This window comes from Lysinibacillus sp. KCTC 33748 (assembly GCF_002237755.1).
In the GTDB taxonomy this organism is placed as follows: Bacteria; Bacillota; Bacilli; order Bacillales_A; family Planococcaceae; genus Lysinibacillus.
The window spans coordinates 115,343-173,013 of sequence record NZ_MWSJ01000003.1; the positions used below are offsets into that span (position 1 = coordinate 115,343).

Sequence of the window (57,671 nt, forward strand, 5' to 3'; positions counted from 1 at the left end):
ATCGAGCAATTTAAGCAATTACCAATTGAAAAATTCATTTTTACAAAGATTGATGAAACAAATTCTATTGGCACAATGATTAATTTAATGATTAAATATAATAAGGGACTTGCTTACTATACGAATGGTCAAGAAGTACCAGAAGATATTGAAGAAGCTGATCTAGAAGCAGTACTAAATTTATTTTTTCAAGGTGAAGAAAAATGAGAGACCAAGCTGAAACATTACGCTTGAAAATGTTGAAACAGCAGGGTGAATTAGGTAGGGCAATTGCGGTTGTAAGCGGCAAAGGTGGGGTTGGTAAAAGTAACTTCACGACGAATTTTGCCATTACATTGGCCAATAAAGGGAAAAAAGTTGTCATCGTTGATATGGATATTGGTATGGGCAATATCAATATTTTAATCGGAAAAAATGTTTCTTATAGTTTAAAAGATTACTTGGAAGGAAATGAGTTACTGGATAATGTAATATTTGAAGGTCCTTACAATTTAAGGTATATTTCAGGTGGGTCTGGTATGTCGGGCGTCTTAGAATGGTCAGAGGCAATGTTTGAACGACTCGTTCACGCATTTGAGCAACTCCAACAAACCTTTGATTACATTTTGTTCGATATGGGAGCAGGAGCTACTAATTGGTCATTAGATTTATTAACGTCTATAGATGAAATTATTGTTTTATCTACGGCAGAGCCAACATCGATAACAGACGCTTATTCAATGATGAAATATATTCATATGCGAGATGCGGACAAGCAATTTTATGTACTCTGTAACCGAGCTTATAGTAAAGAAGAAGGACTGGAAACCAATGAGCGACTAAAGCTTACGATGAAACGGTTTTTGGACAAAGAGGTTACGATACTAGGCTCATTACCTGAAGATTCTGCTGTGCGTAAGGCTGTGCGTGAGCAGGTGCCTTTTTCACTTGCCTATCCAGACGCACTTATTACAAAGACACTTCAACTTATAGTGGCGCGTTTTATGGAACACCGTGTGGAAGAAGTTCATGCACATGATCAGTCAGCAGGTAAATTTTTAACAAAATTAAGAAATATTTTTTCGAAAGGACGTGATTAATTGGACTTTTTACATAAAAGCAAGCTATTAGTTGTTGATGATTCTGCTTTTATGAGAAAGCTAATTAGTGACTTTTTTGTTGGCAACTCGAAGGTTGAAGTAGTTGGAACAGCACGAAATGGGAAAGATGCGGTAAAAAAGATTCAAACATTGCAGCCAACAGTTGTGACGATGGATATTGAGATGCCTGAAATGAACGGGCTTGATGCTTTAAAAGAAATTATGACTGTATGTCCAGTACCTGTTGTTATGCTCTCTAGTACAACTCAACGAGGAGCAGAAAATGCCTTATCAGCAATTGAATTTGGGGCAGTAGATTTTGTCGCAAAGCCGAGCGGATCAATTTCTCTTGATTTACATAAAATCCAAACTGAACTTGTCCACAAGGTTGAACAAGCATCATTGGTACCTATTTCAAAATTAAAGAAACCTTCTAGTACTAAAAGACAACAAGAACAGCCATTACAAGCGAGTATCATTAGAAGAAATTCACTTAGTGAAGACAGGGTGCCTCCTTCTGTCAATGTTTTTCCGACAAGGGCAGAACTATCAAAGCCACCTGTAGAATGGAGTAAAGTAGGTCGGAAAATTGTACTGATAGGTACCTCCACAGGCGGGCCTAGAGCTTTACAAGAAGTAATTACAAAAATCCCAAAATCAATTCAAGCTCCCATTTTAATTGTCCAGCATATGCCTGCAGGATTTACAAAATCTCTTGCTAATCGTTTGGATCAATTGAGTGAAATTACCGTAAAAGAAGCTGAGCAAGGTGATATTCTGCAAAATGGAGTAGCGTATATTGCCCCTGGTGGGTATCATTTAAAACTTAGAAAAATAGGTACTTCCTTTGGTATAGTCCTTGATAATAATGAACCACCTAGATCCGGACATCGACCTTCAGTAGATGTGATGTTTGAAGACGTGAGCCAATTTAAAGATTTTGATAAAGTGGCTGTTATTATGACGGGCATGGGCCATGATGGTTCTAACGGACTAAAAGCACTAAAAAGTACTGGAAATGTGATGGCAATCGCTGAGTCAGCAGAAACTTGCATTGTGTATGGTATGCCGAAAGCGGCAGTGGAAACGCAGCTTGTCGATGAAGTAGCAGATGTAGATGATATTGCACAAACAATAATGAAATATTTGCCTTAAAGGGGTGTCCTCTTATGGAAGTCAATCAATATTTAGAGATGTTTATTGAAGAAAGTAAAGACCATTTACAAGCATGTAGTGAACATTTATTAGAACTAGAAAAAAATCCAGATGATTTGGCGATTGTCGGAGAAATTTTCCGCTCTGCGCATACATTAAAAGGTATGTCTGCGACAATGGGCTTTGAAGATTTAGCGGATTTAACTCATAAAATGGAAAATGTGTTGGACGCGATCCGAAACGAAAAAATCCATGTATCTCCTGAAATTTTAGATGTTGTTTTTGAGTCTGTAGACCATCTAGAAGAAATGGTGATGGACATTGCGAATGGCGGAGATGGAAAACGTGATGTATCTTCAACTGTTGCTCAATTAAAGCGTATTGAATTAGGTGAAGAAGCGATTCCTGAAGTGGTAGGAACTACTGAGACACCAACTACAGCTGTAGCAAGTACATTAGAGTATGACGGCTTTGAGCAAACAGTTATTTCACAATCTGCTGAGCAAGGTTTCAATGCATTTGAAATTTCAGTGAAATTACGTGAGGACTGTCTTTTAAAAGCAGCACGAGTATTTATGGTGTTTGAGATTTTAGAAAAAGATGGGGAAGTTATTAAATCAAGTCCATCTGTTGAAAAGCTTGAAGACGAACAGTTCGATCAACAATTTTACGTAGCTTTTGTAACAAAAGAATCTGCTGAAGATATGCAGAAAAAGATTATGAAAGTTTCAGAAGTTGACGAAGTGATTGTCGCCGCTATAGAGCCAAAGCAACATAGTGAAAAAGAACAAGCCATTCAAGAAGTAGCAGCAACGGCAACGGTAGAAGTAGAGGTTAAACCTGCTACGGTTCCAGAAAAAAATAATGCAGCACCTAAACCTGCAACAGCAGCGGCTCCTGCTAAGGCGGATAAAAGCCATGCGCCTGTTGGTAATAAAACAATTCGTGTGAATATCGATCGACTTGATATATTAATGAATCTATTTGAAGAGCTTGTAATCGATCGAGGACGACTACAGTCTATTGCAACTGAGGTTAACCATGGAGAGTTAAATGAAACAGTAGAGCGCATGAGCCGCGTCATGGGTGATTTACAAACGATTATTTTAACGATGCGTATGGTTCCGGTTGAAACAGTATTCAATCGCTTCCCGAAAATGATTCGTCAGTTATCTCGTGATCTAAACAAGAAAATTAACCTCGAAATTATTGGTGCTGAAACAGAACTAGATCGTACAGTAATCGATGAAATTGGGGATCCACTTGTTCATTTAATTCGTAACTCTGTTGACCACGGTATTGAAAATCCTACGACTCGCCTTGCGAAAGGTAAGCCAGAAGAAGGAACAGTTGTATTGCGTGCTTATCATAGTGGTAACTATGTCTTCATTGAAATTGAAGATGATGGAGCAGGTATTAACCGTGAAAAAGTACTAGCGAAAGCCATTTCTAAAGGTATCGTTACACAAGAACAATCATATTCGATGTCAGATAAGCAAATTAATGAGCTTATTTTGGCTTCAGGGTTTTCAACAGCAGATGTTATTTCTGACGTATCAGGTCGAGGTGTTGGATTAGATGTTGTTAAAACAACAATCGAATCATTGGGTGGAAATATTTCAATTGAATCTACACAAGATGTAGGCTCAGTATTCTCGATTCAATTACCTCTGACATTATCAATTATTTCTGTCATGTTAGTAGAAATCGAAAAAGAAATTTATGCAATTCCACTTTCATCAATTATTGAAACTTCAATTATCCGTTCGTCAGAAATTATGAATGCACATAATCAAAAAGTAATCGATTTCCGTGGCAAAGTAGTACCACTAGTATTTTTAGAAGAAATCTTTGAGGTACCTCGCAAAGAACCACAGGGTGACGAATTCCATTCAGTGGTCATCGTTCGAAAAGGTGAGAAACTTGCTGGTTTAGTTGTGGATTCATTCATTGGCCAACAAGAAATTGTGCTGAAATCATTAGGAAATTACTTAACGAATATCTTTGCAATTTCAGGTGCAACAATTTTAGGTAACGGGAAAGTTGCCTTAATCGTGGATTGTAACGCACTTATTAAATAAGGTGAATGAATAAGAGAGGTGTAAACAATGACAAACGCAGTGGAACAAGAAAGTATTAAAGTAATTGTTTTTCAACTAGCAGATAAAGAATATGCGATTCCAGTGTCACATGTACAAGGGATTGAAAAACTAATGCATATTACACGTGTACCGAAAACGGAAAAATACGTAAAAGGTGTTATTAACCTACGCGGTGTCGTAACGCCAATTGTTGATTTACGTGAACGATTTGAATTACCGATCTCTGAGCATGAAGAAACAACACGCATCATCATTATTTCATTAGAAGATATGGAAGTAGGTTTCGTCGTTGACTCTGCAAATGATGTGTTAGACATCCCAGCTGACTCGATTGAACCACAGCCTGAAGTAGTAGGTTCACTGGAAGAAGAGTTTATTTCAGGAGTAGCCAAAATAGATAAACGATTATTAATTTTATTGCATTTAGAGAAAGTATTAAATCCACTAAAGTAGGGATCGATAATGACATATAATCAAAAGATTACATCACTACATTTAGACGTATTAAAGGAAATTGGTAATATAGGTGCTGCGCATGCTGCGACAGCACTTTCCAATTTGCTTGGTAAAAAAATTGATATGCGAGTACCAAAGGTTGAAATGGTGTCCTTTAATGACATGATGGAGCTTGCAGGAGGATCTGAAAATGTCGTAGTAGGAATCTATTTACGCATTGAAGGTGATGCTGAAGGTAGTATGTTTTTTATCCTGCCAATTGAACAAGCAAATCGTTTTATCCGTCGTCTCATATTTGATGAATCATTCGACTTTAAAAAACGACCTGTTTCAGAGTTGGGGTTATCCGCTATGCAGGAAATGGGTAATATTTTATCCGGCTCTTATTTATCGGCATTGTCTGACTTTACGAGTTTGAAAATTTATCCAACTGTACCAGGACTAAGTGTTGACATGTTTGGTGCCATTATTAGTATTGGCTTGATTGAATTATCACACGTTAGCGATAATGTGATCGTCATAAACACATCCATTTTTGAAGACGGTGTAGAGGACCAGGAAACAGTAAGAGGTCATTTCTTCTTATTACCAGATCCAGACTCATTTGATGCTATTTTTAAAGCATTAGGAGTTTCATAAATGATGCTAAACAGTAGTGATGGCCAAGTTATAAAAGTTGGAATTGCACAAATGGATGTAGTAAAGTTACCAAATACGATAAGAACATCAGGTCTTGGGTCTTGTGTAGGAGTCATTTTATATGACGAATCAAAAAAAATTGCTGGTTTAATACATGTGATGTTGCCAGATTCGAGTTTAGGTAGACAAGAGTCAATAAATGTGGCTAAATTTGCTGACACAGGCATTGCGGCAATGATTGACTTATTAAAGTTAGAAGGCGTTCAAAAATTCAAGCTAAAGGCAAAAATTGCGGGTGGTGCGCAAATGTTTCAATTCACTTCAGATAAAGACTCCATGCGCATCGGCCCACGTAATGTAGAAGCTGTAAAGCATGAGCTGAAGCGTCATGGAATTCGTTTAGTTGCCGAAGACACAGGCGGCAACAGTGGTAGAACAATTGAATTTAATCCTGCGACGTCGACATTACATATTCGAACGGTTAACCAAGGAGTGAGCGAAATATAATGTTCGGTTCTATTTTTTATAACCTATGGGGTGCGTTAATTGCCTTTTCTATATATTTTTTTAGTACATTTCTAAAACCCTATACACCATTACGTATTATCGTAGGGTCATTTGTGGCGGGAATAATTATGTTTTTCGTCATGTATATTGTCAGATTTTTAATTGCTTACGTTTTATTCACACCTGAGGACGATGAAGAACTCGTTGAAGGTGAGCATGAAGAAAATGAATCTGAGAATCCAGAGGAAGAAAATCAAGAAGCACCGACGGCTAATTCAACCGTGGAGTTTCAAGATGAGAACTCGGAAGAGATTGCTCAGGCTGTACGAACGATGATGAATCGTGAGGCGGATCAACAATTAAATAATGCTTAAAAAAGGGAGTCGCAAGTAGCGGCTCTTTTTAGTTATCTTAATTCTTTTGCAAATTCTTATTTTATAGCTTAGGGTGTTTTAACGGATTTTGACTATATCCGAACTAACAGATACTGACACATAAATGTAAAGAATCTGTGATAGAGTACGAGAAACAAATGAAATTATAGTCGATTCTTGTTATAATATAGGAAAGAATTAGATGGGTTTTTATGTTAAGGTCTAATAACTAGTAACGCTTTGTTGTTTATGCCGAGGCATAATGTATTTTCTTTCAATAAATGTTTACGTAGCGAAAGTGAAACGTCAGTTACAAGTGTGTTCGTAACGAAAGTGAAACGTCAGTTACAAATGTTTTTTGTATTGATATAAGACAGTGGCAAACAGGCGCATAAATGCGTTTTTCTTAGAGAGGTGGATTACATGACACAACCAATTCTGAACGATGAACAAAAGCTGTGGAACCGCTGGATAAATGAACGTGATCCAGATGCAGGTGATTTGCTTATAAAAAAATATATTTCGCTAGTATCTTATCATGTACAACGTATTGGAGCGAGCTTACCAAAGAGTGTATCGCGAGACGATTTAATGAGCTTAGGTATGGTAGGTCTGTTTGATGCGTTGAATAAATTTGATATTAATAGAGACTTGAAATTTGATACATATGCTTCTTTTAGAGTAAGAGGAGCCATTATTGATGGTTTACGTAAAGAAGATTGGTTGCCACGGTCAGCACGTGAAAAGGCGAAAAAGTTAGATGTACAGATTGAGCAGTTAGAACAAAAATATATGCGTCATGTAACACCTGAGGAACTTGCGGAACATATGGCTTTACCTGTTGAGGACGTTTACCAAACTGTACAGGAGCATTTCTTCTCAAATGTTCTTTCCATTAATGAGCAGCAAGATCAAGAGGAGACTGATGGAAAGTCATTTGTTATTCGTGATGATACGACGAAGACACCTGAGCAAGCTGTCGTTAAGTCAGAACTGCTTGGGGATTTAGCGGAAAATATCCAAAAGCTCAATGATAAGGAGCAGCTAGTACTTAGTTTGTTTTATACGGAGGAATTAACACTAACAGAAATTGGAGAAATGCTTGAATTATCTACATCACGTATTTCACAAATCCACTCTAAGGCGCTATTAAAGCTACGGAAATTATTAACTAATGAAATGATTAATGCATAATAATCCTTGTATACATATCGTTGAAGGAGGGGTCTTATGAGTTTAAAGGGTGTCGAACTACAAATAGCTATTCCCAAAACATTTGAAGCAGGAAAAATGGCTGATCAGGCACAACAACAAACTTTGGCTCAGCAAGCACATGCAAATGAAGCGTTAAAAAAAGAAGTAGAACGCAAGCAAAAAATTGTGAATACTTCAGAGGGTGCGGATGGGATAAGTGAAGATGAAGAAGCAGGTGGCGAGTATATAAAAGGTACTCGAAAAAAGAAAAATAAGGATAACGAGAAGCCAGAAATGCAAGCGCAGCATCCGTTTAAAGGGAATTTCGTGGATTTTAGTGGATAGGAGTTTACTATGACAATCATACTAATTGCGGTTCTATTTATTTTACAGCTACTTTCATTTTATTTCCTTATTATATTAAATACGAAGCTAGCAAAATTTAAGGACTTAGAAAAAAAACAGGAGCGCTTAATGCGTGAAATGGATGACACCATCAGTGTCTATTTAGCTGAGATGAAAGATGAAAATGATCGCCTCATTCAAGAGCTGCAAAGAGTTTCAAAGTCTGAAACTCAAACGAATGCTGTGGAACAGGAAGAACAGATTGTGAGACAACAGGAGAAGGAACAGCAACCTTCTCTGACAAAGGAAGGAAGCACAGTAGATGGTTCTATTGGTCTAGATCAGGAACCTCGCGTTTATGTGCCCAAAAATATCGTAGCCAATGCGTATTCACGCCAGCAGCAATCTGGAGCTAAAGCTGAAGCTAAGGTGGTACATTCGGCCCGACAAGCAAGTGAGGCAACCGAAAAGGAAGAAGCTAAGCCAGTAACATTGGAACAACAAGCTATTAATTTAGCGAAACAAGGGAAAACATCAGAAGAAATTGCAAAACAGCTTCAAAAAGGAAAAACAGAAATCGAGCTTTTATTGAAATTTCACAACTAAAACAGTTGCGAATAGGGTAAAGCTATGATATAGTTGCAAATGGTGTTATTAATACACACGCATTTTGATGTAGTAAGTGGTGCTCTAAGCTTAGGGTAGCTTGTTGCAAGTGATAAATGCGGAGGATAAAAACCAAACATACTAGGAGGAAATACACATGTCAGTAATTTCTATGAAACAATTACTTGAAGCTGGTGTACATTTCGGTCACCAAACTCGTCGTTGGAACCCAAAAATGAAGAAATATATCTTCGTTGAGCGTAACGGGATCTACATCATCGACTTACAAAAAACTGTTAAAAAATTAGAGGAAGCTTATGACTTCATGCGTCAAGTTGGTCAAGACGGTGGTAAAGTTCTTTTCGTTGGTACGAAAAAACAAGCACAAGAAGCAATCAAAGATGAAGCTGAACGTTCAGGCAACTACTACATCAACCAACGTTGGTTAGGTGGTACTCTTACAAACTTCGGTACTATTCAAAAACGTGTTGCACGTATGAAAGCAATCGAAAAAATGGAAGAAGATGGAACTTTCGAAGTTCTTCCTAAAAAAGAAGTAATCCAACTTAAAAAAGAACACGAACGTCTAATCAAATTCTTAGGCGGTATCCGTGATATGCACGCTCTTCCAGACGTAATGTTCGTGGTTGACCCACGTAAAGAACGCATTGCTGTTGCAGAAGCTATTAAATTAAACATCCCTCTAGTAGGTATTGTTGATACAAACTGTGATCCAGATGAAATCGACTACGTAATCCCTGCTAATGACGATGCTATTCGCGCTGTTAAACTTTTAACTGCTAAAATGGCTGACGCTTTAATCGAGTCAAAACAAGGTGAAGAAGAAGCTCCAGCTGTAGAAGCTGCTGCTGAGTAATTCACGTTTAGAAAAAGGTGATAAGTGGCTCAGGACCCTTATCACCTTTTTTAGAACCTATCACTAAAATTTGTACAACCAATTTGAGGAGGAAACACTAAATGGCAAACATTACTGCACAATTAGTAAAAGAATTACGCGAAAAAACTGGCGCTGGAATGATGGATTGTAAAAAAGCGTTAGTACAAACTGATGGCGATTTAGATGCTGCAATCGATTTCCTACGTGAAAAAGGTCTTTCTTCAGCTGCTAAAAAAGCTGACCGTATCGCTGCAGAAGGTACAACTTATATCTTAGAACAAGGTAACGAAGCAATCATCCTTGAAGTAAACGCTGAAACTGACTTCGTTTCTAAAAACGAAAAATTCCAAGTGTTAGTTGCTTCTTTAGCTGAGCAATTACTTGCTGCTAAACCTGCAACAGTTGAAGCTGCATTAGAGCTTGCAAATGCTGAAGGTGTGAAAATTGCTGACCAAATTTCAACTGCAGTTGCAACAATCGGTGAAAAAATCACTCTTCGTCGTTACGAAGTGAAAACAAAAACTGATGCAGATGCATTCGGTTCTTATTTACACATGGGCGGTCGTATCGGTGTGTTAGTTACTTTAGAAGGTTCTGCAGATGCTTCTGCTGCAAAAGATGTTGCAATGCATATCGCTGCTATTAACCCTACTTACGTTTCTCGCGATGAAGTTTCTGCTGAAGAAGTTGAACGTGAGCGTAAAGTATTAACTGAACAAGCTCTTAACGAAGGTAAACCAGAAAACATCGTAGCAAAAATGGTTGAAGGTCGTCTTGGTAAATACTTCGAAGATGTTTGCTTACTTGACCAAACATTCGTTAAAAACTCAGATCAAAAAGTACGTGATTTCGTTGCTTCAACTGGCGGTTCAGTAAACGGCTTCGTACGTTATGCTGTTGGTGAAGGTATCGAAAAACGTGAAGACAACTTCGCTGAAGAAGTAATGAGCCAAGTTAAAGGTAACTAATTTAGCTTGCATTTGATCCTAATCAAATAATAACTAGATTTTCTAGACAAAAAATGGGGAACACAACATAGCGTGTTCCCTATTTTTCCGAGATTAGCGAAAAAAAGTTAAAATTGGCTCGTCACCAAAAGTTGCGGATAACATTTATTAAACCGTATGCTATGTATATAAGTTGATCTTCGTTACGACTGGACGATTCCTTGGGATCAGCGATAGAGGAACGGAGGCTAAAACCATCACATCCTGTGATAACGCTTTCGTGACCAACATCATGCTGCTGCCGCTACGCTAGCACTACGCTTTCGCGCGAAAAACATCTGTTGGCCCAAGCGGCTCATCGGACGCCCCCAGGAAGCTCTGCTCTGCGCGAAAGCGCCTAGTCGGAACGGAAATCAACCAACTTTATCGTGTTGAGCCACATAATTTTCTATTTTGCCTTATTCATAACTAGAAATTATTGTTATTTATACTATAATGGAAAAGGGAATAGAGATTTTTTAAATAAAGTCTGACGGAGGTTTACAATGAGTGTGCCACAATATAAACGAGTAGTTATTAAATTAAGTGGTGAAGCGTTAGCTGGAGAAGCGGGCTTCGGTTTATCACCAAAAATAATCAAGGCTGTTGCAGAAGAAGTAAAAGAAGTAGTAGATCTTGATGTAGAAGTTGCTGTTGTTGTAGGTGGCGGTAATATATGGCGTGGAAAAATCGGTAGCGAAATGGGAATGGATCGTGCAGCAGCCGACTATATGGGTATGCTAGCAACGGTTATGAACTCTTTAGCGTTACAAGATGCACTGGAGAAATTAGGAATTGAAACACGTGTACAATCTTCAATTGTAATGACACAAGTAGCAGAGCCATATATTCGCCGTAAAGCAGTTCGTCATCTAGAGAAAAAACGTGTAGTAATTTTTGCAGCAGGTACAGGTAACCCATTCTTCTCTACGGATACTACAGCTGCATTACGAGCTGCTGAAATCGACGCAGATGCGATTTTAATGGCGAAAAATAATGTAGATGGTGTTTATTCTGCAGATCCGAAAGTAGATGCAACTGCCGTTAAATATGATACACTCACATACTTAGACGTTATTCAACAGGGCTTACAAGTAATGGATTCAACAGCTTCTACTCTATGTATGGATAACGATATTCCGTTAATTGTCTTCTCAATTACGGAACCAGGTAATATTAAACGTGCCGTACAAGGCGAGAAAATTGGAACAGTTGTTAGGAGGAATGTATAATGGCTAAACAAGTTTTAGAACAAGCTAAAGAAAAAATGAACAAAACAATTGCCGCTTTTTCACGTGAACTAGCTTCAATCCGTGCAGGTCGTGCAAATGCTTCTCTATTAGATCGCATTACGGTTGATTATTATGGTGCACCAACACCGATTAATCAGCTTGGAGGTGTTTCGGTACCAGAAGCGCGCTTATTAGTTATTACACCTTACGATAAAACAATCTTAGGTGAAATCGAAAAAGCAATCATGAAATCAGATATTGGTATTACACCAACAAATGATGGATCTGTTATTCGTTTAATGATCCCGGCTTTAACAGAAGAGCGTCGTAAAGATCTTGTGAAACAAGTGAAAAAAGAAGCAGAGGATGCAAAAATCGCTGTACGTAATGTTCGTCGTGATGCTAATGATGATCTGAAAAAACTTGAAAAAGCTGGCGAAATCACAGAAGATGGTCTACGTGGCTACGGTGAAGATATTCAAAAATTAACAGATGAATTCATTGTTAAAGTAGATCAAGTAACGAAAGAAAAAGAAAAAGAAATTTTAGAAGTGTAAGCATAATTTGCTTTGCATATCTATGATGGAACTTTTTGATGAGATGAAGGCGTCCTATACATATCAGGACGTCTTTTCTCTTTACTTTAAATGATTATGTAAAAGGTTTAGTAAAATGTTATACATAACTTTAATTGTTTTAGGGAAATACCTTTCATCTATTTTTTCTTTCTTTTAAGATTAAGAAGAACTGTTTTTTACGTGAAGAGAAAAACATTATTGAGGAATGAACGAAATAAGGGAAATACCTCTTAATAATCATACTTGAGTGGGCGTGATAAAAGTTTTCTAGCCTTTCTTTATAAAGGAATCATCAATCTAAAGTTGGGGATGACATTTTGTTAAAACGTATGTTATGAGGATAAGTTGATTGGAGTGGAGACTGGGCGACTCCTTGGGGATTAGCGATAGAGGAACGAAGGCTAAAACCATCACATCCTGTGATAATGCCTTCGTGACCAACATCGTGTTGGCCCGAGACCCTGGAGCGAGCAACGTGAGTGAAGCGGCTCATCGGACGCCCCCAGGAAGCTCTGCTCTGCGCGAAAGCGAAGCGTCAGCGGCAAAGCGCCCAGTCGGAACGGAAATCAACCCCACGTTTCGGTGATCATCCTAAAATGTGTGTAGTTCTAAAATAAGATAGTTCATACATAGTCAATTTAGAGGGGAAAAAAAGACAAAATGCGCTTTTGTTTGTTATGATAGGTTAGTATACGTCCGATTAGTTGTAGTGGGGGAGTTAGCATGTTTAAAAAGCTATTAGGTAAACAAATAAATATGGATTCACAATCATTGGAGGAACGTGTTGCCCTTGCTAAAAACGAGCCGATTCCTGCCCATGTAGCGATTATTATGGACGGAAATGGACGTTGGGCGAAGAAACGTGCCATGCCACGTGTTGCTGGGCATCACGAAGGTATGAAGACAGTCCGGAAGGTAACTAGATTTGCATCCGATTTAGGTATTAAAGTTTTAACGGTATATGCGTTCTCTACAGAAAATTGGAAGCGACCAAAACCTGAGGTCGATTTTCTAATGCGTTTACCTGTAGAATTTTTAGGTTCCTTTTTACCTGAAATGATGGAGCGTAATGTACGTGTTGAAATGATAGGGGATCCATCTTTATTACCTGCACATACGCAAAAAGCGTTGTATGAGGCGATGGAGGAAACGAAACATAATACAGGATTAATATTAAATTTTGCTCTGAATTATGGAAGTCGTTCCGAAATGGTTAGCGCCATGAGAACAATGCTTCAAAAGGTGCAGGATGGTCAATTAACGATGCAAGAAATAACAGAAGAATGTTTGACATCTCATTTAATGACGGCTCATCTGCCAGAGCCAGATTTATTAATTCGAACAAGCGGTGAAGTACGCTTAAGCAACTTTATGTTATGGCAGCTCGCTTATACAGAATTTTGGTTTACAAATACATTGTGGCCAGATTTTAGCGAGGAAAACTTACTGGAAGCGGTGGAAAACTACCAGAAACGTAATCGCCGTTACGGTGGGTTGAAGGGAGAAGGAACAACTTGAAACAACGAATTATCACAGCAATAATTGCAGCAGCGCTATTTATTCCATTTGTTATTTATGGAAAAGTGCCATTTACAATTCTTGTGCTTGCAATGGCTGTTGTCGGCTTTTATGAAATACTAAAAATGAAAGGTATTTCACTTTTTTCAGTGCCTGGTTTTTTAGGGCTACTAACATTAATACTACTTGTTATACCAAAGGACTGGTCAAGTAAAGTGGTAGAAGCAATTGGCTATTCCTCTGATTTAATGGTTGTGTATGGTCTAATGATGCTTTTGCTCATTTACGTAGTCCTTGTGAAAAATAAAATTACATTCGATGAAGTTGCATTTATTTTATTAGGTGCGTTTTATGTCGGACTAGGTTTCCATTACTTAATTGAAACACGAAGCTATGGTCTTGAGTTTGTCGTATATTGTTTACTAGTAGTTTGGACAACTGACTCTGGTGCATATTTTGTTGGAAGAAAATTAGGTAAAAATAAGCTTTGGCCTGAAATTTCACCGAAGAAAACTGTGGAAGGTTTTGTAGGTGGCATTGTTATTGCTGTAATCTTTGCTGTCGCGATGCAAGCAATTTATCCATTTGCAAATGGTTATGTCTCACTTATTTTCATCACAATCATTGCGTCAATTATTGGGCAAATGGGCGATTTAGTGGAATCTGCTATAAAGCGACATTTTGACGTAAAGGATTCAGGAAATATTTTACCTGGGCATGGCGGTATTTTAGACCGCTTTGATAGTCTGCTATTCGTCGTGCCTTTACTACATTTTTTACATCTTTTTGGTAACTAAAAATAATAGGTGCTCATCGGACGCCTTTAAAAAGCGCCCAGTCTGAATCGATATCAACTCTACGATCTGATGATGAGCCATAATAATAGCAATTTCCTCTAAACAGAGAGGAAATAATCGTGCTATATCATTTGTTGAGATAGAAAAAGGGGACAATTTGTCGTGAAAAAAATTAGTTTACTTGGTGCAACTGGTTCAATCGGTTGGCAAACCTATGATATTTTAAAAGAACAACGCGATGCCTTTCATTTAGTAGCGTTTTCTTCAGGAAAAAATATCGAAAAAACGCGTGAAATGATTGAAACTTTAAAGCCAGAGCTTGTATCTGTTCAATTAGAAGAAGATGCAGTTATGCTCGCTAAAGAATATCCACAAGTACAGTTTACGTTTGGTGCAAAAGGGCTTGTAGAGGTTGCTACACATCCTGATTCAACGGTGCTTGTAAACGCGGTTCTTGGAAGCGTTGGACTAGAATCGACATTAGCTGCAATTCGCATGGGCAAAACAATTGCCATTGCCAATAAAGAAACGCTTGTAACCGCTGGACATTTAGTAATGGCAGAGGCCAAGAAATATAATGCAACAATTTTGCCAGTAGATAGTGAGCACTCAGCGATTTACCAATCGATGAATGGTGAGAATCCAAAAAATATTGAACGATTAATTATTACAGCTTCTGGTGGTAGCTTCCGTGACAAAACACGCGAGGAATTGAAGCATGTTACGGTTGCAGATGCATTAAACCACCCGAATTGGTCAATGGGTGCAAAAATTACGATTGATTCAGCTACAATGATGAATAAAGGACTAGAAGTTATAGAAGCACATGTCTTATTTGATATGCCCTATGATAAAATAGATGTACTTTTGCATAGAGAAAGTATTATTCACTCCCTAGTTGAGTATCATGATACTAGTGTCATTGCACAGCTAGGTACGCCGGACATGCGTGTACCTATCCAATATGCATTAAGCTATCCAGATCGTATGCCACTGCATAACGGACAACGACTTAATTTAGCACAAATTGGTCAACTTCATTTTAAAGAAATGGATTTTGAACGTTATCCAGCATTACGTCTAGCATATGAGGCTGGGCGCACAGGCGGTACAATTTTAACAGCGATGAACGCAGCGAATGAAGCGGCAGTTGCGGCATTTTTACAAGGGAAAATAACATTCCTTGAAATTGATGAAACGATTGAGCGTGTAATGCAAGCACATAACAATATAGTAGTACCAGATTTGCAAACGATTTTGCATGTAGACAGTGAAACAAGAAAAACAGTATTAAACATGGTAAAATAAAGAGAGAAGATATCGTTAACTATTCGCTTTTAAAGGTGGGGTATTATGCAAACAGCTATTGCATTTATTTTAATATTTGGCCTACTTGTATTCTTTCATGAATTTGGTCACTTCTTGTTTGCGAAACGAGCAGGCATTATGGTTCGAGAATTTGCAATCGGTATGGGACCAAAAATTTATGGGAAAACACACGGTGAAACAATCTATACAATACGTTTATTGCCAATTGGTGGTTACGTTCGTATGGCTGGTGAGGACATGGATGGTACCGAACTACAGCCGGGTTACCGAGTAGGGCTTATTGTAGATGAAGATAATGTTGTAAAGAAAATAATCTTTAATCAAAATAATAAGCAACTACCAGATTTATTATTTTTAGAAGTTGAGCGTGCCGATTTAGAAAATGAATTGTTTGTAGAAGGCTATGATGAAGAAGAAAAATTAGTTCGTTATAATGTTGCAAGAGATTGTATGCTTGTAGAAAACGGTAAAGAAACGTTAATCGCACCGTATGATCGTCAATTTAACGCTAAAACAGTCGGTCAACGTGCTATGACAATCTTTGCTGGTCCGTTATTTAACTTTATATTAGCTTTTGTTATTTATTTGCTAATTGGATTAATTAATGGTGTGCCTACGTATGAGCCAATCATAACAGAAGTTGTGGAAAATGATCCAGCTGCACAGGCAGGCATGCTTGCAGGTGATAAAGTAGTTGACATTGGCGGACAAGCAGTTGAAAAATGGCAAGATTTAGCTGCCATTGTACAAGATCACCCGGGTGAAAATATTAATGTTACGGTTGAACGAGATGGTCAGCGAGTTAACCTAAATATGACGGTTAAAGAAGTAGAACAAAATGGCGAAAAATACGGTCAAATAGGGGTTAAGTATGAGAGCCCACGTGAATTTAATCCGTTAAAGGCTGTTGTTTATGGCGCTCAAGAAACGTATACTATGACTGCTCGAATATTTGAATTGCTTGGTATGTTAATTACCGGTAAATTCACGATAGATGCGTTATCAGGTCCAGTAGGCATTTATAAAGCGACAGAGCAGGTAGCTCAATATGGATTCATCAATTTAATGAATTGGGCTGCGATGTTAAGTATTAACCTTGGAATTATGAATTTATTACCGCTTCCAGCACTTGACGGTGGCCGTCTATTGTTCTTCGGCTTCGAAGCAGTAAGAGGTAAACCAATCGATCGTCAAAAAGAGGGTCTTGTGCATTTTGTAGGTATTGTACTATTGATGATCTTAATGGTTGTTGTTACATGGAATGATATACAAAGATTTTTCTTTTAACTAAATAAAGTTAAGCTTTTCAAGTAAAACATTATTTAGAGGAAGCCCTGGCAATTATGCCAAGGTGAAAATTGATTGAAAAAACATAGCTTTGAGCGCAATTTTTTTGAAACATTGCGTTCAAAGCTAAATTTGTTTATGCTAATTAGAGTATAAAACTTATTTATTAAAAAAGGTGGAACACTGAATGAAGCAAAGTAAAACATTTATCCCAACGCTACGTGAAGTACCTGCTGATGCAGAGGTAAAATCACATAAGCAATTACTGCGTGCAGGGTTTATTCGTCAAAATACAAGTGGGGTATACTCGTATTTACCGCTTGCAAAACGTGTATTAACAAAAATAGAAAATATTGTTCGTGAAGAGATGGAAGCAATCAATTCAATTGAACTTTTAATGCCTTCATTACAATCTGCGGAACTATGGCAGGAGTCAGGCCGCTGGGAAAAATATGGTCCAGAATTAATGCGTTTAAAGGATCGTCACAATCGTGATTTCGCATTAGGGCCAACACATGAAGAAGTGATTACAACTTTAGTACGTGATGAAATTAAATCATATAAAAAATTACCGTTAACACTTTATCAAATTCAAACTAAATTCCGTGATGAAAAGCGACCTCGCTTTGGTTTACTGCGAGGCAGAGAGTTTATTATGAAAGATGCGTATTCATTCCATGCATCGCGTGAAAGTTTAGATGAAACATATGATGATATGTACCGTGCCTATTCAAATATTTTCTCTCGTCTTGGTTTAAACTATCGTGCAGTTATTGCAGATGCAGGCTCAATTGGTGGGAAAGGTACACATGAATTTATGGTACTTTCTGAAATTGGGGAAGATACAATTGCATACTCTGATACATCTGATTATGCTGCGAACATTGAAATGGCAGAGGTTCTTGTAGACTATCAACCATCAGATGCAGCATTAAAAGACCTTGAAAAAGTGGCAACACCAGATCAAAAAACGATCGAAGAAGTATCAGCTTTCTTAAATGTTGACTCTTCAAATGTCATCAAGTCATTAGTATTTGACGTAGATGGTGAATTAGTAGTTGTACTTGCTCGTGGAGATCACGAAATTAATGATATTAAACTGAAAAACGCACTTGATGCTGGTTCTGTTGAACTTGCTAGTGAAGAGGCAATCCGCGAATTATTAGGCTGTGGAGTTGGTTCAATCGGTCCTGTTAAATTACCAGTAGACGTAAAAGTAGTAGCTGACAATGCTATTAAATCGATTCGTAACGGTGTAGCCGGTGCAAATGAGGATGGGTTCCATTTAGTAAATGTAAATCCAGAGCGTGATTTTGCAGTGAATGAATACTTAGATATTCGTTTTATTCAAGTGGGTGATCCATCTCCAGATGGACAAGGTATTATCAAATTTGCAGAAGGTATCGAGGTTGGTCATATTTTCAAATTAGGAACAACTTACTCTGAAAAAATGAATGGTACATTCTTAGACGAACAAGGTAAAGCACAGCCATTTATTATGGGATGCTATGGTATTGGGGTATCACGTATTTTAGCTGCTGTTGCAGAGCATTTCCAAGATGAAAATGGTTTTGTTTGGCCAACACAATTAGCTCCTTATGATATTCATGTTGTACCTGTTAATACAAAAGATGAATCACAAGTTGCCTTAGCTGATGAGCTATACGGTTTATTGAAATCATACCGTTATGATGTGCTATTAGATGATCGTGCAGAGCGTGCAGGGGTTAAATTCGCAGATGCTGACTTAATTGGCTTACCTGTCCGTGTTACAGTAGGTAAAAAAGCAACTGAAGGTATTGTTGAGGTTAAATTCCGTCAAACAGGTGAAACGTTCGAATGGAAAAAAGAAGAGGTCATTGATCGCTTAAATGAATTTTTCCGCAAACATTAAATTCCTTTAGAAGAACCGCTGTCCTAAATGGTATTAAATAGATAAAAAATTCGCGCCACTTCTCGGGGACAGCGAGCCAAGCATGAATTCATAGATGTTTAGGATTTGTGAGGCTTGACGGTCGCTCGTGGAAAGGGTGCGATTTTTTTTCCGTCTAGGCTAAAGCGCTACATCCTCGAGGTCGCTTCGATCCCTCGGGCAAAAGTAGGTAGATCGCTTACTTTTGCTTCGGGCTCTCCAGCGCTTGTCGGATGTAAACGAGCGCTTTAGCGCATTTGTTCCTTTAAATCGTAAACGTTGGTGAGGAAATAAAATATGGGGCATGTAAGACTGCCTCATTCTGAAAGTAGGTGTCAATAGTTGGAACAGCAACAAGAAGCAAGAGCAAGGTTTCAAATGCTCTTGCAACAACTAGAACTAACAGATGATGTGTATATGTCCTTTTTTGAGGAAGGTGAATTATCACGACTAACTGTACACAAAAAGAACAGGCTATGGAATTTTTCCATTAAATTACGAGATATACTTCCTTTTTCACTATACCAACTTTTTCGTACTCGTTTAGCTGAGAAATTTTCAGCTATCGCTGAAATCCATACAACTTTTGATACGGAAGAGAAAAATGTGACGGAGGAGCTAGTCCAACAATATTGGTTAACGGTAGTAGAGCAAATCGATGAGATGGCGCCCACTTTGAAAGAATGCCTAGTATCGCAAGTGCCTATGTGGAATGGGCAAAAAATTACGTTATCCTGCATGCAGGAAATGGAATTTATGATGCTGAAAACAAAGTATGCAGAAAAGCTTTCTGCAAGCTATAGTCAGTTCGGCTTTCCGCATATTGTGTTAGATTTCGTACTTCAAGATCAAACAGAAGAAATGATTGCCGCACAGGAAGCTTTCATGGAACAGAGGCGTTTAGAAGAAGCTGCTTTAGCTCAGCAAGCGATAGAAGATTACCAAAAACGTGAGAAGGAGAAGAAAGAAAATCCTGCTATTGCGAATCTTGGTGATCGACCATTCCAGCTTGGTATGTTAATTAAAGATGATGAAACAATGGAAATTAAACGCATTGTTGAGGAAGAACGTCGTGTGATCATTGAAGGCTTTGTATTTGATGCAGAAGTTAAAGAGCTGAAAAGCGGTCGTTCTTTATTGCAAATTAAAATTACCGACTATACGGATTCCATCGTTGTAAAAATGTTCTCACGTGATAATGATGATGCGGAACTTATGCAGCATTTGAAAAAGGGTATGTGGGTAAAAGTCCGAGGCTCTGTACAAACTGACACATTCATTCGTGATTTAATCGTTATGGCAAACGATATTAATGAAATCAAAAAAGAAACACGACAGGATAAGGCGCCAGAGGGAGAAAAACGGGTTGAATTGCATTTGCATACACCAATGAGCACGATGGACGCTGTAACACCAGTTGATAGACTTGTTTCTCAGGCTGCGAAGTGGGGTCATCCAGCCGTGGCTATTACCGACCATGCTGTTGTACAATCCTTCCCAGAGGCTTATGCAGCAGGGAAGAAACATGGTATAAAAGTTATTTATGGATTGGAAGCGAATTTAGTAGATGATGGTGTACCGATTGCTTATGCAGCTGAGCACCGATTATTAGATGATGATACTTATGTCGTGTTTGACGTAGAGACGACAGGTCTATCTACTGCTTACGATACAATCATTGAGCTTGCCGCGGTGAAAATTAAAGATGGGCAGGTAATCGACAAATACGAAAGCTTTGCCAATCCCCATCACCCACTTTCAGCGACGACCATTGAACTGACAGGCATTACAGATGATATGGTACGTAACGCGCCAGAAGTGGAACAAGTCATTAAGGAGTTCCATGCATTTATCGGAGATGGCATAGTGGTTGCCCATAATGCATCATTTGATATTGGCTTCTTATACACAGGCTATAAAAAATATGGACTAGAGGGAACTATTCATCCAGTTATTGATACGTTGGAGTTAGCCCGATTACTTTATCCAACGATGAAAAACCATCGTTTAAATACACTTTGTAAAAAATTCAATATTGATTTAACTCAGCATCACCGAGCTATTTATGATACAGAAGCAACTGGTTTCTTACTTTTACAGCTGTTAAAAGATGCAGATGAATTAGGTATTAAATATCACGACGACTTTAATAAGCATATCGGGGGCGGGGATGCTTACAAAAAGGGACGACCAATGCATTGTACGATATTAGCAGTAGACAATGTTGGACTAAAAAATTTATTTAAATTAGTCACTCACTCCCATACAAAAACTTTCTATCGAGTACCTCGAGTAACACGAGCGGTACTAGAACAATATAGAGAAGGATTATTAATCGGATCAGGTTGTAATAATGGTGAATTATTTGAGACGATGATGAATAAATCCCCAGAGGAAGCGGAGCAAGTTGCGAGATTCTATGATTATATTGAAGTTCAACCAAAGGCTGTGTATGCACCGTTAATTGAGCGCAATGTCGTACGTGATGAATGGACACTTGAAGATATTATTCGCAAGCTCGTAAAGCTAGGGAAGAAAATCGATAAACCCGTTGTAGCAACCGGTAATGTTCATTACTTAGATCCGACAGATGGAATGTTTAGACAAATACTAATTGGCTCTCAAGGTGGTGCCAACATATTAAATAGATCGAAGCTGCCTGAAGTTCATTTCAGAACGACGGATGAAATGCTTAAAGAATTTGATTTTTTAGGTCCGGATCTTGCGAAAGAAGTAGTTGTTACCAACTCTCAAAAAGTCGCAAATATGATTGGTGATGTTAAGCCAATTAAAGATGATTTATACACACCAAAAATTGAGGGCTCAGATGATGAGGTTACAAATTTAACCTATGAAATGGCTCATCTTATATATGGAGAAGAGCTACCAGAAATCGTGAAGGCCCGAATTGAAAAGGAATTAAAGTCAATTTTAGGCCATGGTTTCGGAGTAATTTACTTAATTTCAGCGAAGCTTGTGAAAAAATCATTAGCTGATGGCTATTTAGTAGGTTCCCGTGGTTCAGTTGGATCTTCATTAGTAGCGACCTTTATGGAGATTACTGAAGTAAATCCACTTCCTCCTCATTATGTTTGTCCAGATTGTAAGCATTCAGAGTTTTTTAATGATGGTTCAGTAAGTTCAGGCTATGACTTACCAAATAAAGATTGTCCGGAATGTGGATCACCGTATAAAAAGGATGGGCAAGATATCCCATTCGAAACGTTCCTTGGCTTTAAAGGAGACAAGGTACCTGATATCGATTTGAATTTCTCCGGGGAATATCAACCACAAGCCCATAATTATACGAAGGTATTATTCGGTGAAGATTATGTATATCGTGCAGGAACAATCGGTACAGTCGCAGAGAAAACAGCGTATGGCTACGTAAAGGGCTATGCCAATGATAACAACCTACATTTCCGCGGTGCCGAGGTAGATCGTTTAGTACAAGGCTGTACAGGCGTAAAACGTACAACAGGACAGCACCCTGGAGGAATTATCGTAGTACCAGATTATATGGATATTTTTGATTTCTCACCAGTACAATTCCCTGCGGATGCACAGGATGCAGAATGGCGTACAACGCACTTTGATTTCCATTCCATCCACGATAATATTTTAAAGCTTGATATACTGGGGCACGATGATCCGACTGTGATTCGGATGTTGCAGGATTTATCAGGGATAGATCCAAAAACCATTCCAACAGATGATCCAGTCGTTATGAAAATCTTTAGTTCGCCAGAAACTTTAGGCGTAACAGAAAAACAAATTGGCTGTAAGACAGGAACACTCGGCATTCCTGAGTTCGGTACCCGTTTTGTACGCCAAATGCTTGAAGATACAAAGCCATCCACATTCTCGGAGCTCGTGCAAATTTCAGGACTATCGCACGGAACAGACGTATGGCTTGGTAACGCGCAAGAGTTAATTCACAATGGTACATGTGTGCTAAAAGAAGTAATTGGCTGTCGTGACGATATTATGGTGTATTTAATTTATCAAGATTTAGAACCGTCACTGGCGTTTAAAATTATGGAATCCGTGCGTAAAGGGAAAGGATTATCTGACGAATTTGAAGCGGAAATGCTAGCGAATAAAGTACCAGGCTGGTATATCGAATCATGTAAAAAGATAAAATACATGTTCCCGAAAGCCCATGCTGCCGCGTACGTGTTAATGGCAGTGCGTATTGCATGGTTTAAGGTACATTTCCCAATCCTTTATTACGCAGCGTATTTCACAGTTCGTGCAGATGATTTTGATTTAATTGCCATGGTACAAGGTCCGCAAATGATTCGTACAAAAATTGATGAAATCAATCTGAAGGGCTTAGATGCTTCAACAAAAGAGAAAAACCTATTAACTGTAATGGAATTAGCACTTGAAATGTGTGAGCGTGGTATGAACTTCCAGAAAGTGGACTTATATCGTTCGCAAGCTAGTGAATTTATCATTGATGGGAACTCTTTAATTCCACCATTCGATGCGATTCCTGGACTTGGTACAAACGTTGCTAAACAAATTGTGGCAGCACGTGAGGACGGAGAATTTTTATCGAAGGAAGATTTACAGCAACGAGGTCGTGTATCCAAAACATTAATAGAATACATGGATCAATTGGGTTGTTTAGAAGGAATGCCTGATGCCAATCAGTTATCACTTTTCTAAAATTACGAAAGTTAGCTTGAAGGCATCTTCATCAATCACACGAATAACTTCTCTACCTTTTGCTCAAATTAAGGCTTATAAAGACATTTGTTAAAATGTATACCATGTATATAAGTTGATTGAAGGCAAGGTTGGGCAACTCTAGAATAGCGCCTAGCTTGAACGGAAATCAACCCCACGTTGTAGTGATGGCTTAATTTAAGCACAATTTTGATTTCTGGACACATTGTTTATCTGTGCGAAAGCGAAGCGACAGCAACAATTATGTCAAGGCATACTGGATTAGATGTCTAGAAAAAGGAAATTTGCATTGTGCTGTAAACTATGCTATCCTTATGGTAATAATTTGTTGATATTTTTCCAGCAAAAGAGTGGGACCTTCCCGCTCTTTTCTGTTGTTATACCGTAGCAAAACAAATTTTTGACTAACAGCAGGTAAGACCGTTAAATTTCACCAAAGCTACTGGTGGAATTTCTGTTTTATTACGCCAGAATTTGATAGATACAGGAGGAAACAATGAGCAAAGTACCATCTTTAATTGAAGAGCTCGCTAAACCGATTGTTGAAGAGTTGAATCTTGAGCTTGTAGATGTCGAGTTCGTAAAAGAAGGACGTAACTGGTTTTTACGTGTTTATGTGGATACACCTGAAGGTGGGATTGACATTGAACAATGCGCTCAAGTTAGTGAACGACTAAGTTTGCTATTGGATGAAAATGACCCAATTACACAAAACTATTATTTAGAAGTTTCTTCACCTGGAGCAGAACGTCCATTGAAAAAAGACACTGATTTTGAAAAAGCGATTGGCAAATTTATTTATGTTAAAACCTATGAGCCCATTAAGGACATGAAGGAATTCCAAGGCTACTTAACGTCATACGATGAACATACATTAGTGATGGAAGTACGCATTAAAACGCGTAAAATAACAGTAACAATTGAACAAGAAAAAATCGCATTGGCGCGACTTGCCATCGATTTTTAAGCATATTGCATATTTAGGAGTGAAAATAAAATGAGTAGTGATTTGTTAGATGCGCTAAATGCGTTAGAAGAACAAAAAGGAATTTCAAGAGATGTGTTAATTGAAGCAATAGAAGCGGCATTAGTTACAGCTTACAAACGCAACTTCAATCAAGCACAAAATGTTCGTGTGGACTTAAATTTAGATAAGGGCTCTATTCGTGTCTTTTCACGTAAAGATGTTGTTGAAGAAGTAGAAGATGATCGTTTACAAATCTCTGAAGAAGATGCTAAGGCAATCAACCCTGCATATCAATTAGAAGATATCGTGGAGCAGGAAGTGACACCTCGAAACTTTGGTCGAATTGCTGCACAGACAGCGAAACAAGTTGTTACACAACGAGTGCGCGAAGCAGAACGTGGCTTAATTTACGAGCAATACGTGGACCGTGAAGATGATATCGTAACGGGTGTAGTTGAACGTCTAGATGCTCGCAATATTTACGTAGGTCTAGGAAAAGTAGAGGCTGCATTACCACAAAACGAACAAATTCAAGGTGAAACATATCATCCACATGACCGTATCAAGGTCTATATTACAAAGGTTGAACGTACAACACGCGGACCACAAGTAATTGTTTCACGTACACATCCTGGTTTATTACGCCGCTTATTTGAAATGGAAGTACCTGAAATCTACGAAGGTATCGTAGAAATTAAATCAATTGCTCGTGAAGCAGGAGACCGTTCTAAGATTTCTGTTTATGCACATAACGAAGAAGTAGATCCAGTAGGTTCATGTGTAGGGGCAAAAGGCGCACGTGTGCAAACAATTGTAAATGAATTGAACGGCGAAAAAATCGATATCGTTGAATGGTCAGAAGATCCAGTTGTATTTGTAGCAAATGCTCTTAGCCCATCAAAGGTTTTAGATGTTCAAGTAGATGAAGAAGAAAAATCCACTACAGTTGTTGTTCCAGACTATCAATTATCATTAGCAATTGGTAAACGTGGTCAAAATGCTCGTTTAGCTGCGAAGTTAACTGGCTGGAAAATTGATATTAAGAGTGAAACAGATGCTCGTGAGTTAGGTATTTATCCATCTGCTACAAGCACTTTCATACCTGCTGAGGATAAAGAAAGTGATTTTGATGATGTGACAGTTGACTTATATCAAGACGACGAAGAATAAGTAAGAAAGCCCGTGTGACTAGTTAACTACCATTATTCAGTAGGCGTTGGGCTGCGCCGACTGAATAATGGCAGAGCCTACAATTGAAAATAGTACAGTATTTAATTAAAATGCAAGTATATAACCAATGTAGTGCACGGCTAGTCCACCTCTTACGACAAGCTTTAGAGAGGAAAGGTGATTCTTATGGCTATTAATAAAAAAGTACCTCTTCGAAAATGTGTAGCTACTGGAGAGATGCTATCAAAGAAAGAAATGATTCGTGTCGTTCGTTCGAAAGATGGCGAGGTAAGTGTAGATGTTTCCGGGAAAAAACCTGGACGTGGTGCCTATGTCTCTAAATCAGAGAAAGCGATTGAAATCGCCCGTAAGAAAAATGTTTTAGGGCATCAACTTGATGTGAAAATCCCTGAAGAAATCTACGAAGAACTTATTTTGTTGATTCGTAGGGAGTCTATATTATGATCAATCAAGCAGTGCATAATTTGCTTGGAATAGCGGCAAGAGCCCGTAAAGTGATTTCAGGAGAAGAGTTAGTAGTAAAGGAAGTTCGCAATGGTAATGCTAAGCTAGTACTGCTTGCAAACGATGCTTCTAAAAACTCTAGCAAAAAAATTCAAGATAAATGCACGTACTACAACGTTGAGTATCATGTAATTGGTGATCGTTATGATCTAGGACATGCTACAGGTAAGGAGGCCCGAGTGGCTTTAGCTATTACCGATAAAGGTTTTGCAAGTAAATTGTCTAGTCTACTCAACGAAAAATAATCGGGGGTGAGCAGATGACCAAAATCAGAGTTCATGAATATGCGAAACAAGTGAATAAAACGAGTAAAGAGGTTATTGAAGCACTAAATAAATTAAATGTGAGCGTAACAAATCATATGTCAATGTTAGAAAACGACATAGTGACAAAGTTAAACCAATCATTTAAAAATAATAAAGATGTGAAGCAACCTACTCAAAATGTTTCGCAAAAACAGCAGCAACCGGTAAAAAAGCAAGAAGGGCAAAAGCAACAATCTGCTACTTCTAAGCCTAAAGCAAATAATCAGCAACAAACGCGTCAAAACTCAAATTCGTCTAACGAAAAATCTAAGAATATAAAAGGTAATCAAAATAGAAATATGACACAAAATAATAATAATAACAATAATAATAATAATCGCAGAGGTGGCGGTGGTTACAACCAACGTCCAAAACCAGGAATCCATGGCGGGAAACGTCGCCATCCAAAAACACATCAACCAAGTCTACCAGTGAAACAAAAGGAATTACCAGAAAAAATTACTTTTGTTGAATCACTTTCTGTAGCGGAATTAGCAAAAAAATTACACCGTGAGCCATCAGAAATTATTAAAAAATTATTTATGCTTGGTGTAATGGCAACGATTAACCAAGAATTAGATAAGGATGCAATTGAATTAATTTGCGCAGACTATGGTGTAGAAGTTGAAGAAGAAATTCGTGTAGATATTACGGATTTAGAAACACACTTCGAACAAACAGAAGAAATTAACGAGGAGGAGTTATCAGAACGTCCTCCTGTAGTAACAATTATGGGTCACGTTGACCATGGTAAAACTACATTGTTAGACTCTATTCGTAATACTAAAGTTACCGCTGGCGAAGCTGGAGGTATCACGCAACATATCGGTGCTTATCAAGTTACTGAAGGCGACAAAAAAATTACTTTCCTTGATACACCAGGACACGCTGCGTTTACAACTATGCGTGCGCGCGGTGCGAAAATAACTGACTTAACGATTTTAGTGGTAGCTGCGGATGATGGCGTTATGCCACAAACAGTAGAAGCAATTAACCATGCAAAAGCAGCAGAAGTACCAATTATTGTTGCAGTCAACAAAATGGATAAACCTTCAGCTAATCCAGACCGTGTGATGCAAGAGTTAACAGAGCATGGCCTAGTTCCTGAAGCTTGGGGCGGCGAAACTATTTTCGTACCGATCTCAGCACTTAAAGGTGAAGGCATTGACACATTACTTGAAATGATTTTACTTGTCGCTGAAGTTGGAGAGTTAAAAGCGAACCCTAATCGCTTAGCACTTGGTACAGTAATTGAAGCACAGCTAGATAAAGGTCGAGGTTCTGTTGCAACACTTTTAGTACAAGATGGAACATTAAAAGTTGGAGATCCAATTGTTGTTGGCCATACTTATGGTCGTGTACGTGCTATGGTGAATGACAAAGGCCGTCGTGGAAAAGAAGCTGGACCATCAACGCCAGTAGAAATCACAGGTTTAAATGATGTACCACAAGCTGGCGACCGTTTCGTTGTCTTTGAAGACGAAAAAACAGCACGTCAAGTTGGTGAAACTCGTGCAATGTCAGCGATTCAAGCACAACGTTCAGAAAAACAACGTGTAACGCTTGATAACTTATTCGAACAAATGAGTCAAGGTGAAATGAAGGAGCTTAACTTAATTGTTAAGGCTGACGTTCAAGGTACTGTAGAAGCTATGGCTGCATCATTAATGAAAATTGATGTTGAAGGCGTAAACGTAAAAATTATTCACACTGGCGCTGGAGCGATTACAGAATCTGATATTTCTCTTGCTGCGGCTTCAAATGCAATTGTTATCGGCTTCAACGTTCGTCCGGATGTTAATGCAAAACGTGCAGCAGAAGAAGAGGGCGTAGACATTCGTCTACACCGTATTATCTATAAAGTAATCGAAGAAATTGAACAAGCAATGAAAGGTATGCTTGATCCAGAATTTGAAGAAAAAATTATTGGTCAAGCAGAAGTTCGACAAACAATTAAAGTATCAAAAGTTGGTACAATTGCTGGTTCATACGTAACAGAAGGTAAAGTAACTCGTGATTCAGGCGTACGTGTAATTCGCGATAATGTAGTAATTTTTGAAGGTGAATTAGATACACTTAAACGTTTCAAAGATGAAGTAAAAGAAGTTGCCCGAGGTTACGAATGTGGTATTACAATTACAAACTTCAACGATATTAAAGAAGGCGACATTATCGAAGCCTATATTATGGAAGAAGTTAAACGTGCTTAATGATCGTTTACGCAGAGGTTGAATTCATTATTCAAACTGCCCATTCGTTGAAGGAAAAACGTGCTGTCTTACAGCGTATGATTACCCGCACGAAACAAAAATTTAATGTATCGATTGCGGAAATTGATCATCAAAATGTATGGCAACGCACGAAAATAGCGCTTGTTGCTGTTTCTTCTTCAAAAGAAGCAGCCGAGCGTGAAATTAATCACGCGCTTCACTACTTACAGTCAAATCCATCTTGGGAACAGCTAAATGTGTGGCGGGACTATTTATAAGTTACATTATAAGTTGTGTTGTATGATTTACCACCTTGCATGAAAAACTATGTAAGTGAGGACACAACTTTCTGTACATCGAAATTGAGGTGACAAACTATGTCTCTACGCTCAAACCGTGTCGCTGAGCAAATGAAAAAAGAGCTTGGTGATATTATTGGACGTAAAATAAAAGATCCGCGTGTTGGTTTCGTTACTGTTACTGGTGTTGAAGTAACTGGTGATTTACAGCAAGCGACGATTTATATTACAACTCTAGGCAATGAACGTGAGAAAGAGGATACACTAAAAGCTTTATTAAAGGCTTCTGGTTTTATTCGCTCAGAAATCGGTTCACGAATCCGCTTACGTCGTACACCAGAACTAATTTTTGAATTCGATTCATCGATTGAATATGGGAACCGTATTGATACATTGCTACGTGGTTTACACGAAGAATAAGATAACTAAAAAAAAGTCTGCCATATGCATGTTCATGCAGGCAGGCTTTTTTACATTGATTGAAATATAACAAGACATTTTGAGGCCCTATCACCTCTATCAAAAGGATGATAAAAGGTAGCGGACTCTCAAAACAGGCTGAAAATGTATTGATTTTAGGAGGAAAGTTATGAACGGTATTTTACCGCTTTGGAAGGAACGCGGCATGACAAGTCATGATTGCGTCTTTAAATTACGAAAAATTTTACGCACAAAAAAAGTAGGACATACAGGCACACTTGATCCTGGTGTTGAGGGGGTTCTCCCAATTTGTATTGGTCAAGCAACACGCATCGCAGAGTATTTAACGGATGCAGGAAAAACCTATGAAGCTGTTATTTCAATTGGCCGTACAACGACAACTGAAGATGCAGAAGGAGAAACGGTTGAGCAAGATCATACGAATAAAAAGTTTACACGTACTCAATTGCAAGAAGTTTTAGCCTCACTTACAGGTGTCATTCAACAAACGCCACCAATGTTTTCAGCTGTTAAAGTAAATGGTAAACGTCTCTATGAATATGCTCGAAAAGGCGAGACCGTCGAAAGACCGACACGTCAAGTTACTATTTATGCATTAGAGCTACTAGATGATGTTGAACTATATGAAGGACAAGAAATTACATTCCCTGTACGGATAGCGTGTAGTAAAGGGACGTATATTCGAACACTAGCTGTGCAAATCGGAGCAGCGCTTGGCTACCCTGCGCATATGAAAGAGCTCGTACGCACAGCCTCAGGTACGTTTACACAAGAAAATTGCTTTACATTGGCACAGGTAGCTGAGCTGATGGAAGCTGAACAAATCGATACATGCATTTTACCAGTTGAGTATGCATTGACAGACTATCCATTTATTGAAATAACTTCTGCTAATGAAAAAGAAATTTTCAATGGACAAGTGCTTCCCGCAGATGCATTATTAAAGATACATGATAAAATTGTTTTTGGAATCAGTGGGAAAGCAGTTGCGGTCTATCAAGCCCATCCTACAAAGGAAGGGTTTATGAAGCCACATAAGATGTTTCCGACGATAGAGTAGGAGGATTTTTTGTATGGAGGTCATTCATTTAAAATACCCACATCAGCTACAGCAACGAGAAAGCATGCAACCGTATTCATTGGCACTTGGCTTTTTTGATGGTGTACATAGAGGGCATCAGGCAGTTATTCAGACAGCGAAGGAAGAAGGAGACAAGCGTCAAATTCCAACAGCTGTTATGACATTCGATCCACATCCTTCTTTAGTGCTAGGCGGTCGTAACGAAAAAGTATTTTATATAACGTTATTACAGCAAAAATTGCAGCTATTTGAAGAACAGGGTGTGGATACAGCATTTGTTGTACATTTCACTTCTGATTTTGCAAAGCTTTCACCTGAAGCTTTTATTGATACATTTATTCGTGGGCTGAACATTCAACATGTTACAGCTGGCTTTGACTATTCTTTTGGTGCATTCGGTAAAGGTAAAATGGAAGATATGCGTGCATTAAGTAATGGAGATTACGGCGTAACGGTTGTTGAAAAGAAAACCGACGATATCGAAAAAATTAGCTCTACACGTATCCGAAAGCTTTTACAAGAGGGGGATATGGAAGCAGCGAGATTGCTTCTAGGAAGACCATTTGAAATTTCGGGTATCGTTGTACATGGTGATAAACGAGGACGCACAATAGGTTTCCCAACTGCTAATGTCCAAGCGTTAGAGGGAACTTATATCCCAGCAAGCGGTGTATATGCGGTTCGATTACTGGTGCAAAATAACTGGTATGATGGTGTATGTAATGTAGGCTATAAACCAACATTTAAAGATCCAAATGACAAGCAATTATCCATCGAAGTCCATATATTAAACTTCGAAAAAAATATTTACGGTGAAGAAGTGCATGTCGCTTGGTATAAACGTATAAGAAGTGAACGGAAATTCGATGGTATTGAAGCTTTGAAAGCCCAAATCCAAAAGGATAAACAAGAAGCAATTGACTATTTTGGGATTATCGCCGAAAGTTAAAACGTACGCCATGAGTTGATTGGAGTGGAGGTTGGGCGACTCCTTGGGGATCAGCAATAGAGGAACGAAGGCTAAGAGCATCACATCCTGTGATAATGCCTTCGTGACCAACCTCGTGTTGGCCCGACGCCCAGTTGGAACGGAAAGCAACCCCACGTTATGGAGATGAGCCTAAATCTGCTTTAGCCTATGAATAGGCGCTTACGTTAACACTTGCTTGACCTTTTGATTTATGGTAACATTCATAAGTGCATAATATGCTTAACCTTAGCTCGGTATATCGATGACTCCAACGTTTACTGTGCTAATGGGGATTAACAATTATTTAGGAGGTCCATACAAATGGCTATTTCAAAACAACGTAAAAACGAACTTATTGCTGAGTTCCGTACTCACGAAAGTGACACTGGTTCTCCAGAAGTACAAGTTGCAGTATTAACAGAGGAAATTAACTCTCTAAATGCTCACTTACGTACACACAAAAAAGATTTCCACTCTGAGCGTGGTCTTCTTAAAATGGTAGGTCGTCGTCGTCACCTATTAAAATATCTTCGTGAAACTGACGTACAACGTTACCGTGAACTAATCACTCGTTTAGGCTTACGTCGCTAATTGTCGAAAAGCGGGATTAATCCCGCTTTTTCTTTATGTTTATAAATATTAAGAAGACGGTTAACTTTACTATTGCGAAAAAAAGCATATATATGACACGAATTTCAAGCAAAAAAACTTTGTTTCAATCAAATACAGAAATAAATCCTAAATAAATTGGCAATAACTGAATTTAAATGTATGATTATTTGATGAAATATTTAGCATAGAACAAGCATTTTTGGTACACTTACTATTAGTACATACAGACGAAGTAAGTGTTTTTATAATAGAGAGGGGTTCATTGAATGAACGAAAAGAAAGTCTATTCCTATGAATGGGCTGGCCGTCCGCTTGTAATCGAAGTCGGACAGTTAGCAAAACAAGCAAATGGGGCCGTTTTAGTACGTTATGGTGATACATCTGTACTTTCAACAGCGACAATGTCAAAATCACCGAAACCACTTGATTTCTTCCCATTAACAGTAAACTACGAAGAACGTTTATACGCAGCAGGTAAAATTCCTGGAGGCTTTATTAAACGTGAAGGACGTCCATCTGAAAAAGCAATTTTAGCAAGCCGTTTAATCGACCGTCCGATTCGTCCGATGTTCCCAGACGGTTTCCGTAATGAAGTACAAGTGATTTCGATGGTCATGTCTAACGATCCGGATTGCACGTCTGAAATGGCTGCAATGGTTGGTTCATCAATAGCGTTAGCTATTTCAGATATTCCATTCGACGGACCGATTGCAGGTGTACAAGTTGGCTATATCGACGGTAAATTTATCGTGAACCCAACAGTGGAACAAGCTAATCAATCAACAATCCATTTATCTGTAGCAGGTAACAAGGATGCTATCAACATGGTTGAAGCAGGTGCACTAGAAGTACCAGAGGAAATAATGCTAGAAGCTATTATGTTCGGTCATGAAGAAATCCAAAAAATTATTGCTTTCCAAGAGCAAATCGTTGCAGAAGTAGGAAAAGAAAAATTACCAGTAACGTTATTTGAAATTGATGAAGCGATTCAAGCAGATATAAAAGCAGCTTGTGAGACTGACATGCATGATGCAATTCAAACTGCTGAAAAACATGCACGTGATGAAGCTATTAAAGCGGTAAAAGACCGTGTTATTGCTTCTTATGAAGAGCAAGAAGCTGATGAAGTAACAATGAAGCAAGTTTATACAATTCTAGATAAAATGGTTAAAGACGAAGTACGTCGTCAAATTACAGAAGATAAAGTACGTCCAGATGGTCGTAAGTTAGACGAAATCCGTCCACTTTCTTCTGAAACAGGTATATTGCAACGTACGCACGGTTCAGGATTATTTACGCGTGGACAAACACAAGCCCTTTCTATTTGTACATTAGGTGCACTTGGAGATGTGCAAATTATCGACGGTTTAGGTGTAGAAGAATCAAAACGCTTTATGCATCACTATAACTTCCCTCAATTCTCTGTAGGGGAAACTGGCCCAATTCGTGGACCAGGTCGTCGTGAAATCGGTCATGGTGCATTAGGCGAACGTGCTCTTGATGCGGTTATTCCAGATGAAACTGTATTCCCGTATACAATCCGTTGTGTATCGGAAGTACTTGAATCAAACGGTTCTACATCTCAAGCCTCTATCTGTGCTTCAACGTTAGCGATGATGGATGCTGGTGTTCCATTAAAGGCTCCTGTAGCAGGTATTGCAATGGGTCTTATTAAAAAAGGAGAACACTACTCTATTTTAACTGATATTCAAGGTATGGAAGACCACCTTGGAGATATGGACTTTAAAGTTGCAGGTACAGCTAAAGGTGTAACAGCACTTCAAATGGACATTAAAATTGATGGTTTATCACGCAATATTTTAGAAGAAGCATTAACACAAGCTAAAATTGGCCGTATGCACATTTTAGAATCAATGCTTGCTACTCTTGCAGAACCACGTGAAAAATTATCTACATTTGCTCCGAAAATTGTAATCGTGAAAATTAATCCTGATAAAATTCGCGATGTTATCGGACCTGGTGGTAAACAAATTAACAAAATTATTGAAGAAACTGGCGTAAAAATTGATACAGAGCAAGATGGTACAATTTACATCTCTTCTGCAGATGAAGAAATGAACGCTCGTGCAAAACAAATTATTGAAGACATCGTACGTGAAGCAAAAGTTGGCGAGTATTACTTATCAACAGTGAAACGTATTGAAAAATTCGGTGCGTTCTGTGAAATATTCCCTGGTAAAGACGGCTTACTTCACATCTCTGAAATTCAAGAGGAACGTACAAAGCAAGTTGAAGATGTATTAAAACTTGGCGATCAATTACTTGTAAAAGTTATTGAAATTGACAAGCAAGGTCGTGTGAATTTATCTCGTAAAGTAGTTATCCAAGAGGAAAAAGAACGCGCTGAGCAAGATAAATAATAAATTGTAGAAAAGGCTGCGTATAATGCGCAGCCTTTTTTAAATCAACTATAAGGAAACTGGTTCTATTCGAGATATCCAAATAAATTTTGGGATGCTTCACATTGCCTTTAATATTGAACCAGAGATGAATTGGGGGAGATTTTTTGGTACAAGTACATACATGTCAGAATGGTGTGCGTATTGTGTCTGAGCAAATCGATCATGTAAGATCCGTTGCGCTAGGCATTTTTGTTAATGCAGGATCTCGTTATGAGCTACCTGAGGAAAATGGTATTACACATTTTATCGAGCATATGCTTTTTAAAGGGACAAAAAATCGAACAGCTCGACAAATTGCTGAAGAATTTGACCGAATTGGTGGCGAGTTAAATGCTTTTACATCTAAGGAAAACACTTGTTATTATGCAAAGGTTTTAGACCATCATGCAGAGCTCGCCGTTACAATATTAGCGGATATGTTCTTTAATTCTACGTTTGCAGAGGAAGAGTTAGAGAAGGAAAGACAAGTTGTACTAGAAGAAATACTAATGAGTGAAGACGCACCTGATGACGATGTTCATGAAAAGCTATGGGAAGTCATGTATCCAAACGACGCACTTGGTCGTCCAATACTAGGAACTGCGACTACGTTAAAAACATTTACAGCAGATATGATCCGTAACTATATGGCTAAACATTATGGTCCAGAATCAGTTGTTATTTCAATAGCGGGAAATATCTCTACAAAGCTTATGCAAACAATTGAAGACTTATTTGGTCACTATCAGCCATCTCCACTTGTGGTTGAACCGGTACTATCGAATCCTCATTTTTATCCAGGAGAGATTTCAAAAACTCGCGATACGGAGCAAGCGCATTTGGCTATTTCGTATCCAGCAATTGGTGTAAAGGATCCGGATATGTATAGCTTTATTGCACTTAATAATATTATTGGGGGTAATATGAGCTCTCGTTTGTTCCAAGAAGTACGCGAAGAACGTGGTTTGGCATATTCGATATTTTCTTATCAATCTTGTTATGCTGATGTTGGCGCATTTACGATTTATGGTAGTACAAGTCGTCAGCAATTATCACAGCTTCAACATACAATTGATGCGACATTACTTGATATCGTAGCAGGTGGTGTGACCGAGGAAGAACTTATGAATGCGAAAGAGCAGCTGAAGGGGAGTTTTGTACTCGGTCTAGAGGGGACAGGCGCTCGTATGAATCGTAATGGTACAAGTGAGTTAGTGCATCGCAGACATCGTTCTGTAGACGAAGTATTAGCGTCAATCGATGCCGTATCAATGGAATCGATTGATCGTTTAATAGCAAAAATCTTAAAAGCTGAGCCAGCCATTTCAATTATTGGTCCAGAAGCTTAATCATGTCTAACATTTGTAGGGTAAATAAAGTTACAGTTTATGTTACTTTGAATATTACTAATTTTCATTACCATCAATTTTTTGATAAAAAGAGGATTTCGATAGCTATCGGAGTCCTCTTTTTTTTAGTTGAAAATGCTCATTCTCAATTAAAAGTTGATATTCCCAATGAAGTTTGATAGAGTAAATGATATTGAATATCATTATCATTTAGATGGAGGCTTGTATTGTTATGAATAAATGGATAGGTGCTGGATTTCTAGCATTATCACTTACATTAGTTGGGTGCTCACAACAAGAAAAAGAGGCAGATAAGGAGATACAGAAAGAAGAGACATCTCAATCACAAGAAGTATCAGAAGCAACACAGAAGGGGAAATTTGAGGATGGTGTAAATGAAGAGGCATTTCAAAAAGCACTAGCTAGCTTTCCAGCAACAGTTCCTGAAAAAATCGTTACTACTTCGGTTCCTTTAACAGAGATGCTACATATACTTGACATCACACCTGTGGGCGTTCCGACATCGACAAATCCGATTCCGGTAGATTTCGATGCTATTACACGAATTGGCTCACCTATGGCACCAGATCTAGAAGTTATATCGAGTTTACAAACTGACTTAATAATTGGAGCTTCTTCTCTACAAAGTTCCCTAGATCAAGCACTTCAGGGAATGAATTTACCAACAGCCTATCTACCGACAGATTCCTATGATGACTTAAAATTGAGCTTCAAGGTACTTGGTACATATTTTGGAAAAGAAGAAAAAATGAATGAATTACTTCAAAACATTGTCGCAAAAGAAAAGGAACTTGAAACAAAAGCACAAGGAAAGGAACTTCCATCTGTTATGCTTGTGATCGGAACTTCTGACTCATTTATGGTTATGAATGAAAAATCATATCTGGGTAGTCTGGTTGAGCGTTTAGGTGCTGATAATATTGCAAAATCAGTATTAAAAGCAAAATCAACTTATTCTGCAATGAATCTAGAAGACATTGTCGTTGCTGATCCAGATATCATTTTCGTATTAGCATCAGGTGACCATGGAGCAAATGAAGATAAGTTCAAAGAAGAGATTGAAAAAAATAGTGCATGGAAACAACTCTCAGCTTATAAAAATGACAAAATCCATATGCTTGATTATAGTACGTTTGGTGTAACTTCCATTTCTAATGTTGAGACAGCACTTACAACAATCGCAGATTATTTTTACAAATAACAATGAGGTATTCCTATGATTAGTACTACAAGAAGTCGAATAATTATTATCATGACCTTTGTGTTAACAATGGTAGCAGCTATTGTTGCGATAGGGCTAGGGAGTGTGAAAATTGCAATCCCAGATATTTTAACAACAATTGCCAATGGACGTGATAATGCTGGCGTATATACTACAATTATTTGGGATATTCGTTTACCACGTGTTTTATTAGCACTAATAGTTGGAGCTAATATTGCAATCTCAGGTGCATTATTGCAGGCCGTAATGGGAAATCCACTAGCTGATCCAGGGTTGACGGGTGTTACAAGTGGAGCAGCGGCATTTGTTTTAATCATTTTATTAGCAAATCCAGAATTCACTCACTTTATCCCAGCCGCAGCTTTTATTGGTGGCTTAATTGCCGCAACTATAATTTATGCACTGGCCTGGCGACGAACAGGCATTACACCAATCACTATTATTTTGTCAGGAGTTGCAGTAAATGCACTGTGCGGTGGGGTTATTGGATTTTTATCGATTCTTTATAGTGATCGACTACCATCAGCGGTGCAATGGATGAATGGTAGTTTAGCGGCCAAGGGAAATGCGTCACTGCAAATGATTTATTTGTACGCAATAATAGGTTGGATCATATCTATTTTTGCGATACGCAAGGCAAATATTATACGTTTAGGAGATCAAGTAGCAGTAAATTTAGGGGAAAATGTAACTCGTATTCGTATTATGTTATCTATTTTGGCTGTATTTTTAGCGGCAATCTCGGTAGCAGCAGTAGGAATGATTGGCTTTATTGGTTTAATCGTACCGCATATGGCTCGAATGCTTGTAGGCTCAGACTATAAATATTTACTACCAATGAGTATGGCGATGGGGGCTATTGTGTTACTTATTGCTGATACTGGTGGACGAACATTGTTTGCGCCACTCGATATTCCAGCGGGCATTCTAATGTCAGTCATTGGTGGACCTTACTTCTTATATTTAATGCGAAAGAAGGCGTTTTAATGTTAAAAATTGAACAGCTATCTGTCCGCTATGAACAAAAGGAAGTTGTCCATAATTTTTCTTTTGAAGTTGTAAAAGGTGAGGTCCTATCCATTATTGGACCTAATGGCTCTGGAAAATCTACTATTTTAAAAGCTATTGCTCGTATGCAGCCTTATAATGAAGGAACAATTATCTTTGATGGCGAAAATATCCGTCGACTCTCGTCCAAAGACATAGCAAGAAAAATGTGTATGTTGAGTCAAAAAAATCAGGCTCCAACTGATATATCTGTTAAAAACCTAGTGGCATACGGACGATATCCACATAAAAAGTGGTTTGAGCGTTTAAATGCAGAGGATGAGGCCATTATTGATTGGGCTCTTGAGAAAACACATCTCACACATTACAGAGAAAAGCCTATTGCAGCTTTATCGGGTGGTGAATCACAGCGAGCTTGGATAGCGATGGCTTTAGCGCAGCGGCCACAAATTTTATTGTTGGATGAGCCAACGACATACTTAGATATCGCACATCAGCATGAAGTTCTAGAATTAGTGAGAGAGCTTAATCATGAAATGGGGATGACGGTTGTGATGGTGCTCCATGATTTAAATCAAGCATCTAGCTATAGTGATAAAATCGTAGTTGTAAAGGATGGTCAACGCGCTCATGTTGGCACGCCTGAAGAGGTAATGACCGAACAGATGATTCAGCAAATATACCGAATGGATGCAGAAATTCAATATGTATCATGGGATAGTGCTCCACGGATTCAATTAAAAAGTACTGTCAAGGCATAGGAGGAAGTAAGATGCAAAAAGAAATGGATATTGAGCAAGTAAAGCAGGGCTATGAAACATTTATTCAAGGAAAGAAAAGTTGTATGTTAAGTCTAGTGGATGGAGAAGGGAAACCTTTTAGTAGCACTACTCCATTTGTGCGTTTGAATGGTAAATTTTACGTCTATATTAGTCGTATCGCAGAGCATTTCCAACTCATGGAGCAGGCTCAATTTGTAGATGTACTTTGCGTGGCAGATGAGGCAGTAACACCAAATCCATTTGCAGCAGAACGGGCACGTTGGCAATGTACACCAAAGAATTTAGGGAACGAAGGAAATGAGGACGTATTTGCAGCATTCAATAAATTGTTTAATGCTAAAATGATGGAGCTGTTACGTACACTTGATTTCTCACTATTTGAGCTCACACCATTGGAAGGTCGCTACGTGGTAGGCTTCGGTAAGGCATTTACAATTGATATAGCGAATGATACGTTAGTCCATATAGTAATTGATAAAAAATAGGTCGCCATTTTTCGGCAACCTATTTTTTTATTCATTAAAAAACTTCTCTTGCTAAATATAAAGTAAGGCTTTGAAATAAAATAGAAATACTAATGATTATACTCATGATTGTAGGAATCAAAATAATGAAGATGGCTGTTATCATTCGAAAATGACGCGTCCGCTTCGCCTCGTCTAGATGATGGATATAAAACTGAACAAAGAAGAATCGAAGGCTTCTCATTGTATGCTTTATTGTTATGAACTAGTGCCTCTGATATTTTGCTTACTTCCTCATTACTTCCTTTAAATAGCGCCAATCACTATCCAATATTTTAAAACCTTTTTCCATAGTCTTGTCGAGTTATGTCGTATTGAGCGTTTCAAGTATATGTAAATCGTCAAAAACTACACCGATGTCGTTTTTTATCGGTAATTCATGTTCGACAACATCCTTGTCGAATAGCAAAATTTCGCACTATTATTTTTGGGAAAATATCGTAGTCGACTCCCCGGTTCAGTAAAACCAATGGTAGCCTCAGTACTGAAAAACACTTACATCATTAAGAGAAAACCATTCATGCTTTTAAGTAAAGTATGAAGTTCAATAGTATTCATAACTAACTCCTATACTTCCTCTTTTGTTAGCCCAGCAGTTAAGACCGTTCTAACCGTTTACTGCATATACTCTTAAAAATGACGCAATAATTCCTCGCGTAGAAAATCTTGATTTCTTTCTGTAACAAAGCTTCCTTTTCCAGTTATCGTTTCGATAAATTAAATTAAGTTTGCACAAATTCCTCACGTCACAAATTTGTATATATACACTATTTGTAGATGTGCTAGTAAAATGCACATTTCAGACTTTGGGTAAGGGTCACGAATTGCAAAAACTCGGCATATATTGGGGTAACGGTTCAAGGAGGGAGATGAGGCATGCTACTATCAGAGATGGTGGATAAAGAGTTAATTCAAGTTGAGGGTGGCGTACACTTTGGCATATTGGCACATACGGAATGTCTATTAGATGTGCAAACAGGAAAGATTCATGGTTTTGAGATTGTGAAAGATAAATTGCCATTTCAAAAAAAGAAAGTGAAAGTAAGTGAAATGATACCTTGGCACGAAATTATACTAATTGGCGAAGATCGAATTTTATTTAACAAAACAACGACAGTACAGTCAGAATTTTTACAGTGAGGTGAGCTTTTGGAAAATGAAAAATGGCTTGTTATCGGTGAGGATCTAAGGTTAAAGGAATTAGCTACCATGCTAAGAAGCCCATCGAGAACAGTATTTTATAAAAGAACATCAGTTTGGAATGAAGAGTTGAATAAGCTTGTATTAGAATTCCAACCAAATAGAATTATTCTTCCTATACTTCCACTAAAAATTGAAGTGGAACAGCTTTATGGCATATCTCAAGTTAAGTTTTATACAGGGCGTTTAACGATGCATTGGAAGCAATTGCTTGAGAAAAATGAAACAAATTGCTATTTACAACAAGAATCATTTATTTGGCAAAATGCAAGATTAACAGCGGAGGGATTTATCGCCACGTTTTACGGACTCGAGCAAAAATGTATTTACGGACAAAACTTTACTATCGCAGGATTTGGGCGCACAGCCAAAATGCTCGCTTCTTTACTCGTCAAGATGGGCGCTAATGTCCATATAGTAGCGCGTTCAGTTGTACAAGTGAGTGAAGCAAAGGCATATGGTTATAAAGCTACGGATTTAGATGATCGTCAATGGTCAATTAATGATGGGATTTTTGTCAATACGATTCCTGCTAAGTGGATTACTGAATCATTCCAAGAACATGTCCCGGTTGTACTATATGATTTGGCTTCAGAGCCTGGCTGTTTAGATATAGACGTTGAACAATTACAAACGTACGTGCTATTGCCGTCATTACCTGGGAAATACTTTGCACATAATGCAGCGACAATATTGTGCAAGGCAATAGAGGAGGAAGAAAATTGCTAACGGGGAAACGAATTGGTTTAGGGATTACAGCCTCCCACTGTACGTATGCGGACGTAGTACCTAAAATCCAAAACTTTATAGATGCAGGAGCAACAGTTGTTCCAATCATTACACACTCCGTTTTACATGCAGCTACGCGTTTTGGTACTGGGGAGGAGTGGATTGCCAAAATAGAGGAATTAACTGGAGAAAAGGTTGTTTCTTCTATTAAAGAGGCAGAACCATTTGGACCATCCAATCCATTGGATGCGATGGTTATAGCCCCAATGACTGGAAATAGTATTAGTAAATTTGCAAATGCAGCAACAGATAGTCCGGTATTGATGGCTGCGAAGGCAACATTGCGTAACGGTTCACCTGTTGTTCTAGGTATATCAACGAATGATGCGCTTGGCTTAAATGGTATAAATATAATGAGGCTGTTAAATGCTAAAAACATTTATTTTATTCCATTTGGGCAGGACGCGCCACATTCAAAACCAAATTCCTTGATTGCTGATTTTGATCAAATGGTCGCGACTGTTTATGAAGCGATTACGGAGAAAAAGCAATTACAGCCACTGTTGGTACAATATTTAAAATAATTCGTAAATTACACACAATTTTCAGTATTTTTGTGATACAATAGCACACATTATGTAACTTGTATTCAAGGAGAGTTGATGACAGATGACAAAGCAGTTAACAGTTGCTGTAGTTGGAGCAACAGGGGCAGTAGGCACAAAAATGATGGAACAACTAATTAAACGGGAGTTTCCAATTGGAGATATTAAGTTTTTAGCTTCGGCACGTTCAGCAGGAAAACCAATCGAATTTAATGGAAAGACATATACAATTGAAGAAGCGACACCTGAAGCTTTTGAAGGCGTCAATGTCGCTTTATTCTCAGCTGGTGGTTCGGTATCAGCAGTGCTAGCACCAGAAGCGGCAAAACGCGGTGCAGTAGTGATCGATAACACGAGCCATTTCCGCATGGATCCAGACGTACCCTTAGTTGTTCCAGAAGTAAATCGAGGTGATCTTGCTAAGCACAAAGGGATTATTGCAAATCCAAACTGCTCTACGATTCAAATGATGGCTGCACTTGAACCTATTCGTCAAGCATTTGGCTTAACAAAAATTATCGTATCAACATATCAAGCAGTTTCAGGTGCAGGTGTTTCTGCTATTCAGGAATTAAAGGCACAAAGTGCAAATTGGGATGCAGGTAAGGATGTAGAAGCAAATATTTTACCTTCTGGTAGCGACAAACGTCATTATCCAATCGCTCGTAATGTCATTCCACAAATTGATAAATTTACAGACAATGGCTTTACATACGAAGAAATGAAAATGATTAATGAAACGAAGAAAATTATGCATGCACCAGAGCTAAAAGTAGCCGCAACTTGCGTTCGTGTGCCAGTCGTTTCAGGACACTCTGAATCTGTTTATCTTGAAGTAGAAAAAGAAGCAACAGTACAGGAAATCTTTGAAGTATTACGCAATGCGCCTGGTGTCGTATTACAAGATGATATCGCAACACAAACTTACCCAATGCCTATTTATGCAGAAGGGGAAGACGCTACTTTTGTAGGGCGTATCCGTCAAGATTTAGACAATAAAAAAGGATTCCACTTATGGATCGTTTCTGACAATCTTTTGAAAGGCGCTGCATTAAACTCTATTCAAATTGCTGAAGCAATGCTAGAGGATAACTTACTATAAGAGGGGTGTAAGGATGAATTTAGGTCGAATTGGAACGGCGATGATTACGCCGTTCAAAGAAGATGGCACGATTAATTATCCAGAACTAGAACGTATTATTAATCATTTGATTGATAATGGTACAGATTGTATTGTCGCATGTGGCACAACCTCTGAAAACCCAACTATGTCCACAGAAGAAAAAATTGAAGTTGTACGCTTTACCGTAGAGAAAGTGGCAGGTCGTGTACCGGTTATTGCAGGTACAGGAGATAACGAAACGGCTTACTCTATAGCAATGACGCACAAGGCTGAAGAAAATGGCGCAGATGGTATCATGCTTGTAGCACCATATTATAATAAGCCAAATCAACGCGGTATTTTTGCGCATTTTGAAACAATTGCAAAAGAAACAAGTTTACCTGTCATGCTTTATAACGTGCCAGGACGTACAGGCGTCAATGTTGCCTATGAAACTTCTGTTGCTTTAAGTAAAATTTCTAATATTGCCTGGATAAAGGAAGCGAGTGGCAATTTAGATCAAATGGGCGATATTATTGAGAATGTTGATTCAGATGATAATTTCTTAGTGTATAGTGGGGATGATGGTTTAACACTCCCACTACTAGCAATCGGCGGAGCAGGAATTATTTCAGTGGCTGCCCATGTTGTAGGGAATGATATGCAATTAATGATTAAAGCGTTTGAAGAAGGAAATCACGAGCTAGCAGCCAAAATTCACCGAGCATTATTACCACTTGTACGTGCGTTGTTCGCACAGCCAAACCCATCGCCAGTAAAATACGCGATGACCAAATTAGGCTTTGATACACTTAATGTTCGTTTACCAATGATGGAAATGACAGATGAAGAAAAAGCAAACTTTGACCGAATTTGGGATACGTATCAAGAAAAGGCGAGAAGCTTTAGAGAAATAAGTACCTTTAGTTAATTTGTAATTCAAGCTAAATAGTAAATCCTCAGACCGTAGACAAACTCGAAATTTTTAGTTTGTTTACGGTCTTTTTCTTTTGGAACTTTCATAGAAGGGTGAGACACTTTCCCAAAAAAATATAGAGTATTCGCCCTAATGAGGATAACTGCTCAAGGATGACTGATATTCTCTCAGGTAAGAATCCGGAATCTATCAAGGTATTTGGATCTATTTTTATAGTCAATTGTTTTTGTATCTTTTAATCATCGATTTATTTATATGGAAGTTGAAATAGCTTACGTGCAAGAAAAAACATTACTGAAAATGGCTTATATCGGCACTATATCCCAATCTCCAAAAGCTCGCTTCGCTTTTTTTTATAAAATTAAACCTTTCACGATGCTACATCCTCCTCCTACTTTCCATCTATTAGAAATAAAATTAGCAATAAATTTCTGTTTCTATCATGAAAGATGCATTTTTAATTTGTGCAAAAGCTTTGCAAACCTTATAATAAATCTTAAGTGGTTGCTGTTCGGGATATTTTTTAGGAGGAAATAAATTGACGAAAAAGAAAAATGAATTAATTCGCATCATCCCACTTGGTGGCGTTGGCGAAATTGGGAAAGCAATGTACGTAGTAGAAATTGACGAAGAGCTATTTGTAGTGGATAGCGGATTGATGTTCCCAGAAGACGAAATGCTGGGCATTGATATCGTAATTCCAGATATTACGTATTTAGAAGAAAATAAAGAGCGTGTGAAAGGAATTTTCTTAACACATGGTCATGAAGATGCAATTGGCTCAATTGCTTATGTATTACAAAAAGTGAAAGCGCCAGTGTACGGATCAAAATTAACAATTGCACTTGCAAAGGAACATTTAAAGGAATTGCCTGCACCACATCAGGTGAAATTCTTTGAGGTTACGAACCGTAGTCGTATGAATTTTAACTCAACGTATGTGACATTCTTCCATACAACACATAGTATTCCCGATTCGTTAGGGGTAGTGTTCCATACATCTGAGGGAGCAATTGTTCATACAGGTGAGTTTAAATTCGATCAATCTGCGACAGGTAAATTTAAGCCTGATTTAGCAAAAATGGCTCAGCTAGGAGAAGAAGGCGTATTTATGCTGTTATCTGAGTCGAGTGAAGCTGAGCGACCAGGTTACACGACATCTGAGATTGTGATTGAAGAGCAATTATCAAAAACATTCCATTCAGCACCAGGTCGTATTTTAGTTGCTGTTTATGCATCGAATTTTATTCGTATACAGCAAGTGTTGACACAAGCTCAAAAGTCGTTCCGTAAAATAGTTATTGTAGGAAAACCTTTAGAAAAAGCTGTGGATTTAGGTGCACATCTAGGTTACTTAACAGTAGAAGAAGATACAATTATCCCTATCTCGGAAATGCAAAAGTATCAAGATGATGAGATTATTATTATCGCTACAGGTAATAAAGGGGAGCCACTTGATGCATTAGAGAAAATTGTCCGCAAACATCACCGAGACATTAAAATTAAAAAGAATGATACAGTATTAATTACATTTACACCGTCTCCTGGTATGGAAGTGCAGATGGCTAATACGATGAACTCGATCGCAAAAGCAGGTGCTGAAATTCTCACATCTAGCAAAAATGTACATGTATCGGGTCACGGTAGCCAAGAAGATTTAAAGTTAATGTTAAACTTAATGCAACCAAAGTACTTTATCCCTGTGCAAGGTGAGTACCGCATGCTTATTGCTCACTCTAAGCTTGCTCAACAGCTAGGTATGCAAAAATCACAAATTTTTATCGCCGATAAAGGGGATATTGTAGAATATAAAAATGGTAAAATGCGAATGAGTGGCCGTGTACAAGCAGGTAATGTTTTAATAGACGGTATCGGTGTAGGTGATGTAGGGAACATAGTACTTCGCGATCGTAAATTATTATCGCAGGATGGTATTTTCATTGTTGTCGTTACATTAAACCGTGCTCAAAAGAAAATCGCATCTGGTCCAGAAATTTTATCGCGTGGTTTCGTATATGTACGCGAATCAGAAGAATTAATGGTGGAAGCTTCTGATATTGCTAAAAATGTTATTGAAAAATACGTTGGTAAAGATACATTTGAATGGACAAACATTAAACAAGAAATTCGAGATACACTGAATACGTATTTATTCCAAAAAACGAAGCGCCGCCCAATGATTATCCCAATCATTATGGAATATTAAAAATGAAAGATCATCGTTGATTGAAAAAGGATTTTCTAACCGAATGTAAACGGTGGAAAATCCTTTTTTGCCTCAATACGGAAAGTTAGATATCGCATTTATTGTATTATATGCCATGTGTAATAAGTTGATCTTCGTTAAGGCTGGGCGACTCCTTGGGAATCAGTAATAGAGGAACGAAGGCTAAAATCATCACATCCTGTGATAACGCCTTCGTGACCAACATCGAATGTTTTATCTGTAGCGAAAGCGAAGCGGCAGCGGCAAATGTTTTACCTGCGCGAAAGCGAAGCGGCAGCGGCAAAGCGCCCAGCCGGAACGGAAATCAACACCACATTATGGTGATGATTTTTTTGGAATAATCAAGTTCTACATGTTATTATTTGCTACATATTAAAGAATGGATTGCAAAAGAAGGTGAAATAGATGGCGACTAGTAAAAAAAGAAAAGTCACGAAAGGAAAAGCGACGACAGAGAAAAAAGAAATGCATCCGCTTATGTATGAAATTTTAGGTCTTATCTTAATTGCATTTGCGGTTATTATGATTTTTGAATATGGCATGATTGGTCGAGTTCTACAAACAATTGCGATGTTTCTTTTTGGAAATTTACATTTTGCTGTGCCGTTTATGCTTATTTTTGTTGCGGTGTTACTGATGATTGGGCGGAAAAAAATAAGCATTTATGATCGTGTCATATTAGGTATGCTCCTAATTGTTATGAGTTTAACAATTTTTAGTCATGGCATTTTGTTTGAACAATTATCAAAATCTGGTGGATTATTATCAGACTCTGTTTTGCGAGAATCTTGGCGAATTTTAATTAATTCTGAGGGTATCATCAATCGAAGTAATGCACTTGGCGGCGGAATGGTGGGTGCACTGTTATTTAGTGCTCTACATGTTTTATTTGAGGCGGCAGGTGCGAAAGTCGTTGCATGGGTTATTTTCTTTATCGGATTAATATTAGTAACAGGAAAGGCCCTTGTTCCATATTTAGCGAAAAAAATGCCCGACCTTTTTGGCAAATGGCAGAAGAAGCATCGTGATAAGAAAAAGAATATGCCGAAAAAACCTACTAATCGCCGTTCAAAAGTAGAAAGCAAGGATGACATTGCGGCCGTTGATCAGGAGCCAGAAGTACAAGAGGAAGAAGAGATTTCTCATGAACCAATCATCTCTGCTTTTACTCAAAATGTGTCTCATGAACGAGAGTCATTTACAATGGCCGAAAATGAAGACATTGAACATGGTGAGATGGTTGATGATGTTCATATTGAAGGCGCAGATGCTGTGGAAAATGCAGACTACCAACTTCCGTCTTATAATTTATTACAATTACCACCACAACATGACCAAAGTGGCGAATATTCTGTCATACAGGCAAATGCGAAAAAGCTAGAGCAAACGTTGCAAAGCTTTGGGGTAAAAGCAAAAGTTACACAGGTACATTTAGGTCCAGCTGTAACAAAGTACGAAATATTACCAGATGTAGGTGTGAAAGTAAGTAAAATTGTAAATTTACAGGATGACCTTGCCTTAGCACTTGCTGCGAAGGATATACGTATGGAAGCACCTATTCCTGGGAAGTCAGCGATTGGCATTGAAGTACCAAATAGTGAGGTAGCTATTGTTACACTCCGAGAAGTGTTAGAGTCTAAGGACGGCGTAAAGCCAGAAGCATTATTGCAAGTTGCATTTGGTCGTGATATTACTGGACAAGCAGTACTTGCTGAGCTCAATAAAATGCCACATTTACTTGTTGCGGGTTCGACGGGTAGTGGGAAAAGTGTGTGTATAAATGGTATTGTCGTATCAATCCTAATGCGTACAAAACCACATGAGGTTAAGCTGATGATGATTGACCCGAAAATGGTGGAGTTAAATGTTTATAACGGTATTCCACATCTACTGGCACCAGTTGTTACGGATGCACGTAAAGCGTCTCAGGCGCTGAAGAAAGTTGTGGCGGAAATGGAACGCCGCTACGATCTATTTTCTCATACAGGTACCCGTAATATCGAAGGTTACAATAGTCATGTACAAAAAGTTAATGAGCAAACAGATGAGAAACACCCTAAATTACCATATATTGTAGTAATTGTAGACGAGTTAGCGGACTTAATGATGGTTGCCTCAAGTGATGTAGAGGATTCTATTACACGTTTAGCACAAATGGCACGTGCAGCTGGGATTCATTTAATAATTGCAACTCAACGACCAAGTGTAGATGTGTTGACAGGTGTTATTAAAGCAAATATTCCTTCGCGCATTGCCTTTGCAGTGTCATCTGCAATCGATTCTAGAACGATTTTAGATATGGGTGGAGCCGAGCGTTTACTCGGTCGAGGAGATATGCTGTTTTTACCAGCGGGTGCATCTAAACCAAAACGTGTGCAAGGTGCTTTTTTATCAGATCAGGAAGTTGAGTCAGTTGTTAACTTTGTTATAGAACAGCAAAAGGCACAATATCAGGAGGAAATGATTCCGACCGATGAAGAGACAATTTTAGAAGAAACGGATGAATTATTTGATGAGGCTGTACAGTTAGTTGTTAGTATGCAGACGGCCTCTGTTTCGATGTTGCAACGCCGTTTCCGTATCGGTTATTCGAGAGCTGCTCGTATTGTCGATCAAATGGAACAACGTGGTATTGTCGGGCCTTCAGAGGGTAGTAAACCTCGACAAGTGCTCATTCATCAATACGATAATTAGTGCCAAAATAACGTTAAAAAATTGAACAATGTTGTATACATTGAGTAGGCCCAAATTCATTTAAAAATTCGAAAGCAATTACATTATGTGTAATTGCTTTCGGTCTATAAAAATGTTATATTTATGAACGATTAGTAGGAATGTTGTACATCAGATGTCTGATCTCTGATTTTGGTGGTGATATATGTGACTATTAAAGCAGATCATCGTCATCTCTATCTTCAAGTAATTGATCGTTTAAAGTCTGACATTGAAAAAGGCGTTTTTAAAGAAAATGAAAAACTGCCTTCAGAGTTTGAATTATCGAAATCACTAGGAGTCAGTCGAGCAACTCTTAGAGAAGCGCTCCGACTGTTGGAAGAGGAGAATGTGATTGTGCGTCGACATGGGGTGGGCACATTTGTAAACCCTAAGCCGTTGTTTACATCAGGTATCGAGCATTTATCGAGCATTTCTTCCATGATCGAGGCAGCGGGTATGGAACCCGGTTCCCGCTTTTTAAAGGCGACGGAAAGCATACCTGCTGAAGAAGATTTAAAACGCTTCCAGTGTGATGGCGAGGATAAAATACTCACAATTGAACGTGTCAGAACAGCGGATGGTGAGCCGGTAGTTTACTGCATAGACAGATTACCAGCAAGCTTCCTGCCAACTGACTTTGTAGAAAAAAAAGAAGTTTCACTTTTCTCTGCACTTGAACAATCCGGTAAAATTCATGTTGCCTATGCTGTGACATATATTGATCCTATTGGGTATCATGAGCAAGCTTCGCCGATTTTAAATTGCGGACGTGAAACAGCTCTTTTAGTATTAAAGCAGTTACATTACGATGATCATGATCAAGTAGTGTTGTATTCAAAAAATTATTTCCGAGCTGATAAATTCAGCTTCCATGTAGTTCGTAAACGGGTGTAGAACATTTCTAATTTTTTCCTGCTAATTACAATACCTTTGGGGGGTTAATCAAATGAAAAAACGTAAATTTGGTTTAGTATTATCATCAGTTTTAGCTGCAAGTGCAATCTTAGGTGCATGTGGTACGAAAGAGGAAGAAAAAACTAATAAAGAAAATGAAAACGCTTCACCAGGCGAAAGCAACCAAGAAGGTGCCTTCTCAGTAGCAATGGTAACTGACGTAGGTGGAGTTGATGATAAATCATTCAACCAATCTGCTTGGGAAGGTGTTCAAGAATTCGGTAAAGAACATGGCCTAAAAAAAGGTGATGGCGGCTTCGACTACTTACAATCAAAATCAGATGCAGACTATGATTCAAATTTAAATGCGTTATTACGTCGTGACTTTAACTTAATCTATGGTATTGGTTTCATGATGGAAGATTCTATTACTGCAATCGCTGAAGAAAATCCAGATAACCATTTCGCAATCATTGACGCTGAAGTAAAAGCGGACAATGTAGTATCAGTATTGTTCAAAGAGCAAGAAGGTGCTTTCTTAGCAGGTGTAGCTGCTGCGAAAATGTCTAAATCAGGTAAAATCGGTTTCGTAGGTGGCGTAGATATTCCAGTTATCAACCGCTTCGAAGCTGGATTTTTTGAAGGTGCAAAAGCTGTAAATCCAGATATCGAAATCACATCAAAATATACTGCTGCATTCGATAAAGCTGACCTTGGTAAAGTTACTGCAAACAGCATGTACTCTTCAGGTGTAGATGTAATTTTCCACGCAGCTGGTGCAACTGGTAACGGTGTATTCTCAGAGGCAAAAGAACGTAAGAAAAAAGATCCTAATGCAAACATTTGGGTAATCGGAGTAGACGCTGACCAATATGAAGAAGGTAAAGTAGACGGTAAAACAAATGTTACTTTAACTTCTATGTTAAAAGGTGTAAATACAGCAGTTGTAGATATTTCTAATAAAGCGAAAAAAGGTGAATTCCCAGGTGGCAAAACGCTTACTTATGGTTTAGCTGAAGACGGCGTGAAGCTTGCGGATTCTCGTGGCGCAATCCCAGAAGATGTACTAAAGGTTATTGAAGAATATAAAGAAAAAATTGCTAAGGGTGAAATTAAAGTTCCAGAAAAAGTGAAAAAATAATTCACCTTTTGATCATCATAAGGGACTTTTTATGAAGGCCCTTATGATGATTTTTCAATCTATCGTTATATTTTGACTATTCGTAATATTCTATTTAACTATACTGGTCATTACCGTAGAGGTAGAATTTTATATGAGCTTATCGTAAGAATAGTAATGATGGTAACAAGTTAATAGAAGAAAGGTTTCTAACGATGACCTTTCCTGTATTAATTTATCTTCATTTAGAAGACTATCTACCTCTATTAGTGGGACAAGATAGGCATGGATTTTTTGTGGATTGGGTGCATAATGCCCAATGAACGAAGAGTTAATCTCTGACAGAATTCATTGTTGTGCGATGTGATAAACGCTGAGCAACAGGGATTATGTCAAGTATTTAGATTAGTTTTAAGCGATGCAACAATGTTTCATGTGCGAAAGTGCAGTGCAACTTTGCGACAGTAACAAAATGCTTTCTGTGGCGACAGCCACAATTACGTCAAGGCGAAATTGATAAAAGTGCCTATTAAGGGAGTGACAAAATTGGAATACGTGATTGAAATGCTAGGAATCCGAAAAGAGTTCGGTAATTTCGTGGCGAATAATAACATCACCCTCCAGCTGAAAAAAGGCGAAATTCATGCACTGCTAGGCGAAAATGGTGCAGGTAAATCGACTTTAATGAACGTCCTTTTTGGTTTGTATCAACCAGAGGGTGGCGAAATTCGAGTTCGTGGGAAGGCTGTTAAAATTACAAACCCGAATGTGGCCAATGATTTAGGGATTGGTATGGTCCATCAACATTTTATGTTAGTGGAAAATTTCACAGTAACAGAGAACATTATTTTAGGTTCTGAACCAACAAAAATGGGTATTGTTAACATTAAAGATGCAGCGAAGAAAGTACAAGCACTTTCTGAAAAATATGGCTTAGATGTTGATCCATATGCCAAAATCGAGGATATTACTGTGGGGATGCAACAGCGTGTTGAAATTTTAAAAACACTATACCGCGGTGCAGAAATTTTAATTTTTGATGAACCAACTGCATCTTTAACACCACAGGAGATTACAGAGCTTATTCAAATAATGCGACGCTTAATTGCAGAGGGAAAATCTATTATTCTAATTACCCATAAACTAAAAGAAATTATGGAAGTCTCTGACCGTGTGACAATTATTCGTAAAGGTGAAGGGATTGGAACAGTTATCACTGCTGAAACAAATCCTAACCAATTAGCTGAAATGATGGTTGGTCGCCAAGTCGAATTTAAAACCGAAAAAACAGAAGCCAACCCAACTGATGAAGTAATTGCAATCGATAATTTGGTTGTTACAGACTACCGTAATATCGATAAAGTAAAAGGCTTAAACTTAAAAGTACGTAAAGGTGAAATTGTTGGTATTGCAGGTATCGATGGTAACGGACAATCTGAGTTAATCGAAGCCATTACTGGTTTACGCAAAATAAAGAGTGGTTCTGTTAAATTAAATGGCAAAGATATTACAAATATGAAACCTCGTAAAATTACTGAGGAAGGCGTTGGGCATATTCCACAAGATCGCCATAAGCATGGTTTAGTTTTAGATTTCCCAATAGGTCATAATATCGCACTACAAACATATTATCAGTCTCCAATCGCTAAGGGCTTTGTTATGGACTATAAGAAAGTGTCTGAAAAAGCACGTCAAATCATTGAAGAATATGATGTGCGTACAGGTAATGGTGAAATGACACCAGCACGTGCCCTTTCAGGTGGTAACCAACAAAAAGCGATTATCGGTCGTGAAGTTGATCGTAATCCGGACTTATTGATTGCTGCACTACCAACACGTGGTCTTGATGTAGGGGCAATTGAGTTTATTCACTCTCGCCTGATCGAGCAACGTGATAAAGGAAAAGCGGTACTGTTAATTTCATTTGAATTAGATGAAGTCATGAATGTTTCGGACCGAATTGCTGTTATTTATGACGGTCAAATTGTTGATGAGTTAAATCCAACAGAAACGACAGAACAAGAGCTAGGTCTATTAATGGCAGGACAAAAAAGTGAAAATAAAAAGAATGGTGCGAAGGAGGGGAATGACTAATGTCAAATCGTGTCATTAATATTCTCGTTCCTATCATCTCTATCATTATCGGTTTAATTGTTGGGGCTATCGTGATGATAGTTAGCGGCTATGACCCAGTACAAGGTTATAGCGCACTTTGGACAGGTATTTTTGGAGATTCATATTCTATTGGGAACACAATCCGTCAAATAACACCGTATTTATTGGCGGGTCTAGCGGTAGCATTTGCCTTCCGCACAGGTTTATTTAATATTGGTGTAGAAGGTCAGTTAATTTTAGGTTGGCTAGCAGCAGCTTGGGTAGGCTATGCGTTTGATCTACCTAAAATCATTCACTTACCATTAGCATTACTTGCGGCAGCAGCTGCAGGTGCATTTTGGGCCTTTATTGCAGGTTTCTTAAAAGCGAAATTTAAAGTTCACGAAGTTATTGCGACAATTATGTTAAACTATACTGCGCTTTATATTGCGAATGCAGTGATTAAAAAATTGTCTGACGGTGGCTTTAAAACAGAACGCGTTCATGAATCAGCTTCTTTACGTTCTCCGTTTTTAAGAGAGCTTACAGACAATTCAAGTCTTCACTATGGCATCATTGTTGCACTGTTAATGGTTATGGTTATGTGGTTCATTTTAGAAAAAACAACACGTGGATATGAGCTTAAGGCGGTAGGCTTTAATAAGCATGCTGCAGACTATGCTGGTATGAGCGTCAACAAAAACATTATTTTAGCTATGACGATTTCAGGTATGTTCGCGGGTCTTGGTGGTGCTATGGAGGCATTAGGTACTTTCCAAAACGCTTCTATTAAACCAGGCTTTACAGGTATAGGTTTCGATGGTATCGCCGTTGCCTTACTTGGTGCGAATACACCTCTTGGGGTTGTATTCGGAGCTTCATTATTCGGCTCACTTAAATACGGAGCATTAAATATGCCAAATGCTGCAGGTATTCCTGAGGAAATCGTATCTATTATTATTGCGTTAATTATTTTCTGTGTAGCATCGGGCTATATTATTCGAGTAGCATTGCAAAAGTTGCGCAAGAAAAAGGAGGGACAATAACATGAGCTTTTTAGAAATGTTATATTTCATCATCCCTTCTGCAATTTTCTTCGCAACACCTTTAATTTTTACGGCAATCGGTGGTGTATTCTCTGAACGATCTGGTGTTGTCAATATCGGACTAGAAGGTTTAATGGTTGTTGGTGCATTTGTTGGTATTTATGTCAATTTAGAATTTGCTTCAACATTTGGTGCAGCAACAATTTGGGTAGCTATGCTGGCAGCTGTCATTGCTGGGGGAATCTTCTCTCTATTCCATGCAGTTGCTTCGATTTCCTTCCGTGCCGATCAAACAGTATCGGGGGTTGCTATTAATTTATTAGGTTTAGCGGTAACTGTATTCTTAGTAAAAATGATTTATGGTAAAGGGCAAACTGATATGATTACCCAACCAATAACTCGTTTCGCTATCCCTTATTTAAAGGATATTCCGTTCTTTGGTCCATTATTATTCCGTGATGTCTATAGTACGTCAATTTTAGCTTTTGCAGTAGCTATCGGGGCATGGTTTATCATTTATAAAACACCATTCGGTTTACGTTTACGCGCTGTCGGTGAACATCCAATGGCTGCAGATACGATGGGTGTAAATGTTAATAGAATGCGCTATATTGCTGTTGTCATCTCAGGGGCATTAGGTGGTCTTGGTGGTGCAGTGTATGCGCAATCAATTACAAGCGATTTCTCACATGCTACAATTGCGGGTCAAGGCTTTATGGCCATCGCTGCAATGATTTTTGGGAAATGGCATCCAATCGGTGCATTAGGTGCAGCTTTATTCTTTGGAGTAGCACAAACGTTAAGTGTTGCAGGAAGCACAATTCCTTACGTTCAGGACATTCCTGCTGTATACTTGCAAATTTTACCATATGTATTAACAATCCTTGCATTAGCAGGATTTATCGGTAAAGCAAATGCACCAAAAGCTAGTGGTCAACCTTATATTAAGGGGAAACGCTAAAAAACAGACAATTGTTTACACGAAAGACTGGGCGAAAATGCTCAGTCTTTTTCCTTGTACATAGCTCAAGTGTTTGGGAAAATAATGGTTGAAGGTTGATCTTTATTTGCTAGTATGAACAGGTTCATCAAGTAACCAAATGAAATTTCACACTTTCCGTATACATACTTTGGATTCTTTTTGCAATTATAGACAATAGACATGTATAGTATGTGTAGTACTTTGTTATATTAAGAAAGATAAGGAGGGTTCTATATATGTTTAAAACAATCCCTTTTGCAAAAGGTGTCAATTTGCATATCCGACAAACAACCCAATTTAAAACCGTAAATTTTTCAATTAAATGGAGAAGAGCATTAACGGCTACAAATGCGTCTGAACGCACAGTGTTAACAAATGTGTTGCAACACAGCAATGCTAAATATAAGACAACAGCTGCATTCCGAGGTTTCTTGGATGACTTGTATGGCACAGTGCTTTATTTTGATACATCTAAACGTGGTAATGAGCATACAGTACTGATGAATGTAGAAACCGTTAACGATCATTATTTGGCAAATACAAGTGTTTTAAACGAGGTGCTTGGTTTATTGCATACAGCAATCTTTGAACCAAATATAGAAAACGGTGTATTTAAAGAATCGATTGTAGAGCGTGAAAAGAAAACGGTCATTCAACGTATCGAGTCTATTTTTGACGATAAATCTCGATTTGCGCAGCAACGTATTCAACAGATTTTACGTCCGAATGAACCGGCCTCTATTTCTGCTAACGGAACTGTTGAGGACATTCAAAAAATTACCCCTGCGTCATTGTTTGAAGCATATCAATCGATGCTTGCTAACGATAAAATAGATATTTATGTCGCGGGTGATATTAATGAAGACGAAATCGTGACGCAGCTGAAAAAAGCTCTACCGTTTAATGATCGTACACCTGAAGAAGTTCCTGCTGTGCTTCCGCAACAGCATCCACAAAATGATTATGTACGTGAGCAACAGGATATGAAGCAAGGAAAGCTGCATATTGGCTTTAGTACACCAGTACGATTTGGTGATCCTGATTTCGCTAAAATGCAAATCTTTAACGGCGTATTTGGTGGCTACCCTCATGCTAAATTATTTATGAATGTTCGTGAAAAGGAAAGTTTAGCTTACTATGCGTCTAGCTCCTATGCATCACATTATGGCTTAGTCTTTGTTGTATCTGGGATTGAACAAAAGAATGAAGAAAAAGCACTATCACTAATAAAAGAACAAATTGCTGTTATGCAAGCAGGCGACATTACTGATTTGGAATTAGAGCAAACAAAGGCAATGCTGACGAATCAGCTAAAAGAGTCATTGGATTCTGCTCGAGGACAAATAGAAATTTTTGACCAATATAAAGATTTACCCGAGGAGTTCTCTGTTGAAGCTTGGGCAAATAAATGGAAAGCTGTAACGAGAGAAGATATCGTTGAAATGGCGAAGCAAATTCAGCTAGAGGCGGTCTATTTCTTATGTGGGAAGGAGCAAGCCGCACAATGAAGACAATTGAATTCAAACAATTAGATGAAACATTGTATTATGAAAAATTAGAGAATGGCTTAGATGTCTATATTTTACCGAAAAAAGGCTATTCCAAAACATATGTGACGTTCACAACTAAGTACGGTTCTGTTGATCGTACATTTGTGCCGCTTGGTGAGACGGAAAGCATTACAGTTCCAGATGGCATTGCTCACTTTTTAGAGCATAAAATGTTTGAAAAAGAAGATGGCGATGTATTCCAAAAGTTTAGTGAATACGGTGCTTCAGCAAATGCCTTTACATCATTTACACGTACGGCGTATTTATTTTCTTCGACGGACAATATTTATAAAAGCACAGAAACATTATTAAATTTTGTGCAAGAACCTTACTTTACGGAAGCAACAGTGAATAAGGAGAAGGGCATTATTGGACAGGAAATTACGATGTACGATGATCAGCCAGATTGGCGCTTGTATTTTGGTACGATCGAAAATATGTATCATAATCACCCAGTAAAAATTGATATCGCTGGTACAATCGAGACGATTGATGGCATTACTGCGGACCACTTATATACGTGCTACAATACGTTCTATCATCCATCCAATATGTTATTGTTTGTTATTGGTGCTGTAGACCCTAATGAAATGATGACGTTTATTCGTGACAATCAAGGTAAAAAAGAATTCACTGAACCAACACCAATACAACGCTACTTTGATAAAGAACCGACTGAGGTTGCTATCAAAGAGCGTGAGTTGCATATGGATGTACAAAAGCCAAAGGTTTATATCGGCTTAAAAGCAAAAGAAACAAATCTTTCTGGTCGTGATATGTTAAAACATGAGCTATCTGTTCAAATTGCACTTGAACTTATTTTCGGACGTACATCTGAATTTTATGAGCGCATCTATGAAAATGACTTAATTGATGAAACGTATGCATTTGAT

The 57,671-nt window shown here is 38.2% G+C and carries 51 protein-coding genes (2 of these 51 running past the window's edge); all 51 read left to right on the plus strand.

The genetic code is table 11. From position 1 onward, the window contains the following. Nucleotides 1–207, plus strand: the 3' portion of a protein-coding gene (gene flhF, locus B1B04_RS06290; protein WP_079560476.1) for a flagellar biosynthesis GTPase FlhF. It extends 990 nt beyond the left edge of the window; 207 of the gene's 1,197 nt are visible here — the last part of the coding sequence; its start codon lies beyond the left edge, outside the window; the stop codon is at nucleotides 205–207. Beyond that, nucleotides 204–1,079: a MinD/ParA family protein gene (locus B1B04_RS06295; RefSeq protein WP_079560477.1), complete on the plus strand. Its 876-nt coding sequence runs from the start codon at nucleotides 204–206 to the stop codon at nucleotides 1,077–1,079. Before flhF ends, B1B04_RS06295 begins: the two co-directional genes overlap by 4 nt. Next, entirely contained in the window at nucleotides 1,080–2,234 is a 1,155-nt protein-coding gene (locus B1B04_RS06300) for a protein-glutamate methylesterase/protein-glutamine glutaminase (RefSeq protein ID WP_079560478.1), read from the plus strand. A gap of 14 nt (nucleotides 2,235–2,248) precedes the next feature. Continuing rightward, on the plus strand, nucleotides 2,249–4,315 hold the full coding sequence (locus B1B04_RS06305; protein WP_079560479.1) for a chemotaxis protein CheA: 2,067 nt from the start codon (nucleotides 2,249–2,251) through the stop codon (nucleotides 4,313–4,315). Between the two features lie 27 nt (nucleotides 4,316–4,342). After that, the gene (locus tag B1B04_RS06310; protein ID WP_079560480.1) at nucleotides 4,343–4,789 is read left to right on the plus strand and encodes a chemotaxis protein CheW; all 447 of its coding nucleotides are present in this window, start codon (nucleotides 4,343–4,345) and stop codon (nucleotides 4,787–4,789) included. A 9-nt stretch (nucleotides 4,790–4,798) separates the two neighbouring features. Then, the gene (locus B1B04_RS06315; RefSeq protein WP_079560481.1) at nucleotides 4,799–5,431 is read left to right on the plus strand and encodes a chemotaxis protein CheC; all 633 of its coding nucleotides are present in this window, start codon (nucleotides 4,799–4,801) and stop codon (nucleotides 5,429–5,431) included. A 3-nt stretch (nucleotides 5,432–5,434) separates the two neighbouring features. Further along, on the plus strand, nucleotides 5,435–5,938 hold the full coding sequence (locus B1B04_RS06320; protein ID WP_079560865.1) for a chemotaxis protein CheD: 504 nt from the start codon (nucleotides 5,435–5,437) through the stop codon (nucleotides 5,936–5,938). Further along, a complete protein-coding gene (locus B1B04_RS06325; protein ID WP_079560482.1) occupies nucleotides 5,938–6,312 on the plus strand; it encodes a hypothetical protein in 375 nt (124 codons plus the stop codon). Before B1B04_RS06320 ends, B1B04_RS06325 begins: the two co-directional genes overlap by 1 nt. A 423-nt stretch (nucleotides 6,313–6,735) precedes the next feature. Further along, nucleotides 6,736–7,506, plus strand: a complete 771-nt coding sequence (locus B1B04_RS06330; RefSeq protein WP_079560483.1) for a FliA/WhiG family RNA polymerase sigma factor — start codon at nucleotides 6,736–6,738, stop codon at nucleotides 7,504–7,506. A 36-nt stretch (nucleotides 7,507–7,542) separates the two neighbouring features. Further along, nucleotides 7,543–7,851 carry an RNA polymerase subunit sigma gene (locus B1B04_RS06335; protein ID WP_079560484.1) on the plus strand — a complete coding sequence of 103 codons (309 nt, stop codon included), beginning with the start codon at nucleotides 7,543–7,545 and terminating at the stop codon, nucleotides 7,849–7,851. Nucleotides 7,852–7,860: 9 nt separating this feature from the next. Next, complete coding sequence (locus B1B04_RS06340; RefSeq protein ID WP_079560485.1) at nucleotides 7,861–8,457, plus strand: DUF6115 domain-containing protein; 597 nt, start codon at nucleotides 7,861–7,863, stop codon at nucleotides 8,455–8,457. A gap of 157 nt (nucleotides 8,458–8,614) precedes the next feature. Beyond that, nucleotides 8,615–9,334 (plus strand): 30S ribosomal protein S2, encoded by a 720-nt coding sequence (gene rpsB, locus B1B04_RS06345; protein ID WP_049668466.1) that lies wholly within the window; start codon nucleotides 8,615–8,617, stop codon nucleotides 9,332–9,334. Between the two features lie 101 nt (nucleotides 9,335–9,435). Then, nucleotides 9,436–10,323 (plus strand): translation elongation factor Ts, encoded by an 888-nt coding sequence (tsf, locus tag B1B04_RS06350; protein WP_079560486.1) that lies wholly within the window; start codon nucleotides 9,436–9,438, stop codon nucleotides 10,321–10,323. 524 nt (nucleotides 10,324–10,847) lie between these two features. Further along, the gene (pyrH, locus tag B1B04_RS06355) at nucleotides 10,848–11,573 is read left to right on the plus strand and encodes a UMP kinase (protein WP_079560487.1); all 726 of its coding nucleotides are present in this window, start codon (nucleotides 10,848–10,850) and stop codon (nucleotides 11,571–11,573) included. After that, complete coding sequence (gene frr, locus B1B04_RS06360) at nucleotides 11,573–12,130, plus strand: ribosome recycling factor (protein WP_079560488.1); 558 nt, start codon at nucleotides 11,573–11,575, stop codon at nucleotides 12,128–12,130. Before pyrH ends, frr begins: the two co-directional genes overlap by 1 nt. A 744-nt stretch (nucleotides 12,131–12,874) precedes the next feature. Beyond that, nucleotides 12,875–13,669 carry an isoprenyl transferase gene (locus B1B04_RS06370; protein ID WP_079560490.1) on the plus strand — a complete coding sequence of 265 codons (795 nt, stop codon included), beginning with the start codon at nucleotides 12,875–12,877 and terminating at the stop codon, nucleotides 13,667–13,669. Then, the gene (locus B1B04_RS06375; protein WP_079560491.1) at nucleotides 13,666–14,466 is read left to right on the plus strand and encodes a phosphatidate cytidylyltransferase; all 801 of its coding nucleotides are present in this window, start codon (nucleotides 13,666–13,668) and stop codon (nucleotides 14,464–14,466) included. Before B1B04_RS06370 ends, B1B04_RS06375 begins: the two co-directional genes overlap by 4 nt. Before the next feature lie 162 nt (nucleotides 14,467–14,628). After that, nucleotides 14,629–15,774, plus strand: coding sequence for a 1-deoxy-D-xylulose-5-phosphate reductoisomerase (gene dxr, locus B1B04_RS06380; protein ID WP_079560492.1), 1,146 nt, complete (start codon nucleotides 14,629–14,631; stop codon nucleotides 15,772–15,774). 45 nt (nucleotides 15,775–15,819) lie between these two features. Beyond that, a complete protein-coding gene (gene rseP, locus B1B04_RS06385) occupies nucleotides 15,820–17,082 on the plus strand; it encodes an RIP metalloprotease RseP (RefSeq protein WP_079560493.1) in 1,263 nt (420 codons plus the stop codon). A 187-nt stretch (nucleotides 17,083–17,269) separates the two neighbouring features. Further along, a complete protein-coding gene (locus tag B1B04_RS06390; RefSeq protein WP_079560494.1) occupies nucleotides 17,270–18,976 on the plus strand; it encodes a proline--tRNA ligase in 1,707 nt (568 codons plus the stop codon). 360 nt (nucleotides 18,977–19,336) lie between these two features. Further along, nucleotides 19,337–23,668: a PolC-type DNA polymerase III gene (locus B1B04_RS06395; RefSeq protein ID WP_094075076.1), complete on the plus strand. Its 4,332-nt coding sequence runs from the start codon at nucleotides 19,337–19,339 to the stop codon at nucleotides 23,666–23,668. A gap of 517 nt (nucleotides 23,669–24,185) precedes the next feature. Then, nucleotides 24,186–24,656, plus strand: a complete 471-nt coding sequence (rimP, locus tag B1B04_RS06400) for a ribosome maturation factor RimP (RefSeq protein ID WP_079560495.1) — start codon at nucleotides 24,186–24,188, stop codon at nucleotides 24,654–24,656. A gap of 30 nt (nucleotides 24,657–24,686) precedes the next feature. Continuing rightward, nucleotides 24,687–25,826: a transcription termination factor NusA gene (gene nusA, locus B1B04_RS06405; RefSeq protein WP_079560496.1), complete on the plus strand. Its 1,140-nt coding sequence runs from the start codon at nucleotides 24,687–24,689 to the stop codon at nucleotides 25,824–25,826. A 186-nt stretch (nucleotides 25,827–26,012) separates the two neighbouring features. Next, nucleotides 26,013–26,291 (plus strand): RNase P modulator RnpM, encoded by a 279-nt coding sequence (gene rnpM, locus B1B04_RS06410; protein WP_079560497.1) that lies wholly within the window; start codon nucleotides 26,013–26,015, stop codon nucleotides 26,289–26,291. Further along, nucleotides 26,288–26,596, plus strand: a complete 309-nt coding sequence (locus tag B1B04_RS06415; RefSeq protein WP_053483263.1) for a YlxQ family RNA-binding protein — start codon at nucleotides 26,288–26,290, stop codon at nucleotides 26,594–26,596. Before rnpM ends, B1B04_RS06415 begins: the two co-directional genes overlap by 4 nt. 14 nt (nucleotides 26,597–26,610) lie before the next feature. Further along, the gene (infB, locus tag B1B04_RS06420; RefSeq protein WP_079560498.1) at nucleotides 26,611–28,866 is read left to right on the plus strand and encodes a translation initiation factor IF-2; all 2,256 of its coding nucleotides are present in this window, start codon (nucleotides 26,611–26,613) and stop codon (nucleotides 28,864–28,866) included. Continuing rightward, nucleotides 28,866–29,144: a DUF503 domain-containing protein gene (locus B1B04_RS06425; protein WP_079560499.1), complete on the plus strand. Its 279-nt coding sequence runs from the start codon at nucleotides 28,866–28,868 to the stop codon at nucleotides 29,142–29,144. The genes infB and B1B04_RS06425 overlap by 1 nt, the downstream gene beginning before the upstream one ends. 99 nt (nucleotides 29,145–29,243) lie before the next feature. Continuing rightward, nucleotides 29,244–29,585, plus strand: a complete 342-nt coding sequence (rbfA, locus tag B1B04_RS06430) for a 30S ribosome-binding factor RbfA (protein ID WP_079560500.1) — start codon at nucleotides 29,244–29,246, stop codon at nucleotides 29,583–29,585. 169 nt (nucleotides 29,586–29,754) lie between these two features. After that, complete coding sequence (truB, locus tag B1B04_RS06435; protein WP_079560501.1) at nucleotides 29,755–30,666, plus strand: tRNA pseudouridine(55) synthase TruB; 912 nt, start codon at nucleotides 29,755–29,757, stop codon at nucleotides 30,664–30,666. Nucleotides 30,667–30,679: 13 nt separating this feature from the next. Next, nucleotides 30,680–31,636: a riboflavin biosynthesis protein RibF gene (ribF, locus tag B1B04_RS06440; RefSeq protein WP_079560502.1), complete on the plus strand. Its 957-nt coding sequence runs from the start codon at nucleotides 30,680–30,682 to the stop codon at nucleotides 31,634–31,636. A gap of 342 nt (nucleotides 31,637–31,978) precedes the next feature. Beyond that, on the plus strand, nucleotides 31,979–32,248 hold the full coding sequence (gene rpsO / locus B1B04_RS06445; RefSeq protein WP_079560503.1) for a 30S ribosomal protein S15: 270 nt from the start codon (nucleotides 31,979–31,981) through the stop codon (nucleotides 32,246–32,248). 287 nt (nucleotides 32,249–32,535) lie between these two features. Continuing rightward, nucleotides 32,536–34,650 carry a polyribonucleotide nucleotidyltransferase gene (pnp, locus tag B1B04_RS06450; RefSeq protein WP_079560504.1) on the plus strand — a complete coding sequence of 705 codons (2,115 nt, stop codon included), beginning with the start codon at nucleotides 32,536–32,538 and terminating at the stop codon, nucleotides 34,648–34,650. Between the two features lie 146 nt (nucleotides 34,651–34,796). After that, nucleotides 34,797–36,020, plus strand: a complete 1,224-nt coding sequence (locus tag B1B04_RS06455; RefSeq protein WP_079560505.1) for a M16 family metallopeptidase — start codon at nucleotides 34,797–34,799, stop codon at nucleotides 36,018–36,020. A gap of 232 nt (nucleotides 36,021–36,252) precedes the next feature. Next, on the plus strand, nucleotides 36,253–37,242 hold the full coding sequence (locus B1B04_RS06460; protein WP_170938914.1) for an ABC transporter substrate-binding protein: 990 nt from the start codon (nucleotides 36,253–36,255) through the stop codon (nucleotides 37,240–37,242). Between the two features lie 15 nt (nucleotides 37,243–37,257). Beyond that, nucleotides 37,258–38,250 carry a FecCD family ABC transporter permease gene (locus tag B1B04_RS06465; RefSeq protein WP_079560507.1) on the plus strand — a complete coding sequence of 331 codons (993 nt, stop codon included), beginning with the start codon at nucleotides 37,258–37,260 and terminating at the stop codon, nucleotides 38,248–38,250. Next, nucleotides 38,250–39,032 carry an ABC transporter ATP-binding protein gene (locus B1B04_RS06470; RefSeq protein WP_079560508.1) on the plus strand — a complete coding sequence of 261 codons (783 nt, stop codon included), beginning with the start codon at nucleotides 38,250–38,252 and terminating at the stop codon, nucleotides 39,030–39,032. The genes B1B04_RS06465 and B1B04_RS06470 overlap by 1 nt, the downstream gene beginning before the upstream one ends. 11 nt (nucleotides 39,033–39,043) lie before the next feature. Beyond that, nucleotides 39,044–39,538: a pyridoxamine 5'-phosphate oxidase family protein gene (locus B1B04_RS06475; protein WP_079560509.1), complete on the plus strand. Its 495-nt coding sequence runs from the start codon at nucleotides 39,044–39,046 to the stop codon at nucleotides 39,536–39,538. Between the two features lie 915 nt (nucleotides 39,539–40,453). Continuing rightward, nucleotides 40,454–40,717, plus strand: coding sequence for a YlmC/YmxH family sporulation protein (locus tag B1B04_RS06485; RefSeq protein ID WP_053594254.1), 264 nt, complete (start codon nucleotides 40,454–40,456; stop codon nucleotides 40,715–40,717). A 9-nt stretch (nucleotides 40,718–40,726) separates the two neighbouring features. Continuing rightward, nucleotides 40,727–41,506: a dipicolinate synthase gene (locus B1B04_RS06490; RefSeq protein ID WP_079560510.1), complete on the plus strand. Its 780-nt coding sequence runs from the start codon at nucleotides 40,727–40,729 to the stop codon at nucleotides 41,504–41,506. Further along, nucleotides 41,500–42,090 carry a dipicolinate synthase subunit B gene (locus B1B04_RS06495; RefSeq protein ID WP_079560511.1) on the plus strand — a complete coding sequence of 197 codons (591 nt, stop codon included), beginning with the start codon at nucleotides 41,500–41,502 and terminating at the stop codon, nucleotides 42,088–42,090. The genes B1B04_RS06490 and B1B04_RS06495 overlap by 7 nt, the downstream gene beginning before the upstream one ends. A gap of 85 nt (nucleotides 42,091–42,175) precedes the next feature. After that, the gene (locus tag B1B04_RS06500) at nucleotides 42,176–43,213 is read left to right on the plus strand and encodes an aspartate-semialdehyde dehydrogenase (protein WP_079560512.1); all 1,038 of its coding nucleotides are present in this window, start codon (nucleotides 42,176–42,178) and stop codon (nucleotides 43,211–43,213) included. A gap of 13 nt (nucleotides 43,214–43,226) precedes the next feature. Beyond that, complete coding sequence (dapA, locus tag B1B04_RS06505) at nucleotides 43,227–44,144, plus strand: 4-hydroxy-tetrahydrodipicolinate synthase (protein ID WP_079560513.1); 918 nt, start codon at nucleotides 43,227–43,229, stop codon at nucleotides 44,142–44,144. A gap of 544 nt (nucleotides 44,145–44,688) precedes the next feature. Further along, complete coding sequence (locus B1B04_RS06510; protein ID WP_079560514.1) at nucleotides 44,689–46,356, plus strand: ribonuclease J; 1,668 nt, start codon at nucleotides 44,689–44,691, stop codon at nucleotides 46,354–46,356. Between the two features lie 426 nt (nucleotides 46,357–46,782). Continuing rightward, complete coding sequence (locus B1B04_RS06515; RefSeq protein WP_079560515.1) at nucleotides 46,783–49,071, plus strand: FtsK/SpoIIIE family DNA translocase; 2,289 nt, start codon at nucleotides 46,783–46,785, stop codon at nucleotides 49,069–49,071. Between the two features lie 186 nt (nucleotides 49,072–49,257). Next, on the plus strand, nucleotides 49,258–49,986 hold the full coding sequence (locus tag B1B04_RS06520; protein WP_079560516.1) for a GntR family transcriptional regulator: 729 nt from the start codon (nucleotides 49,258–49,260) through the stop codon (nucleotides 49,984–49,986). 52 nt (nucleotides 49,987–50,038) lie between these two features. Beyond that, nucleotides 50,039–51,127, plus strand: coding sequence for a BMP family lipoprotein (locus tag B1B04_RS06525; RefSeq protein ID WP_079560517.1), 1,089 nt, complete (start codon nucleotides 50,039–50,041; stop codon nucleotides 51,125–51,127). 525 nt (nucleotides 51,128–51,652) lie between these two features. Further along, complete coding sequence (locus tag B1B04_RS06530) at nucleotides 51,653–53,200, plus strand: ABC transporter ATP-binding protein (RefSeq protein WP_079560518.1); 1,548 nt, start codon at nucleotides 51,653–51,655, stop codon at nucleotides 53,198–53,200. Next, the gene (locus B1B04_RS06535; protein ID WP_079560519.1) at nucleotides 53,200–54,246 is read left to right on the plus strand and encodes an ABC transporter permease; all 1,047 of its coding nucleotides are present in this window, start codon (nucleotides 53,200–53,202) and stop codon (nucleotides 54,244–54,246) included. Before B1B04_RS06530 ends, B1B04_RS06535 begins: the two co-directional genes overlap by 1 nt. Nucleotide 54,247: 1 nt before the next feature. Beyond that, a complete protein-coding gene (locus B1B04_RS06540) occupies nucleotides 54,248–55,207 on the plus strand; it encodes an ABC transporter permease (protein WP_079560520.1) in 960 nt (319 codons plus the stop codon). Nucleotides 55,208–55,464: 257 nt separating this feature from the next. Then, nucleotides 55,465–56,736, plus strand: coding sequence for an EF-P 5-aminopentanol modification-associated protein YfmF (gene yfmF, locus B1B04_RS06545; protein ID WP_079560521.1), 1,272 nt, complete (start codon nucleotides 55,465–55,467; stop codon nucleotides 56,734–56,736). After that, on the plus strand, nucleotides 56,733–57,671 hold the 5' portion of the coding sequence (yfmH, locus tag B1B04_RS06550; RefSeq protein WP_079560522.1) for an EF-P 5-aminopentanol modification-associated protein YfmH. The gene runs 363 nt beyond the window's last position; the window shows 939 of its 1,302 coding nt (coding positions 1–939); the start codon lies at nucleotides 56,733–56,735; its stop codon lies off the right edge, out of view. The genes yfmF and yfmH overlap by 4 nt, the downstream gene beginning before the upstream one ends.

Coding starts and splice junctions, on each gene's coding strand:
- B1B04_RS06295 (WP_079560477.1), top strand. CDS start 204: ATGAGAGACCAAGCTGAAACATTACGCTTGAAAATGTTGAAACAGCAG.
- B1B04_RS06305 (WP_079560479.1), top strand. CDS start 2,249: ATGGAAGTCAATCAATATTTAGAGATGTTTATTGAAGAAAGTAAAGAC.
- B1B04_RS06310 (WP_079560480.1), top strand. CDS start 4,343: ATGACAAACGCAGTGGAACAAGAAAGTATTAAAGTAATTGTTTTTCAA.
- B1B04_RS06315 (WP_079560481.1), top strand. CDS start 4,799: ATGACATATAATCAAAAGATTACATCACTACATTTAGACGTATTAAAG.
- B1B04_RS06320 (WP_079560865.1), top strand. CDS start 5,435: ATGCTAAACAGTAGTGATGGCCAAGTTATAAAAGTTGGAATTGCACAA.
- B1B04_RS06325 (WP_079560482.1), top strand. CDS start 5,938: ATGTTCGGTTCTATTTTTTATAACCTATGGGGTGCGTTAATTGCCTTT.
- B1B04_RS06330 (WP_079560483.1), top strand. CDS start 6,736: ATGACACAACCAATTCTGAACGATGAACAAAAGCTGTGGAACCGCTGG.
- B1B04_RS06335 (WP_079560484.1), top strand. CDS start 7,543: ATGAGTTTAAAGGGTGTCGAACTACAAATAGCTATTCCCAAAACATTT.
- B1B04_RS06340 (WP_079560485.1), top strand. CDS start 7,861: ATGACAATCATACTAATTGCGGTTCTATTTATTTTACAGCTACTTTCA.
- rpsB (WP_049668466.1), top strand. CDS start 8,615: ATGTCAGTAATTTCTATGAAACAATTACTTGAAGCTGGTGTACATTTC.
- tsf (WP_079560486.1), top strand. CDS start 9,436: ATGGCAAACATTACTGCACAATTAGTAAAAGAATTACGCGAAAAAACT.
- pyrH (WP_079560487.1), top strand. CDS start 10,848: ATGAGTGTGCCACAATATAAACGAGTAGTTATTAAATTAAGTGGTGAA.
- frr (WP_079560488.1), top strand. CDS start 11,573: ATGGCTAAACAAGTTTTAGAACAAGCTAAAGAAAAAATGAACAAAACA.
- B1B04_RS06370 (WP_079560490.1), top strand. CDS start 12,875: ATGTTTAAAAAGCTATTAGGTAAACAAATAAATATGGATTCACAATCA.
- rseP (WP_079560493.1), top strand. CDS start 15,820: ATGCAAACAGCTATTGCATTTATTTTAATATTTGGCCTACTTGTATTC.
- B1B04_RS06390 (WP_079560494.1), top strand. CDS start 17,270: ATGAAGCAAAGTAAAACATTTATCCCAACGCTACGTGAAGTACCTGCT.
- rimP (WP_079560495.1), top strand. CDS start 24,186: ATGAGCAAAGTACCATCTTTAATTGAAGAGCTCGCTAAACCGATTGTT.
- nusA (WP_079560496.1), top strand. CDS start 24,687: ATGAGTAGTGATTTGTTAGATGCGCTAAATGCGTTAGAAGAACAAAAA.
- rnpM (WP_079560497.1), top strand. CDS start 26,013: ATGGCTATTAATAAAAAAGTACCTCTTCGAAAATGTGTAGCTACTGGA.
- B1B04_RS06415 (WP_053483263.1), top strand. CDS start 26,288: ATGATCAATCAAGCAGTGCATAATTTGCTTGGAATAGCGGCAAGAGCC.
- infB (WP_079560498.1), top strand. CDS start 26,611: ATGACCAAAATCAGAGTTCATGAATATGCGAAACAAGTGAATAAAACG.
- B1B04_RS06425 (WP_079560499.1), top strand. CDS start 28,866: ATGATCGTTTACGCAGAGGTTGAATTCATTATTCAAACTGCCCATTCG.
- rbfA (WP_079560500.1), top strand. CDS start 29,244: ATGTCTCTACGCTCAAACCGTGTCGCTGAGCAAATGAAAAAAGAGCTT.
- truB (WP_079560501.1), top strand. CDS start 29,755: ATGAACGGTATTTTACCGCTTTGGAAGGAACGCGGCATGACAAGTCAT.
- ribF (WP_079560502.1), top strand. CDS start 30,680: ATGGAGGTCATTCATTTAAAATACCCACATCAGCTACAGCAACGAGAA.
- rpsO (WP_079560503.1), top strand. CDS start 31,979: ATGGCTATTTCAAAACAACGTAAAAACGAACTTATTGCTGAGTTCCGT.
- pnp (WP_079560504.1), top strand. CDS start 32,536: ATGAACGAAAAGAAAGTCTATTCCTATGAATGGGCTGGCCGTCCGCTT.
- B1B04_RS06460 (WP_170938914.1), top strand. CDS start 36,253: ATGAATAAATGGATAGGTGCTGGATTTCTAGCATTATCACTTACATTA.
- B1B04_RS06465 (WP_079560507.1), top strand. CDS start 37,258: ATGATTAGTACTACAAGAAGTCGAATAATTATTATCATGACCTTTGTG.
- B1B04_RS06470 (WP_079560508.1), top strand. CDS start 38,250: ATGTTAAAAATTGAACAGCTATCTGTCCGCTATGAACAAAAGGAAGTT.
- B1B04_RS06475 (WP_079560509.1), top strand. CDS start 39,044: ATGCAAAAAGAAATGGATATTGAGCAAGTAAAGCAGGGCTATGAAACA.
- B1B04_RS06485 (WP_053594254.1), top strand. CDS start 40,454: ATGCTACTATCAGAGATGGTGGATAAAGAGTTAATTCAAGTTGAGGGT.
- B1B04_RS06500 (WP_079560512.1), top strand. CDS start 42,176: ATGACAAAGCAGTTAACAGTTGCTGTAGTTGGAGCAACAGGGGCAGTA.
- dapA (WP_079560513.1), top strand. CDS start 43,227: ATGAATTTAGGTCGAATTGGAACGGCGATGATTACGCCGTTCAAAGAA.
- B1B04_RS06515 (WP_079560515.1), top strand. CDS start 46,783: ATGGCGACTAGTAAAAAAAGAAAAGTCACGAAAGGAAAAGCGACGACA.
- B1B04_RS06525 (WP_079560517.1), top strand. CDS start 50,039: ATGAAAAAACGTAAATTTGGTTTAGTATTATCATCAGTTTTAGCTGCA.
- B1B04_RS06535 (WP_079560519.1), top strand. CDS start 53,200: ATGTCAAATCGTGTCATTAATATTCTCGTTCCTATCATCTCTATCATT.
- B1B04_RS06540 (WP_079560520.1), top strand. CDS start 54,248: ATGAGCTTTTTAGAAATGTTATATTTCATCATCCCTTCTGCAATTTTC.
- yfmF (WP_079560521.1), top strand. CDS start 55,465: ATGTTTAAAACAATCCCTTTTGCAAAAGGTGTCAATTTGCATATCCGA.